General features: G+C 64.9%; 45 protein-coding genes, 1 tRNA gene and 2 rRNA genes (1 of these 48 running past the window's edge). 34 read left to right on the forward strand and 14 right to left on the reverse strand.

All coding sequences use genetic code 11. The annotated features are described in order from the left end of the window. The 3 genes from HNP47_RS00005 to HNP47_RS00015 form a co-directional block, all read left to right on the forward strand. A 23S ribosomal RNA gene (locus HNP47_RS00005) occupies positions 1-281 on the forward strand; the annotation flags it as partial. Positions 282-368: 87 nt separating this feature from the next. Further along, positions 369-483, forward strand: a 5S ribosomal RNA gene (rrf, locus tag HNP47_RS00010). A gap of 87 nt (positions 484-570) precedes the next feature. Further along, positions 571-647, forward strand: a tRNA-Met gene (locus HNP47_RS00015). A 71-nt stretch (positions 648-718) separates the two neighbouring features. Here the strand turns inward: HNP47_RS00015 and HNP47_RS16555 are convergent. Further along, complete coding sequence (locus tag HNP47_RS16555) at positions 719-1,096, reverse strand: recombinase family protein (RefSeq protein ID WP_409360137.1); 378 nt, start codon at positions 1,094-1,096, stop codon at positions 719-721. Positions 1,097-1,160: 64 nt separating this feature from the next. Then, positions 1,161-1,457 (reverse strand): recombinase family protein, encoded by a 297-nt coding sequence (locus HNP47_RS16560; protein ID WP_184277316.1) that lies wholly within the window; start codon positions 1,455-1,457, stop codon positions 1,161-1,163. Positions 1,458-1,653: 196 nt separating this feature from the next. On the opposite strand from HNP47_RS16560, the gene HNP47_RS00025 reads away from it, so the two are divergent. The 10 genes from HNP47_RS00025 to HNP47_RS00070 all read left to right on the forward strand — a co-directional run bounded on the left by HNP47_RS00025 (position 1,654) and on the right by HNP47_RS00070 (position 16,343). Beyond that, positions 1,654-1,977 (forward strand): hypothetical protein, encoded by a 324-nt coding sequence (locus HNP47_RS00025; protein WP_184277318.1) that lies wholly within the window; start codon positions 1,654-1,656, stop codon positions 1,975-1,977. After that, the gene (locus tag HNP47_RS00030; protein ID WP_184277320.1) at positions 1,974-2,624 is read left to right on the forward strand and encodes a hypothetical protein; all 651 of its coding nucleotides are present in this window, start codon (positions 1,974-1,976) and stop codon (positions 2,622-2,624) included. Before HNP47_RS00025 ends, HNP47_RS00030 begins: the two co-directional genes overlap by 4 nt. After that, a complete protein-coding gene (gene bcsA, locus HNP47_RS00035) occupies positions 2,621-4,654 on the forward strand; it encodes a UDP-forming cellulose synthase catalytic subunit (RefSeq protein WP_221414869.1) in 2,034 nt (677 codons plus the stop codon). Before HNP47_RS00030 ends, bcsA begins: the two co-directional genes overlap by 4 nt. Then, on the forward strand, positions 4,654-7,017 hold the full coding sequence (gene bcsB / locus HNP47_RS00040) for a cellulose biosynthesis cyclic di-GMP-binding regulatory protein BcsB (RefSeq protein ID WP_184277322.1): 2,364 nt from the start codon (positions 4,654-4,656) through the stop codon (positions 7,015-7,017). Before bcsA ends, bcsB begins: the two co-directional genes overlap by 1 nt. A 10-nt stretch (positions 7,018-7,027) precedes the next feature. Further along, complete coding sequence (locus tag HNP47_RS00045) at positions 7,028-10,189, forward strand: cellulose biosynthesis protein BcsC (RefSeq protein WP_184277324.1); 3,162 nt, start codon at positions 7,028-7,030, stop codon at positions 10,187-10,189. Then, entirely contained in the window at positions 10,186-10,590 is a 405-nt protein-coding gene (bcsD, locus tag HNP47_RS00050; RefSeq protein ID WP_184277326.1) for a cellulose biosynthesis protein BcsD, read from the forward strand. The genes HNP47_RS00045 and bcsD overlap by 4 nt, the downstream gene beginning before the upstream one ends. Further along, positions 10,574-11,572, forward strand: coding sequence for a glycosyl hydrolase family 8 (locus HNP47_RS00055; RefSeq protein ID WP_221414870.1), 999 nt, complete (start codon positions 10,574-10,576; stop codon positions 11,570-11,572). Before bcsD ends, HNP47_RS00055 begins: the two co-directional genes overlap by 17 nt. 145 nt (positions 11,573-11,717) lie before the next feature. Further along, complete coding sequence (locus tag HNP47_RS00060) at positions 11,718-11,906, forward strand: hypothetical protein (RefSeq protein ID WP_184277328.1); 189 nt, start codon at positions 11,718-11,720, stop codon at positions 11,904-11,906. Between the two features lie 790 nt (positions 11,907-12,696). Then, entirely contained in the window at positions 12,697-15,909 is a 3,213-nt protein-coding gene (locus HNP47_RS00065; protein ID WP_184277330.1) for an ATP-binding protein, read from the forward strand. A gap of 77 nt (positions 15,910-15,986) precedes the next feature. Next, positions 15,987-16,343 carry a response regulator gene (locus HNP47_RS00070; protein ID WP_184277332.1) on the forward strand — a complete coding sequence of 119 codons (357 nt, stop codon included), beginning with the start codon at positions 15,987-15,989 and terminating at the stop codon, positions 16,341-16,343. Between the two features lie 390 nt (positions 16,344-16,733). Here HNP47_RS00070 and HNP47_RS16475 read toward each other — a convergent pair whose 3' ends face one another. The 5 genes from HNP47_RS16475 to HNP47_RS00095 all read right to left on the reverse strand — a co-directional run bounded on the left by HNP47_RS16475 (position 16,734) and on the right by HNP47_RS00095 (position 22,533). After that, positions 16,734-17,306 (reverse strand): LuxR C-terminal-related transcriptional regulator, encoded by a 573-nt coding sequence (locus tag HNP47_RS16475; RefSeq protein ID WP_221414871.1) that lies wholly within the window; start codon positions 17,304-17,306, stop codon positions 16,734-16,736. Between the two features lie 273 nt (positions 17,307-17,579). Then, on the reverse strand, positions 17,580-18,455 hold the full coding sequence (locus HNP47_RS00080) for a hypothetical protein (protein WP_184277334.1): 876 nt from the start codon (positions 18,453-18,455) through the stop codon (positions 17,580-17,582). A gap of 61 nt (positions 18,456-18,516) precedes the next feature. After that, positions 18,517-21,009, reverse strand: coding sequence for a fimbria/pilus outer membrane usher protein (locus HNP47_RS00085; protein WP_184277342.1), 2,493 nt, complete (start codon positions 21,007-21,009; stop codon positions 18,517-18,519). Positions 21,010-21,114: 105 nt separating this feature from the next. After that, complete coding sequence (locus HNP47_RS00090) at positions 21,115-21,762, reverse strand: fimbria/pilus periplasmic chaperone (RefSeq protein WP_184277344.1); 648 nt, start codon at positions 21,760-21,762, stop codon at positions 21,115-21,117. A gap of 180 nt (positions 21,763-21,942) precedes the next feature. After that, positions 21,943-22,533, reverse strand: coding sequence for a hypothetical protein (locus HNP47_RS00095; protein WP_184277346.1), 591 nt, complete (start codon positions 22,531-22,533; stop codon positions 21,943-21,945). A gap of 389 nt (positions 22,534-22,922) precedes the next feature. Here HNP47_RS00095 and HNP47_RS00100 point away from each other — a divergent pair, with 389 nt between their 5' ends. The 17 genes from HNP47_RS00100 to HNP47_RS00180 all read left to right on the forward strand — a co-directional run bounded on the left by HNP47_RS00100 (position 22,923) and on the right by HNP47_RS00180 (position 43,574). Further along, a complete protein-coding gene (locus HNP47_RS00100; protein ID WP_184277348.1) occupies positions 22,923-23,579 on the forward strand; it encodes a response regulator transcription factor in 657 nt (218 codons plus the stop codon). A 154-nt stretch (positions 23,580-23,733) separates the two neighbouring features. Then, complete coding sequence (locus HNP47_RS00105) at positions 23,734-24,381, forward strand: RNA polymerase sigma factor (protein WP_260394555.1); 648 nt, start codon at positions 23,734-23,736, stop codon at positions 24,379-24,381. Further along, positions 24,378-25,322, forward strand: coding sequence for a FecR family protein (locus HNP47_RS00110; protein ID WP_184277350.1), 945 nt, complete (start codon positions 24,378-24,380; stop codon positions 25,320-25,322). Before HNP47_RS00105 ends, HNP47_RS00110 begins: the two co-directional genes overlap by 4 nt. Positions 25,323-25,467: 145 nt before the next feature. After that, positions 25,468-28,458 (forward strand): TonB-dependent receptor, encoded by a 2,991-nt coding sequence (locus tag HNP47_RS00115; protein WP_260394556.1) that lies wholly within the window; start codon positions 25,468-25,470, stop codon positions 28,456-28,458. A 78-nt stretch (positions 28,459-28,536) separates the two neighbouring features. Further along, a complete protein-coding gene (locus tag HNP47_RS00120) occupies positions 28,537-29,646 on the forward strand; it encodes a pectinesterase family protein (protein ID WP_184277354.1) in 1,110 nt (369 codons plus the stop codon). Between the two features lie 388 nt (positions 29,647-30,034). Further along, the gene (locus HNP47_RS00125; RefSeq protein ID WP_184277356.1) at positions 30,035-31,141 is read left to right on the forward strand and encodes a glycosyltransferase; all 1,107 of its coding nucleotides are present in this window, start codon (positions 30,035-30,037) and stop codon (positions 31,139-31,141) included. Beyond that, on the forward strand, positions 31,138-32,091 hold the full coding sequence (locus HNP47_RS00130) for a glycosyltransferase family 2 protein (protein ID WP_184277358.1): 954 nt from the start codon (positions 31,138-31,140) through the stop codon (positions 32,089-32,091). Before HNP47_RS00125 ends, HNP47_RS00130 begins: the two co-directional genes overlap by 4 nt. A 302-nt stretch (positions 32,092-32,393) precedes the next feature. Continuing rightward, positions 32,394-33,119 carry a glycosyltransferase gene (locus tag HNP47_RS00135; RefSeq protein ID WP_221414872.1) on the forward strand — a complete coding sequence of 242 codons (726 nt, stop codon included), beginning with the start codon at positions 32,394-32,396 and terminating at the stop codon, positions 33,117-33,119. Further along, positions 33,116-34,216 carry an acyl-CoA dehydrogenase family protein gene (locus tag HNP47_RS00140; protein WP_184277360.1) on the forward strand — a complete coding sequence of 367 codons (1,101 nt, stop codon included), beginning with the start codon at positions 33,116-33,118 and terminating at the stop codon, positions 34,214-34,216. The genes HNP47_RS00135 and HNP47_RS00140 overlap by 4 nt, the downstream gene beginning before the upstream one ends. Next, positions 34,210-34,917, forward strand: coding sequence for a PIG-L deacetylase family protein (locus HNP47_RS00145; RefSeq protein WP_184277362.1), 708 nt, complete (start codon positions 34,210-34,212; stop codon positions 34,915-34,917). The genes HNP47_RS00140 and HNP47_RS00145 overlap by 7 nt, the downstream gene beginning before the upstream one ends. Further along, a complete protein-coding gene (locus tag HNP47_RS00150) occupies positions 34,910-35,491 on the forward strand; it encodes a class I SAM-dependent methyltransferase (RefSeq protein WP_184277364.1) in 582 nt (193 codons plus the stop codon). Before HNP47_RS00145 ends, HNP47_RS00150 begins: the two co-directional genes overlap by 8 nt. Further along, complete coding sequence (locus HNP47_RS00155) at positions 35,488-36,342, forward strand: glycosyltransferase family 2 protein (RefSeq protein ID WP_184277365.1); 855 nt, start codon at positions 35,488-35,490, stop codon at positions 36,340-36,342. Before HNP47_RS00150 ends, HNP47_RS00155 begins: the two co-directional genes overlap by 4 nt. Before the next feature lie 202 nt (positions 36,343-36,544). Next, positions 36,545-37,852, forward strand: a complete 1,308-nt coding sequence (locus tag HNP47_RS00160) for a hypothetical protein (protein ID WP_184277368.1) — start codon at positions 36,545-36,547, stop codon at positions 37,850-37,852. Next, positions 37,782-39,734: a helicase-related protein gene (locus HNP47_RS00165; protein WP_184277370.1), complete on the forward strand. Its 1,953-nt coding sequence runs from the start codon at positions 37,782-37,784 to the stop codon at positions 39,732-39,734. The genes HNP47_RS00160 and HNP47_RS00165 overlap by 71 nt, the downstream gene beginning before the upstream one ends. 137 nt (positions 39,735-39,871) lie before the next feature. After that, positions 39,872-41,230 carry an alpha/beta hydrolase gene (locus HNP47_RS00170; RefSeq protein ID WP_184277372.1) on the forward strand — a complete coding sequence of 453 codons (1,359 nt, stop codon included), beginning with the start codon at positions 39,872-39,874 and terminating at the stop codon, positions 41,228-41,230. Then, the gene (locus tag HNP47_RS00175) at positions 41,227-42,771 is read left to right on the forward strand and encodes a GMC family oxidoreductase (protein ID WP_184277374.1); all 1,545 of its coding nucleotides are present in this window, start codon (positions 41,227-41,229) and stop codon (positions 42,769-42,771) included. Before HNP47_RS00170 ends, HNP47_RS00175 begins: the two co-directional genes overlap by 4 nt. Continuing rightward, entirely contained in the window at positions 42,771-43,574 is an 804-nt protein-coding gene (locus tag HNP47_RS00180; protein WP_184277376.1) for an SDR family NAD(P)-dependent oxidoreductase, read from the forward strand. Before HNP47_RS00175 ends, HNP47_RS00180 begins: the two co-directional genes overlap by 1 nt. A 57-nt stretch (positions 43,575-43,631) precedes the next feature. Here HNP47_RS00180 and HNP47_RS00185 read toward each other — a convergent pair whose 3' ends face one another. From HNP47_RS00185 to HNP47_RS00210, 6 genes are all read right to left on the reverse strand, one after another. Beyond that, positions 43,632-44,525, reverse strand: a complete 894-nt coding sequence (locus HNP47_RS00185; protein WP_091745758.1) for an SDR family oxidoreductase — start codon at positions 44,523-44,525, stop codon at positions 43,632-43,634. Next, the gene (locus HNP47_RS00190) at positions 44,518-46,365 is read right to left on the reverse strand and encodes a glycoside hydrolase family 15 protein (RefSeq protein ID WP_184277378.1); all 1,848 of its coding nucleotides are present in this window, start codon (positions 46,363-46,365) and stop codon (positions 44,518-44,520) included. Before HNP47_RS00190 ends, HNP47_RS00185 begins: the two co-directional genes overlap by 8 nt. After that, positions 46,362-47,351 (reverse strand): SDR family oxidoreductase, encoded by a 990-nt coding sequence (locus HNP47_RS00195; protein ID WP_184277380.1) that lies wholly within the window; start codon positions 47,349-47,351, stop codon positions 46,362-46,364. Before HNP47_RS00195 ends, HNP47_RS00190 begins: the two co-directional genes overlap by 4 nt. A gap of 202 nt (positions 47,352-47,553) precedes the next feature. Continuing rightward, complete coding sequence (locus HNP47_RS00200) at positions 47,554-50,049, reverse strand: TonB-dependent receptor domain-containing protein (protein WP_184277382.1); 2,496 nt, start codon at positions 50,047-50,049, stop codon at positions 47,554-47,556. Next, positions 50,015-50,971, reverse strand: coding sequence for a FecR domain-containing protein (locus tag HNP47_RS00205; protein WP_184277384.1), 957 nt, complete (start codon positions 50,969-50,971; stop codon positions 50,015-50,017). The genes HNP47_RS00200 and HNP47_RS00205 overlap by 35 nt, the downstream gene beginning before the upstream one ends. 109 nt (positions 50,972-51,080) lie before the next feature. Continuing rightward, complete coding sequence (locus tag HNP47_RS00210) at positions 51,081-51,608, reverse strand: RNA polymerase sigma factor (protein ID WP_260394557.1); 528 nt, start codon at positions 51,606-51,608, stop codon at positions 51,081-51,083. Positions 51,609-51,805: 197 nt separating this feature from the next. On the opposite strand from HNP47_RS00210, the gene HNP47_RS00215 reads away from it, so the two are divergent. Both HNP47_RS00215 and HNP47_RS00220 read left to right on the forward strand, forming a co-directional pair. Continuing rightward, complete coding sequence (locus HNP47_RS00215; RefSeq protein WP_184277388.1) at positions 51,806-52,771, forward strand: hypothetical protein; 966 nt, start codon at positions 51,806-51,808, stop codon at positions 52,769-52,771. Positions 52,772-52,774: 3 nt separating this feature from the next. After that, positions 52,775-53,926: a glycosyltransferase gene (locus HNP47_RS00220; RefSeq protein WP_184277390.1), complete on the forward strand. Its 1,152-nt coding sequence runs from the start codon at positions 52,775-52,777 to the stop codon at positions 53,924-53,926. Between the two features lie 15 nt (positions 53,927-53,941). Here HNP47_RS00220 and HNP47_RS00225 read toward each other — a convergent pair whose 3' ends face one another. Continuing rightward, positions 53,942-54,493 carry a bifunctional 2-polyprenyl-6-hydroxyphenol methylase/3-demethylubiquinol 3-O-methyltransferase UbiG gene (locus HNP47_RS00225; RefSeq protein WP_184277392.1) on the reverse strand — a complete coding sequence of 184 codons (552 nt, stop codon included), beginning with the start codon at positions 54,491-54,493 and terminating at the stop codon, positions 53,942-53,944. 162 nt (positions 54,494-54,655) lie between these two features. Here HNP47_RS00225 and HNP47_RS00230 point away from each other — a divergent pair, with 162 nt between their 5' ends. Together HNP47_RS00230 and HNP47_RS00235 are read left to right on the forward strand one after the other, a co-directional pair. Continuing rightward, complete coding sequence (locus HNP47_RS00230; RefSeq protein ID WP_184277394.1) at positions 54,656-56,689, forward strand: TonB-dependent receptor; 2,034 nt, start codon at positions 54,656-54,658, stop codon at positions 56,687-56,689. 163 nt (positions 56,690-56,852) lie between these two features. Further along, positions 56,853-57,671, forward strand: partial view of an LL-diaminopimelate aminotransferase gene (locus HNP47_RS00235; RefSeq protein WP_184277396.1) — the 5' portion only. The gene runs 390 nt beyond the window's last position; only the first 819 of its 1,209 coding nucleotides appear in the window; its start codon is at positions 56,853-56,855; the stop codon falls past the right edge of the window.

A 57,671-nucleotide genomic window follows, 5' to 3' on the forward strand; every position in this document is an offset into this window, starting at 1 on the left:
TGGTCCCTATCTGCCGTGGGTGTTCGAAGCTTGAGAGGATCTGTCCCTAGTACGAGAGGACCGGGATGGACATACCTCTGGTGTACCTGTCATGGTGCCAGCTGTGCAGCAGGGTAGCTAAGTATGGAATAGATAACCGCTGAAAGCATCTAAGCGGGAAACTAACCTCAAAACAAGGCTTCGCTGAGGATCGTGGAAGACTACCACGTTGATAGGCCAGGTGTGGAAGTGGGGCGACCCATGAAGCTTACTGGTACTAATAATCCGATCGGTTTGATCGTTTCTCAGCAAAACTCATTCGATGATTGCTCCTTGACCAGAGCAATCTCAGACAATGTCTTCTCATCATCCGCTGTCCCCCTGGTTGACCTGGTGGCTACGTCGGAGGTTCCCCACCCGATCCCATTCCGAACTCGGTCGTTAAGCCCTCCAGAGCCAATGGTACTTCGTCTCAAGGCGCGGGAGAGTAGGTCGCCGCCGGGTCTACCAGGCGGACAGCCGATGATGAACAAACACCGCAATCGCGGTCCTTCTCGAACCGTTCTTCCTTCACGATACTCTACCGTTTGCCGCGGGATGGAGCAGCCCGGTAGCTCGTCAGGCTCATAACCTGAAGGTCGTAGGTTCAAATCCTACTCCCGCACCCAGATCATCCTTACACCTTGTGAGGACCCCAGAAGCCCCGCCCGAAACGGCGGGGCTTTTTGATGTCTGGCCTTCACTCAGACCTAGCAACACGGCCAAGCTGCCATGCACCTGCAGGTAGAACTTGCCAAAGCCTTCCAGGGGATAGAAATCGACTGGGTCGATCAGCTTGCAGATCTCTGTGCGGAGACCTCTTCGCCGAGCGCCGCCCTGTGTTTGGAGGCTTGCGATAGCGACGGCGTTTCAGCAGGCGCACACCGATATAGAGCTCCTGACAGGGGATACCGTCGCCGGCGCGGCGATCGTAGATGGCGCACGGGGTGCAATCGCCACCGCGCGGACCTGGTTCGCCCTCAGCACTGAGCGCGTGGGCGATGGTGCGCGGGCTGTTGCCGTCGGCATAGTCGGCGAAGACCCCGACGAACGACCTCGGCCTCGTGCGGATGACCATGCTCCTCGGTGGCGTCGCGGTAGAGTCGGTAGCCGTAGCAGCGCCTCCACCCGAGCAGCCGACCTTAGCGCTGGCCACCAGGCCACGCCGCGCGCGACAGGCGGTCTAGGGCCTCGGTCATGACCACATCAAACCCGCCGCGCTTAGCCTTGCGGAAGAGACTTTGTACGCCGGGCCGGTTCGCTAGAGTGGCGCCGGAGATGCCGGGGTCGGTGAAGCCGGCCGCCTCGTTCCAGCCATTGACATGAATGAGCGTATTGCCGCGAACTGGTCCTGGGCCGAGCGCTGGCTCTGCAGGTCGGACGAGTACCGGGCGTGAAGGGCTACGCGTCCGCGCAAGCGTTGGGGCCAGCGGCTGCAAGATGACGAGCTTGCCTGCCGTGATGGAGGACGGCAGGGAAGTGCGGGCGTCGAACGATGGTTTCGCAGTGGCGGGCGGGTTGAGTTTGTGGCTTACGAGTGAAGCATCCAGGTTTGTCGGGTTAGGTGGGGCGCTTGTCTACAGCTTTGGGCTGCAAGTTAACGCTTTTTGGTAAGCTGTCTGCTATTGATTTCGAATGATAAAGGCCGCGCGCATTCAAGTGCGGGCTTGTTTCGGTCGCGGCCGAAAAACTTTGAGAGACTTGGTCGTGAGAATAGAAACAAAACGTCTGTTGGACAGGCTGGGTCAATCCGACTTCCAGTATCGCGAATATGAGAGTGCGGCATCGGCGGGTGCCGAGCGCTGGCCGTTGTTCGAACTGGTCTCGCGCCAACTGCGCGCCAGTCACGCCCATTCCGCTCCAGAGGCTTTGCCCGATGCGCAGGCAGTGAATGCGGTCGATAGTGGAAACTCGATCCAAGCCCTTGTCGTTCGGATCGCGACGGGACGCGATCGATGATCCGGGTCGCCATCACTTCTCTGCGCGGCGGCGCTGGCGTGACCGCGCTGGTTTCCGGCATGGCGCAGGCCGCCGCTGCCGAGGGATTGGACGTCACCTGCGTGGATGCGGATGACCAGGGTCTGCTGAAGCATCATCTTGGCCTAGCGTCCCTCTCGGACGACGGCGAGAACAGAAGCGCCAACGCACGCATCACACTGCGGACAGGGCAGGACTGGAACGTCGTGAACGGCGCCGACCTGGCTATTTTCGACCTACCGCGCGCTCGGCCCGATCTCCGTGACGACGTGATGGCAGACGCAGACGCCATCGTGCTGGTAGTGCCGGCGTCCGCGTCCGGTCTGGCGCTTGCGCCCAGCGTGAAAGCCTTCCTCTCGGCGGGTGAGAACCGTTTCCTGCTGATCAATTTCGCCGACAGTCGCGTGGCGTTGAAGACGGCCGCCGCAAGCTATCTGCAAGAGCAGTTCGGCGATCGGGTGATCGGCCAGGTTCGTCTGGACGAGGCGGTGGATGAGGCGCTCGCCGCTCTGGACACCCTGTCGTCGACCTCGCCCTATAGCGCCGCCTGGACCGACATTCGCGTCGCCTTCGTCAGCTTGCTCAACAAGATGAACAGCCTGCCCGTCGCTGCGGTGATGGCGAAGTGAGACGGTCCGTTTCCACACCGACGGCGGGCGACGGCCTGCGCTGGGCGGGACTGGCCCTGGCGACCTTGCTGGCCGCCGGTCTGGTCATCGCCGTGATCGTGACGCCGCTTGATCTGGGCGGGCAGTGGATTTTCGCCATCGGCATGATCGTGCCGATGGCTCTATTGCAGTTCCGCGTGGCGCGTCGCGCGACCGTGGTCATCTGCCTGATCTCGCTACTGGCCTCGACCCGCTACATCTGGTGGCGGGCGACCAATACGCTGACGTTCGATCACCTTTCGGAATACTTCCTGGGCGGCGGGCTGTTTCTGGCGGAGGTGTTCGCCTGGCTGATCCACGTCCTGGGCCTGCTGCAGATCCTTTGGCCGCTGCGACGCCCGCCGGTCGCTCTCACCGGCGCCGACGACGATCTGCCGACCGTTGACATCTACATTCCGACCTACAACGAAGATCTGGCCATCGTTCAGAGCACCGTGTTCGCGGCGATGGCGGTCGATTATCCGGCCGATAAGGTCAGGGTCTATATTCTGGATGACGGCGGACGGCCCGAGTTCAGGCGGTTCGCCAAATATGCGGGCTGTGGATACCTGACTCGACCCGACAACGCCCATGCCAAGGCCGGTAATCTGAATGCCGCCCTGCCGCGCACCCAAGGCGAACTGATCTGCATCTTCGACTGCGATCACGTCGCCACGCGCGCCTTCCTGCAGATGACGGTGGGCTGGTTCCAGCGGGATGCGGAGTTGGCCCTGCTGCAGACCCCGCACCATTTCTATTCTCGCGACCCGATCCAGCGCAACTTCACGATGCTGGGCGAACTGCCGGGCGAGGGCGAGCTCTTCTATGACGTGGTGCAGGACGGCAACGACTTCTGGAACGCCTCGTTCTTCTGTGGATCCTGCGCCATCATTCGTCGCTCTGCCCTGGCGGAGGTCGGCGGGTTCGCCGGCGAGACCGTCACCGAGGACGCCCATACGGCCCTGAAGCTTCAGCGGCTGGGCTGGCGGTCGGCCTATCTGAACATCAAGCTGTCGGCGGGTCTGGCGACCGAGAAGCTGGCTCTGCACATCGGTCAGCGCGCGCGCTGGGCGCGGGGCATGTCGCAGATGCTCAGGATCGACAATCCGTTGCTAGGCCCGGGCCTGACCCTGCCGCAGCGGCTCTGCTACCTGAACGCCATGCTGCACTTCCAGTTTCCGCTGCCGCGCATCGTCTTCCTGACGTCGCCGCTGGCGTTCCTGCTGGCGGGTCAGAGCGTAATCCATGCGGCGGCGCCGATGATCTTCGCCTATGCGGCGCCCCACCTGTTCGGCGCCATGATCGCCACGCACCGGGTGCAAGGCGGTAGTCGGCGGTTGTTCTGGAGCGACATCTACGAGTCCCTGCTGGCCTTCCATCTGCTTCGGCCGACCCTGGAAACGCTGGTCAATCCCAAACTGGGCAAGTTCAACGTGACGGCCAAGGGCGGCGTGATCGACAAGCCCTTCTTCGACTATGGGAGCGTCATGCCGCACATGGTGGTGGCGGCGTTGCTGGCCGCCGGTCTTTGCGCGGGCTTCGGTCGTCTGGTGCTCGGAACCGCCGATGTCTGGACGGTGGTGATGAACATGGCCTGGTCGGTGTTCAGCCTGTTGATCCTGATCTCGGCGATCATGATCGGCCGCGAGTCCCGCCAGTCCCGGCACAGCGTCCGCATCGAGGCCGCCCTGCCCGTCACTCTATTTTTCGACAATGGCGCGGTGATCGACGCCGTGACAGAAGACGCCTCCATCGGGGGGTTGGCGGTTCGGATTCCCAGCGACCTTGACCTGTCGAACCTGGCCGTGACCGAGGTCGAACTCCGCACGGGCGGGGAAAATTTGGTGCTGCCGGTGAAGGCGGCGGGGGCAGGGGCCGGCCTGCTGCGGGTGCGGTTCCTGGAGCTGTCGTTCGAACAACGTATGGGCCTCAGCGTCGCCGTCCTGGGGCGTTCCGACGCTTGGGAAACGGAAGATCTGAAGCTTGAAAATTCTATGGTGAAAGCCGCCTGATGACTGTCGGTCCCAAGTCAAATCTCCGCCGTCAGTCGGGCCTGGCGCGCGGCCTGAGCGTTTCCGGTCTGGCGCTGATGCTTGTCATCTCGCCGGTTGCTGGCGCGACGGCGCAAACCACCAGCGCCATTCGCGGCGTCGACGGCGGCGTCCAATCCGACGCCATCGGATCCACGCCCCAGGTCTCGGCCGAGGTGCAGGCGCGGATGAACACCGTGGCGACCGTGGATCGCCTAGGTCAGGGTCAGAGGCACGTTCGCGCCAGCCTGCGCGATCTGCAGGTCCGTCAGAGCGTGCGTCTGCGCGGCGTCGATGGCGAGGTCGGCATTCCGTTCGGCGGTCGCGCCGACGAAATCCTCAAGTCCGGCCGGCTGGTGCTCGATTTCGGCTATTCGCCAGCCATGCTGCCGGATCTCAGCAGCCTGACGGTGTTGATCAACGACGAGGTGGTGCGCAGCGTGCCCCTGCCCAAGGCGGGCGCGGACCGGACGCGGATCGAGGTGCCGATCGATCCATCCCTGATCGTGCCCGGCGACAACCGCCTCAACCTGCGCTTGATCGGCCACTACACCCGCGACTGCGAGGATCCGCTGCATTCGACCTTGTGGGCCAATGTCAGTAATGTCCGCTCGTATCTCGACTTAAACTTCCAGAAGGTCGGCGGCGCGCCGAACCTTCAGACCTATCCCGCGCCCTTCTATGACGCGCACGACATTGCACCGCTGAGGCTGCCGTTCGTGTTCGGCGGCGAGCCGTCGAATGGCGATCTGGAAGCGGCGGCGGCGATGGCCAGCGCCTTTGGCGCAATGGCCAGCTATCGCGGTTTCAGCTTCCCGGCCTCGGTCGGCAGCTTGCCGGATGGCGACTCTATCGCCTTCATGACGCCCGACCACATGCTGCCGGAACTGGCTCGGACCATCACCGGACCGTCGGCGGCGATCGTTCGCCATCCGCGCGATCCCTACAGCACGGTCCTGTTGATCATGGGCCGCGACGCGACAGAACTAAAGCAGGCCGCAGCGGGGCTGGCCTATGCCCAGGGCAGTCTGAACGGCGACTACGTCGACCTGTCGGGCGGCGCCGCTCCCGCCTATGGTCCGAATAGCGCGCCACGCTGGCTGACGATCGATCGTCCGGTCCGTCTCGGCGACCTGGCCGAGACCAAGAACCTGACGGGGATGGGGCTTCAGCCCGGCCGTCTGGCCGCGACCTTCCGCCTGGCCCCCGATCTATTCTTCTGGCCGGCCGAGGGCGCCAAGCTGAACGCCATCTATAACTATCCGCGCGGAGAGTGGATGGATCGCGAGCGGTCGCGGCTCGACGTGACGGTGAACGGCCAGTACGTCCGGTCGCTGCCGCTGCAGACGCGCGGGTTCGGGTTCTGGGGCAAGGAGCCGGGTGTGACCTCGCATCGCTCAACGGCGACGGCGACCCTTCCGGCCTATACCCTGTTTGGCAAGAACGAACTGGGCTTCACCTACGACCTGCAGGTCAGCGATCCCGGCGAATGCGTGGGGCAACTGCCCAAGAACGTCATGTCCTCCATCGATCCGGGCAGCACCCTGGACTTCAGCGGCGCTCACCACGCCACGCGTATGCCCAATCTTGCCCTGTTCACAGGCGGGGGCTTCCCATTTACGCGGACGCCTGACCTGGGCGAGACGGCGGTGCTGATGGGCGCCAATCCGTCGGCGGGCGAGATCGAGGCCTTCCTGAACCTGATGGGGCAGTTCGGGGATTCGACCGGCGCCGCCGCGACGCGCGTGGCCGTCATGCGGACCCTGCAACCCAGCCGGATGGCCGACAAAGACATCCTGGTGGTCGGAAGCGCCGATCTGGCGAGGAACGACCAGTTGTTCGAGGATGCGCCGGTGGGGTTCCGCAACGAACGCGTCGAGGTCGCGCGCTTGGCGCCGCTTGAGCGTTTCTTTGGTTGGTTCGCGCCTGAGCGTCGCGACAATCCCGAAGACATTGAAACGGCCGTCGGTCCCGCAAACGGCTTCGAGGGCCTGACCAGCTTCCCGTCGCCCTATTCGAAGGATCGCCATGTCGTGGCGGTTCTAAGCAGCCAGCCGGACGCCTTGCCGCAACTGACCAGTCTGCTGCCCACGGCCGATGCGAAGGCGCAGATCCGGGGTGATCTGGTCGTGCGCAGCGGCACGGAGTTCAAGGCCTATCAGGTGCGTTCGACGCACTGGCGCGGCGAACTTCCATGGTGGCTGGGCATCAGCTACTGGTTCGCGCAGCGGCCGTTCATGCTGGCGCTGGCGGCCATCCTGGCAGCAGTGCTGATCGGCTTCCCGCTTTATTATTCGCTCAAGGCACACGGTCGCAGACGACTGGCGGGCTCCGACCATGAATAGGCTGTGGCCCATGAAGTCTCTGTTGAAACTCTCGGTGGCGAGCGGCGTGGTCCTGCTGGCTCTGGTCGGGCCGATGAACGTCGCCTCCGCCCAAATCGGGTCGGGCGCGGTGGCGGACCTGGTTCGTCAGGGTGACTTCTGGCGTTCGCGCGGACGGGGCGACCTGGCGGCGCAGGCCTATAACCGGGCTTTGCAGCTCGACCCCGGCAATGCCGCCGCCCGACGCGGTCTGGCCGGTCCGGCCCAGGGCCCGGCGCCTGCGGCGCCCGCTCGTCCTGCGCCTTCGACGGGCGACAGTTCGACGACGCAGGCGGCTGCGCCGCGCCAGACCGCTCAACCTCGCGCCACGACCTCGGCGGCCGATCGCGCCGGGCGAATGCGGGTCGCCGGCTATGCGGCGCTGGATCGCGGCGAGCTGGCCAGCGCGGCGACGCAATTTCAGCAGGCGCTGGCCATCAACGGCCGCGACACGGACGCCCTGGGCGGTCTCGGGGTGACCCGGCTGCGTCAGGAGCGGTTCAGCGAGGCCCGCGATCTTCTTGAACGCGCGTCCCAGGGCGCCGGCGCATCGCGCTGGACAGAAGCCTTGGCGTCCGCACGCTTCTTCGCCTTGCTGGGCGAGGCTGAAACGGCAGGGCAGGCCAACGACAGCCGCCGGTCCGAGGCGTTGCTGAACCAACTGCTCGCCAGCGCCGCAACGCCGGAGCAGAAGTCGCTCGTCGCGGTGCAACTGGGCGATCTGTTGATGCTCCAGTCGCGATACGCCGAGGCCCGCGCCGCCTATGCGCAGGCGGAAGGGACGAGCGCCGACGCCGCCTACAAGATCGCCAATGCCGAAGCCGCGCAAGCGGCCGCCGACGGCAATCCCCAGCGCGCCGAAACCGCTTATCGCGAGGCGCTTGAGCGGGGCGGCGGCGGCGATCCTTGGCTGCGCTACGCCTTCGCCGGTTTCCTGCTGGAACAGGGACGCGCCAGCGACGGCGCCGCCATCATCCAGCCGTTGCAAACCTCTACATCCGCCGAAAGCCTGTATGCGGCGGCCCTCTACTACAATCAGGCCGAACGGCCGGCCGAAGCCCTGCGTCTGTTGCGCCGTGTGCCCGAGGCGGGCCGCACCGCCGAGATGCGGTCGCTGGAGGCGGAGGTCGGCCTGGTCGACGCCGAGAAACAGGCCCGCGCCCTGGCGGCATCGGGACGTGCAAACGAAGCGTTGGCCTTGCTGGACCGTCTGAACGTGCCCGGCGCGTCTGTCGGGCAGCAGATCCGTCTGGGCGGCGCCTATTATGCCTTGGGCTCCCACGACCGTGCGGCCTCGCTCGCGTCCGCCGCTGCAGCTCAGCCAGGCGGATCGGCGACCTCGGTCGAGCCGCTGGTTCGCTTGCTGGCGCAGACCGGACAGGACGAAACGGCGCTAGGCGTGATCCAGCGTGCGACGGGCGGTTCGACGACCTCAGCCGCTGCGCGTCGTCTCTATTCGATCCTCGCCGTCGCCAGCGCGGACCGTCTGCGCGAAGACGGCATGAGGGCGGAGGCGTTTGATGTGCTCCAGTCCGGCTGGAGCGTCGCACCCCAGGATCCGGCGATCCTGGTCTCGCTGGGCCGCCTCTATCAGGACGGCGACATGACCCAGGAAGCCGCCCAAGTCTTCGAACTGGCGCTTCAGCGCAAGCCCGGCGATCCCGACGCCCTGACCGGCCTGGCCGACACCGCGTCGGCTCAGGGCGATTTCGCCAAGGCGCGTCAGTCCTATCGCCTGCTGCTGCGTGACCGGCCGCAGGACGTCAACGCCTATCTGACGGGCGCGCGTGTCGAACAGGCTGCGGGCGACCGCCGTGCAGCGCGCAGGCTGCTGGAACAGGCCGATGCCTTGGGGCAACCGCGCGGACTGGCCGCCGGATCGGCCTTCACCGTCGCCAACCCCTTCCGAAACGCATCGCAGAACCGGACATCCGTGCCGATCAATCCGTTCGCGCCCGAGACCTTGCGCGGCGTCGGGCGCAGCAGCGACGGCGAGCCGGTCAGGACGCCCGTTCAGCAGGCCCTGGCCGAGCTGGAAAGCGACGACGCGCCGATGGTGGACGCTGCTGTCGAGGCGCGGGTCCGCTCGGGTGAAGACGGTCTCAGCCGCCTGAACGCCCTGACAACGACCATCAGCGCCTCGACGCCCGTGGGCCAGGGACGGATCGGTCTATCGGTCGCGCCCACGGTCATCGACGCCGGCGACCTGAACCGTTCCGCCAGCGCCCGTTTCGGCCGCAATGCGACGGCGGAAGCTCTGGCCATCGTGGCCCAGCAGCCGACGGTTCTGGCCACGCCCGACAGCCAATACGCCGCAGGCGTGGCCCTCTCGGCCTATTACGAAAGCCCGACGATCTCGGCCGACGTCGGCTCCACCCCGCTCGGGTTCGAGCGCAAGAACGTGCAGGCCGGCTTCACCTGGCGCCCGCGTCTGGGCGCGCATGGCGCCCTGAAGGTCTTTGCCGAACGTCGCCCCGTCACCGACAGCGTCCTGTCCTACGCCGGGGCCGTCGATCCGGTTTCAGGGCAAAGCTGGGGTTCGGTGATGAAGACCGGCGGCGGCATCGGCGCCAGCTGGGAGCAGGGGGGGACAGGCCTGTTCGGCGATGTCGCCTACCGCGCCTATGCCGGTCAGGGCGTAAGCGACAACAAGGCGTTGGAGCTGAACATCGGCGCCTATCGTCGCCTGTACGGCAGCGATGCTATGAACGTCACAGCCGGGATTTCGCTGAACTATCAGGCGTTCGACCGCAACCTTTCTTACTTCACATTCGGCCACGGCGGTTATTTCAGCCCGCAGAGCTTCGTCAGCACGGCCTTCCCGATTGATGTGCGCTGGAAGCGTGGCGACTGGAGCATCAACGCCCAGTTCTCGCCGGGCTACCAGACCTATCAGCAGGATGCAGTCGCGCTCTATCCCGAAGATCCGACTGCCCAGGGGCAACTGACGGCGCTGAAACTGCTGAACAACGACGTCCGCGCCCAGTATGACAGCGAAAGCCGCAGCGGCTTCGCCTTCTCAGGCGGGGTCGAGGGCTGGCGCCAGATGGGCGCCACCGCCATCGGTCTGGACGCACGCATGAACACCTTCGGCAACTACGACGAATACCGTATGAACCTGAGGCTGAAGCAGGCCTTCGGAGCCGGTCAGTGATCCCAGCGGGCGTCGAGTCTCTGCTGGCGATGGCGATGTTGTCCGAGCTGCGCGACCAGCTCGGCGCGAGGTCGGACGAATTCCTCGTCACGGTCGGAGAGAAGATCGGCGATGTCTGCATCATGTCGGCGCAAGGCGACACCGGCCATCTGATGCGCTGGATGAACGGCATCTGGGCGGAGTTGGGCATGGGGTCCGTGACGCTGACCACCGGCGCGCGACGGCTTGAGATTACGCATCGCCTGCCTCAATTACCGCCCGAAAATATGCTCTGGAGCGACGCCCTGCCGTTCATTGTAGAGGGCGTTTACCGCAGTTGGTTCCACCGGATGGACTCGCGCGGGGTTCTGGGACGGGGCTCAAGGTCGAAAGGCGAGCTGAAGTTTGTCTATTCAGATTGATCGGCGAACCCTACTCGCCGTAGCAGGCCTAACGGCGTTCGCGCCCACTGCCTGCGCCAAGGACCTGAAGGGTTCCGAGTGGCGGTCCTACAAGCAGCGGTTCGTCTCGCCTGACGGACGCGTGATCGACACTGGCAACGGTGGCGTCAGCCATTCGGAGGGCCAGGGGTTCGGCATGATCCTGGCCTTCGCAGCCGAGGATCGGGCGACGTTCGCCTCAATGTGGTCGTGGACGAAGACGCATCTGTCCCGGACCGATACGGGCCTGTTGGCCTGGCGTTTCGATCCGTCCCAGAGCGATCCGGTCAAGGATCCCAACAACGCCACCGACGGCGACCTTCTGATCGCCTGGGCCCTGCTGCGGGCGGCGGGGGCATGGAACATGCCGGAATACGCCCAGGAGTCGCAAAGTTTGCGCGCGGCGATTTTGCGTGAAGCCTGCACCAGCCATGCCGGTCGGCGTGTCCTGTTGCCGGGACGGTTGGGGTTCCTGGCGGACAACGTCGCAATCTTAAATCCGTCCTATTATGTTTGGCCGGCCCTGGATGCCTTCGCCCGGCTGGAGCCATTGTGGAATGATGTCATCAGCGATGGCGCGGACCTGATCGGCGTAGCCGCCTTTGGAACTTGGGGTCTTCCCACCGACTGGATACAGCTCGACGCCGCAGGTTTGGTGCAGCCGGCCGCAGGACGCCCGGCGCGGTTCGGCTTCGATGCCGTGCGCGTACCACTCTATCTGCAATTGTCGGGTCGCACCGCGGAGTTGGGGCGTTTCAGCAGATACTGGCGCGAGACCGAAAAGGCCGGCGGCTGGCCCGCCTGGATCGACGTGACTAGCGGCGCCGTAGCGCCCTATGCCGCCTCCGACGGCGTCAAGGCGATCGCCTTCTCCACCCTGGATCGCAACCCGTCGACGCCGCAGTCGACCGAAGACTACTATTCCGAGACCCTAAGGCTTCTCACAAATCTGCCTTTGAATTAGAGGCGAGCTGATTGCCAAGGTCGCGGGATGGCGTCATCCAGGCCGATCTCAAGCAACGGTCACTCGTCGGGCTGCTCTGGAACTCAGCGCATAGGCGGCGGTAGGACGGGAGGCCCGTCTAAACTGCATCAGCCCGAGGATCATTATGCCTCAGGTAGCACGCGACGAACTGGGCCGTGCGCGTGGCGAGCGCTTCCGCCGGATAATCGACGCCTCTGCAGCAGGTCGTGCGGGCACGCCCGATCAGGTCGGCGGGGTCGGCACCTTGCTGATGGCACCGGACGGCGGCGTCACGGCGGCTTGGTGGTATGGCGAGCTTGTGTCTGCCACCTGAAATGAAAATCAGAATGCAGACCCTCATAGGGCCCGCAGCGTGGCGAAAGTGACTCGACGACGCCGATCAGAAAGTCTGGAACTCGGCGATCCACTAACGTCTGCTGATGGCGCATAGCGGATTTTCAACTGACGTCTCGACTGCACCTCGGCTAAGCACTGGATATGACAACGGGTGTGAGGTGCGACACGGTGCGGGCTCCCGCACCCACAACATTAAAAAGCCCCACCGCACAGAGCCGAGGGGTTTTCTGCTGTTTGGCTAACAGGCGCTGAGTAACACGCCCGAGCCGCCGTGGACTTGAAGTTCGATCTCGCCCAGGCTTGGCGCATGCTTTGGACGGCGTCGGCCATGGCCTGCGCGTGGGCAGCTTGGCGGGATGCCGGCTAGGAGACGGACTTCCACAGTCTTGGCGGCGATCAGTTTGATGCAGGTTTCGCGCTCACAGGCGGTGCAGCAGGTGCACTTTAGGCCTTCAGGGTTGTCTTCAGCGGTTATGAAACTCGCCGTCGCCCGCCCTCTCTGCCTGTGGCGGCCAGCAAGACCGTGATGCAGCGGCCAGCCGAATGGGCGAAGTCAGGATCCGATCTTCACCCGGCAAAACCACGCAGTCTCTCTCGTTTCTCACGGCCAAATGACCCAACTCGGTCGGCGACGCGGAGGTCAGAAGCTAGAGAAACCGTCAAGTCCAGCGGTCTCTCGCGTTTTATCCCTACTGAGCATCTTATGAATGCAATAAGCTTTTGGACGTTATCTCGGGCGCACCACTCTGCACGGCGCGCTGACCTCTATGCCTTTATCTGCAACGACTCCGATCTCACCGAGCCTGCTGGCGCGCCGGCTACTTCAATGGCTGGGGCTGGCGATCCTGGCATTCGCTCTTGCCTACGCGGCCGTTCTCTGGACGCGCGCGACAGGGCGGGCGGCGGCGGTCTGGCCGCTCAATGCGGTATTTCTCATCATCGGCCTGCGCGGCAGGGCGGGGGGCTGGCTGGCGGTCCTGTCGGCCATGCTCGTCGGCAACGGCATCGCCAATCTGGCAAACGGAGATAGCTTGCCGCTCGCCCTCGGGATGGCGGGCGACAATCTGATCGAGACAGTGATCGTCGCAGCTGTGATCGCCGGCGGTCGTCCGAATCAAAGTGCTCACTTTCTACCGGTCGGACGGCTTATCGGAGCAGCGATTGTCGGCAGTGCGGCGTCGGCCATTATCGCCTTTGGTCTGCTGACACTGGGCGAAGGCGCCCAACTCGCACTGTTGGACATGGCGATCTGGTTCGCGGCGGACGCCCTGGGCCTGGTGCTGTTCGCGCCGCTGGCCTGGGCGCTGACACGCCGAATGTCGCCAGTCCGCTTTCGGAACGCATTGAGCCAGGCGTCTGCGCCGTTGATCATCTTGGTCGTCGTGACGACGGCCGTCTTCTGGCAGTCTGAGTTTCCTCTATTATTCCTCGTCGCGCCGGCGGCCGTCTACCTCGCGGCGCGCAGCGGGCCGCTCGGTGTTGGTTTCGGCGGTTTGGCGGTGACGGTTCTGGCCATGGGGTTCAGCCTGTCTGATCACGGGCCTACCAGCCTGATCGACGCCGATACGCCTGTCCGGCTCTTGGTCATGCAGGGCTTCCTGGCCGTGACTGTTCTGACCAGCATGATTGTCGCCGCCTCGACGGCGCGTCAGCAGCACCTGATTGCAAGGTTGCGAGCACAGCAAGCGCGTCTGAAACGTCGGGACGAACAGGCTAGAGTGCGCGAGCAGCAGAATCTGATGGCTGAAAGCATGAGCCGGGTCGGCCACTGGTCCATCGACGTTGCCAGTGGATCTCTCTTCTGGTCACCGGAAGTCTACCGTATCCACGGTCTCGACCCGGAGGTGCACCGGCCCCGCCTAGAAGAGGCGATCAACTATTACGCCCCAGAAGACCGCGCTCGTGTGAGTGAGGCCGTGGAGTTCGCCATGGCGGTCAACCAGCCATGGCAGTTCGATGCTGACCTCATCACGGCGAGCGGTGGCCGGGTCCGCGTGAGGGCCGCCGGTGAGTGCCAACTGAACAGCGACGGCGAAGTGAAGACGATCTTTGGGGTTTTCAAGGATATCACCGAGGATGACGCCCTTCTTCGGCAGGTTCAGGAGCAGAAAGCTCTATACAAACTACTGGCGGACAATTCTTCTGACGTCATTGCTCGATACAAGGCCGATGGTGTGTTCGAGTATCTTTCCCCTGCTGTGGGGTCGCTGCTCGGTTACAGCCCCGCCGAGCTTGTGGGGCGGCGCACTTTCGAAATCATCGACCCTAGCCAGCACGCGCACGTTGAGAACGCCTTCCGCAAAGGTCTCATCGAAGGTGGTTCCTTCACCGTCAGCTATCAGGCCCGCCGCAAGGACGGGACGACCTTGTGGCTCGAGGCAAGGCCGACCCCGGCTTTCGATACGGATGGCAACGTCACAGGCTTCGTCGACACGGTCAGGGACGTCACCGAACGACGCGAACGTGAGATTGAGTTGGCTGAAGCACGTCATTCGGCGGAAACGGCGGCACGCACGAAGGCGGACTTCCTTTCCAACATGAGCCACGAAATCCGTACGCCGCTCAACGCCATTCTGGGGTTCACCGACCTTCTCGCAGAGACGGTGACAACCGAAGAGGAACGTCGTTACGCCGATCGCATCACGAGCGCCGGAAAATCCCTGCTGCATGTCGTGAATGACATCCTGGATTTCTCAAAGATCGAGGCCGGACGGATGACGATCGAGAACCGGCCGTACAGTCCATCGGATGTCGCGGCTGAGGTGATTGACCTGATTCCCGCCGCCTATCCTTCGTGTTCAGTCGATTTGACGCTCAATGTCGACCGCGTCGTGGCCTCGCACTATTTCGGCGACGAAGTCCGGTTCAAGCAGATATTGCTGAATGTAATCGGAAACGCCGTCAAGTTCACCCGCAAGGGGCTTGTCCGGGTCGATGTCACTGCATCGAACAAGACATTATGCGTCAAGGTGGAGGACACCGGCCCAGGGATCCCAACGGATCGTCTCGATGCCCTGTTCGAGGGCTTCTCGCAAGCCGACGAGTCGATTTCGCGCAACTTCGGCGGATCTGGGCTCGGCTTGTCTATCAGCCGTTCTCTGGCCAGGCTAATGGGCGGGGACCTCATCCTCAACAGCACGCTAGGTCATGGCACGACGGTGACCTTGGTTCTGCCAGCGCGCAAGGCGTCGCGGGCCGAGCACGTTTCAACGTCGACGGTTAGCCAGAACAGACCCAACGGGCTCGTCGTCATGGTGGTCGACGACGTGGAGGCGAACCGCGAGCTGCTCCAGCTTCAGCTTGGCCGAGTTGGTCATGACGTTCGTCTGTTTGAATCCGGGCAGGCGGCTCTGGATGCCCTAGCGCTTGATGGCGAGGCGTTCGACATCATCCTCATGGACGTGCAGATGCCTCGCATGGATGGGTTGGAAGCCACGCGGAGGATCCGCCGGATGGACGGCTCTGCTGCAAGCGTGCCGGTGGTGGCGCTGACGGCTAACGTTCTGCCCGAGCAGATCGCCGCCTGCCGCGAAGCAGGGATGGACGACCACATCGGCAAGCCTGTGAACATAGATGCGCTTGTTGCGCTGCTTGCCAAGCTGTCACCCGCCAAGACGACCGCCGCTGACGATGCCGATAGCGACAACGCCATGACGGCCCTGAAGCGGCGCTATGTCGACCATCTGGCTTCGGTGCCGGATCAGCTTCGCGCCCTTCTCGACCGGTCGCCGGCGATGGATGCCTATGCCGGGCTTGCAGCGCAGGCGCATTCGATCGCCGGGACCTCCGGCAGCTTCGGGCTAGACGATGTGTCGACAGCGGCTTTCGACCTGGAGGCCCTGGCGTTGAAAGCGACGGCCGGGGAGGAAGTTGATGCGTATGCATTGACCTGCGCCGTCGAACGGTTGTCGGCGGCCATGACCGACGCACATGGCCCGCAGCCTGAGGGCGAGGCTCAACTGGCGATCTTGACGGATTGACCGCTGATATGAGATTTCAGCCGCTGGAAAGGATCATAGCCGATCGGCCAAATGAAGACCGATCAAGGATGAATGCGATGAAACAATGCATCGTGGTCGAAGACGATCCTTTTTGGGCAGGTGAAATTCGCCGTATGCTTGAGGGCGAAGCCATAGAAGTGCTCTGCGCATCGACAGGCTTGCAAGCTTTGGAGCTTGCAGCGGCTCACCCAGCCGCGGCCATCATTCTCGACATAATTCTGCCTGACATCGACGGGCTGAAAGTGCTTGAACAGTTACAGCCGCGCGCCTGTCCAGTTCTTGCAATCACCAGTGGCGGCCGGATGGGCCCGGATTTCTATCTCCGACTTGCCAGTCAGTTTGGCGCACGGAGCGGGCTGGCGAAACCTTTCACCGATCAGCAGTTGCTGAAAAGCTGGCGATCCATCCACTGAGACAGTAACAGGTGAACACGCGCTTTCACACGCCGTAGTGTCGCAACGTCGCTCGCCGTCTTGCTGAAGACAATACGGGATCGAGTTAAGAAGTTAAACTTGGGGTGTTGAGCCGCCATCGTCTTGATTGGTGCGGGCCTAGTTCAAAACCTGATCCATCTGGCTCAGTGGCCTTGGCCGCCGCGGCCCTGACCGAGACGTCCTCGACCGCGGCGACCAATGTTCTGTGCGTAGATATGCCGAAGGCTCGCCCACGATCGCGCGGCTGGCTTGCGCCAGAAACGGACCTTAACTGTGGCTTCGGCGCCAAACATCAGCAGCCGAATCTCGAGTCAGGTCGGCCGAAAGACGGCCAATGCCGCCCTGGCCGTCGGCCCCTGTAGGTTAGCATCAGTTCGTTAGCTGAAAGCTTAGTCTAAGGGCGCCGGTGATGCCTTTGACGCCCATGCGCATGCAGATGGCGCGCAGGTGGGCGCGGACGGTGTGGATCGACATATCCATCTTTCGCCCGATGTCCTTTGGGGCTTCGCCTTGGGTGAGATGGGAAAGGACCAGGAGTTCGGCCCGGGTCAGACCGAAGATGGCGCGCAGCGGCTCCATAACCTCCACGCCCATGCAGTGGGCGGGGCGCGCCGTGGCGAAGATGCGGTCGATCGCATCGGGCGCCGTCGCCAGATCCAGCAGGCACCAGGCGTCATCGCCTGAGCGAAACAGAAGGCGGCCGTGGGATTGGCGTCCTTGCAGCAGACGGTTGGCCAAGGCGTCGAAGTCGCCACGATTGCGATGGGAGGGGCAGATAAAGGCCCCGCCAGCGCCCAGTACACCCGCTGCAATCATGGCTCTGGCCTTGGCGTTGGCGTGGATCACGCAGCCCTGAGTATCCAGAACGAACCGGGCGATGATGTCATGTTCGAACCAGGCGGTGCAGTCCGCGCGGGGCAGGGGTGTCGGACTTCCACACACTCCTGATGGCGTCCCGCGCCGCGTCAGTCGTGCCTCGAAAATTGTTGCCGCAGGAAAGCTGTCTGGTCGCGACGACGTCGCCGTCTCGTGATGATACATTGCGCCACCCAGTTGTCGGAGGTCGTCCAGGTCCGCACGGGGCTGTCCACCTCAAGCTTCGGATCTGCGTGCGCCGGTTCTCCCGATATTCGGCGCATCGCATTAACGTTTTAGCAATATGAAGCTGCAGCGGTAATCGCCGCTATGGGCTAACCCTGATGGGGTATGCCGCCGTCAGCGGGGGGATATGTCGATCGCGAGCACATCCTGATAGCGACCGGCCATCTGATCCTTGATCTTGCCCAAGGTGAACAGCATCGGCAGCGATATGCCGGCGAGGGTGCGGGGCGGATCGACCTCCTTGGTCCACGGGGCCTGTAGATCGACCAGCGTTCCGTCCAGCTCGACCGCGTAGGCGACGCTGGACGCGGTTTCCACATCACCTTGTCGTCTCATAGTTCCGCCATGCTCTGACTTGATCGCGATGACCGACGGCGCATTGGCGCGGACCTGCACGAAGATGCGCCGCATCAGCCCTGTAGAGGCGTCACCGAAATCGACTACCTCCACACTGGAGCCCGAACCAAAGGCGCCGGCGGCTCCGGCCAGATTCAGTTGTGCTCGGGGCGTGGAGACTAACTGCATACGGATCGGGATTGGGGCAAGCAAAGCCGTTCCAGCGGCGTCCTTGACCAGCAGCTTCAGATCGGTGGCATAGGTTCCGGCGTCGGGCACGGCGTCCACGACGATCGCGGCGTCCAGCTGCGCCTGGCCTGTCGCCTTGCCTGCGAGAGTGTAGCGGAAGACCCCAGGCTCGACGTCAGATGTCTGAAGCCCCGACGCCTCTCGCGGACGGAACTGCACCCCCACGCCCCCAAGGGCCAGCCGGGAAACAATCGCCCCGCCGTCGTCAACGACGGACAGCCGCAGCTCGCAGGCCTCGTCTGCCTGGTTCTTCAGGCCCAGATCGATGGCGCCGCTCGACGGTCCCGCAGCGAAGGGATTGTAGTTGATGACGACAGTGTTGGGGCTCTGGGTCAGGGCAAGGTCGCAGGCTCTCGCCTTGGAGGCGGTCACGGCCAGGATAGCCGCCAGGACCAGCGAGACCATGACGGTCAGCGTTTCAGACCAGGTTGGAACCCGGATCTTTCGGTCGCCTTGCGCCTTGCGCCTACGGCGACGGCGGAGACGTGCGGATTTCGCCGACATCGACTGTTCCTTCCACTTTCTCGGGAATGACGAATTCTCCCACCACTGCGCCCTGGATCACCAGGCGATAGCGACCCGGAGCCAGGCCATCGGCGACGAAGCGCCCGGAGCGGTTGGTGAAGAAGGGTTTGCCCTCGGCATCGGCCGGCGCGCCTGCCGCCTGAATGACGCCGCCGGCCAGAGCGACCGGCCCATTGGCGGACATCAGCACGCCTCGCGCGGTGCGTGACGCATCGCTACCCACCACGAAGCGGTAACCGTTGCCGTAGCCGGGGAAGATGTTGATGACGCCGCTGCCCAGGTCATAGCCCTGCGGCAGCGGATCGGCCTCGATCTCGTAGCGATTGACGCCATAGCCGCGATCCAGCCCGACCAGAGCTGGGCCCAGCCATCCGCTGTGCGCAACCGTATAGCCGCTGGAGTCCGTCAGCTTGATGCGCGAACGGGACAGGGTAGGGTGGGGCGTTGCGATGACGAAGCCCTCGCGCGCGGAACGTCCGACGCCAAAGGCGCCGCCGGCGTAACCGATCATCGTCGACATTCGCCACAATGACTCCTGGCGCGTGACCCCACCGGGTTCGGACGAAACCAGCCGGTTCGATACGAGTTCGGCGTCGAACCGATTATTGATGTAGCGCAGGTCCGCCGTGATCGCTTGGTTGGTCCGATCTTGCGACAGCCGAAGGTCGCCGCTCAAGTCGTTAAGGCGGCCCGAAGATGCGCGTGACACCCCAACCTCACGCAGGTCGTTGTCGCTGTCGTAGCGCGCGGTGGTGCTCCAGCGCCCGCCGAAGCGTGACGTGAGCGTCAGTCCGAAGCGGTCCTCGTCGCGGCCATCTTCGGTGGACCCGCGCTGCCAGGCCAGATTGACCGCGAAACGACGGAACGTGCGGCCCAGGCCCAAGCTGAAATCGGTGCGATCTTTTTGTTCGCGACGTTTTACGAAGGCGACGCCGCCGCTGATCGAATAATCACGAAAACGCACCAGCAGCCGCGCGGCGGCGCGCCATTTCTCGTTGTTGAACGCGGACGGATCGAAGGCGCTCTGAAAATAGCGGCTGGTCGCCTGGGCCGAGGCTACAAGGCGCGCATCAACGGTCTTGCCCAAAGTCCTTTCGAGGAGATAGTCGACAGAGGCGACGTAGCCGTTTTTTCCGGTGTCGCCGTTGTGGCTGGCGGCGCTGCTCAGCTGGATCAGACCCAGTTTGGAACCCCATGTCGCTATCGCCCCGGCTTGCCCTTTTCGGTCGGCGATCTGAGCGTTGACGCCGACGGTCAGAACATCGGACAGCCCTTTGCGAACAAAGCCGCTCGCGGCCAACGTCGAGCCGTACTGGAGATCTCCGCCTTCTTCCAGCAGTCCAGCCGACACCCCAAAATCCAACACGCCGCGATCCAACAGCCCGGCGCCGCCGAACAGGTCGAACACAGCGATCTCGCGCCGACCGCTGTCGTCTTCGACGAGCAGGCGAACCGTGTTGGCGCCTTGCGCGAAGGGAAAGTCGCCAATGGAATAGGGGCCGGCGTCCAGGCGAATCCGTTCCGTCACCACGCCGTTGACCTCGACGACGACCAAGGCCGGGCGGTCCAGGATAAACTGGCGGCGCCCTGCGGGACGCACGTTCTGGAAGGGTCGAATGGTTGAATACGCGCGTGCGGCCGATAGCCCCAAAAACCTCTGCGAGCCCTGAAAACTGTCGATGGGGGGCGCGAACTCGCCGGCGGTCAGACGTACAGCGGATTTGAAGATGTCCTTGGTCAGACGGATTTCGCGGCGCTGCCAGCGGCCTTGCCTGTTATTCCCGTCGTAATCGACGCCGGTTGTCAGCGTGACGCCGTCAAACCCGCCGAAGTTGGCGAAAAAGTCGACGCCGCCCTGTAGCGGCGAGAAACGAGTGTCGGTGTGGGAGTAGAGTTGGGCCAAGGTGATATTCGCGCCGGCCGAAAAGTCCGCCGGTTGATCGAAGGCGGCAGGGTCGATCACCGGGGTCTGGGAGAAGCCGACATCGCGCCGTGCTCGGCTTTCCGGCGTGGATGTCGCCACGAAGGTCAGAGACAGGGGATCGAAGGTTAGGGAGAAGGTGTCGGTGACAAGGTCCGCCATATTGACCTTGGTCTGTGTCGCGATGCGGCCTGACAGGGTGGTGGAGAGTTCGGACCCGATCTGAGGCTTCAACAGGTCCAGCAGGGCTGTCGCATCCACCAATCCCTGGCCCTGGGCGTCGACCGAGCCGCTGATGTCGCCAAGATATTTGCCGTCGAGCGTTAGCGGCCCCTGGATCGGCGTGAAAACCGAGGACGGCCTGACCGAAGCAGACTGGTCCTGAATGGGCGGCGAAGCTTCGGTGACTGGGCCTTCGCTTTCGTCTCGATCGATGGCTACGACGGCGGAGTAGTCCGGCGGGGCCGTGCGCATGACCTCATCGGTCAGCACGACGGGAGCGGCATGCGCCACGGTAGCCAATCCGCCCCCCATGCAGGCGACGGCCCCGATGCGGCGAAAAGCGGTTCGCGCGCCGGACCGCCCGCGCTTGAGGGACCTGCGGGCCACCGCCGGCCCTCACAGCAGCACGATGGAAGCGGTGAGGTCGCCGGATGCCGATGCGGCGAGGGCCGCCGGTATCTTCACCTGCCGCGTGGCGCCGCCGGCGATCACGCTGACCTGTCCGACATCCACTTCGGCGGCCGGTATCTCATGCGACTGTCCGTCCGCCGTCTTCAGGATGATCCTGGACTCACGGATATAGGCGAAGCCGGTCCCTGAGTTGTGGGCGGTCAGGATGACGTCGCCGTTCGGCTGGCGCGACACCGCGGTAACCTGCACTTCGGCACGCGCCCTGGGCGGGGCCACGAACACGTAGGTGTTGATGGTGAAGGCGACCTGTATGTCAGCGCCGACGCCGCCGTCGCTGGGCGTTGTCTGCATGTTGATCGGCAACTGGGCCGCGCGGACCAGATACATACGGCCCTCTTCGGTAGCGTCGCCCGTGTAGCGGACCTGGATCACCTGCTCGCGATTGGCCGGGATGACGGACTGGACAGGAAACACCGTGATGTCTTTGTCGTCTTCGACCAAAGACCGGGCGCCGTCAGCACCGACCTGCATGCGATAGGTCTCGATTTCGACCGTCGCCGGTGTGGCGCTGTCGTTCCTGACGGTCATCCGATAGCTGGCCCCATTGCCGGACGGCGTGATCTTCGAGATCATGGGCGACACGTCCATGGCCTTGGCCGGTGCTGTCGCGCCTGCCATCAGGACTGTCGTTAAAGCCGTTGCGGCCGCCAGTGTCGCGAATACACGACGTGTCATTGTTGCCCCCGTTGTGTTGTCAGACTTCTCACGAAGAAGCAGGGGCCGTCCGAGGGCGGCCCCTGCATTTCGCGACGATCAAGCGGGATCGAGCGAGAAGGTGAAGGTTTCCGTATAGGTTCCAGCCGGGGCCGAGGCGGCGCCGGGACCCGAGGGGGAGGCCGCGCAACCCGAAGAGCCGGGGTTGCTCGGATCGCCCTGCGTTCCGCCCACACCGCTGCCGCCGGGGACGTTGTAGCAGAGGTTCAGGAACAGATCGCCGAAGACGCCGTCAGCCAATTTCTGGCTGTAGCCGCCAGAGTTGGTGACCTGGGCAGCTTCGCCGGGATAGGTGTCGTTGGCCGCAAAGCCCAGGCTGGGGATTTCCGGCACGGACAGATCCCAATCGTAGTTGATCAGCTTGCCTGCCGCCGACTTGAAGTCGCCGTTGGCGGCGCTTGATGTCAATTTGGCGCCGCTGGCGGCGTTGCACGACATCCGCAATGTGGTGACCTTCTGACGTACGCCGTTGGCGACCGCGACGTTTCCGCCCGCAACATTGGCCAAGCCGATGCCGCAGAAGTTGGTCACGGTGGTCGAGACGGTCACATTGGTCTGTGCGCTCGACACAGCCGGCATCGCCAGCAAGGCCGCGGCGGCAGTCGCCGCCGCAATAATATAGGTCCGCATAATATCCTCCAGCTTTTCAATATTTTCCCGCCCAATAAGACTGGGAGGGCGCCACAATGTCGTGGCGTCGTCATCTATTCACCGCTGGAGGCGGCGTCGCATCGTCAAAGACACTATCGATGATTGCTTAGTTGATGCGCGCATCAATATTGGTAGTGCGAGGACACACCTTGAAGCTGCGCCAGCGTGTTGGTGTGAACGTTCGACGCAACTCGGCGAGCGGCATTGGGCCGGATCGGCTTGGACGGCCGTCAATCACCAAACTCGGGTATGTCAATTGGCCCGGTCTATGGATAGGACGGTGTGGTGAACTGCGCTTGAGAACGCTCGACGCTTGAAATGGCTGTTCACGTGTCGAGCATCGAGGCCCAGCCACGAGGGAGGGTTCGATGATTGTAGGCGTGACGGGATTTCTCGCTGTTGGAAGTGAGATCGGCGACTGCGATCCAAGACAGGCGCACCTGAACTTCGATCTTGACGCCGAGCGCATACCGCCTTGGTCTCGCGCCATCGCGGCCTGGGTCAACATCGACCCCCGCGCCAGGATGTTGCTGTCACGATCGGGACGCATCGGCTGGGCGAACGAAGCCGCCTACCGCATGTTGAACGACGCCGGCGTTTTCCGGCTCATTGGCGACCATCTTGTCTCAGACAGTACTCAGACGGCTGCAGCGCTGGCGCGCCTTCTGAGAGACGCTGTGCCCGGGCAAGCGATTTATGCGGTCACATCGACGGATGCCGACCGACAATGGCTTTTGCGCTGCCAACAGCTGATCGCGGGCGATGACGACAGCATAGGGTTTGCCGCACACCGAATGGCGGACCGTGTTTCGTACGAAGCAATGCTCCAAATTCACCATTTGACACCCTGCGAAAAACACATCGTGACGATGATGTTGGCGGGGATGGAGACAGGACGTATTGCTCAAAAGCAGGACATCTCCATCGAGACACTGCGCACTCACATCAAGCATGCCTATCGCAAGTTGGCGGTCAGCAGTCGTGGCGAACTGTTCGCCAAGGCCGTGGACTTCGCGGGTCTCTAGGGCTGAAAGCAGTCTTTCCGGCGCGCGATCTGGGCGGTCAAGGTTTCGGACTTCGGCCACGACATGGTCGCCAAACCCTTCCATCAGCCGCTGAGCGTAGTGCTTATGACGAAAGCGTTGCCGGCTGCAGCATCCGTACGCCTTATACCTCGCCTTGTCGCTGCGTGTTTCAAGCACCAATTTTGACGGAAACGGCCTCGCGACGCATCGTCCCCTGGAGGGGAAATCGGTGATTCACGGCGGCGGAAAATCGGAGCACGCAAGAGTTCGCTGGTTGGGGCAGGAAATACTGCCCCACGAGCAGGATGTTCGTGCTTGGCTTCGGCGATCGCTTGTGACCTCCAACGATGTCGATGATGTCATTCAGGAATCGTATTGCCGATTGGCCAACCTGAAGGCGGTGGAGCAGATCGAAAGTCCTCGCGCCTATTTCTTCCAGACCGCGCGGTCTGTCGTGCTTGAGCAGATGCGCCGTGCCAGGATTGTCCGGATCGACGCTGTGACGGAAATCGACGCCCTGCGCATCGAGTGGGACGAACCGTCACCCGAGCGTATCGCCGGGGGGCGCAAGGAACTCGAACGCGTAATGAAGATCGTCGCCACATTGCCCGAACGCAGCCGACGCATCTTTGAGATGCGCCGCGTAATGGGGTTGTCGCAAAAGGAAATCGCGCGCCAGTTGGGCGTGTCGGAGAACGTGGTCGAGAATGAAGCCGCACGCGGGTTGAAAGCCGTTCTGGCAGGCTTGGCCCAGGCTGACGCCAATGTCGCCCCATCATCGACCGGGGAGCGGCGCGCATGAGCCGTGAAGCCTCCACAGAGATCGACGCGGCAGCAGCCAACTGGGCCGCTCGACTGGACGCAAATGCGATGAGCGCGTCCGACCAAGCCGCTTTGGACGACTGGCTGGCTGGCGACAGCCGTCGTGAGGGCGCCTTGTGGCGGGCGCGAGCGGTCATCGGTTTGATGGTCAATCCCGCGCCTGAGGCTGAGGTGTACCGTGCGCCAGCCAAGCCTGATCGACGCATACTGCTTGGGGGAATGGGCTTGGCGGCGGCAGTTGCGGCCGGGCTCGTCCTGACGCCGGTCTTGTCGCGCCAACGTTACCGCACCCTGGTGGGTGAAATCCGCCGTGTGCCGCTCGTCGATGGGTCGATGGCGGCGATAAACACCGACACGACTTTGGACATCCGCTTTCAGAAGGCCGAACGCGCCGTGACCCTCGATCAGGGAGAGGCTTGGTTTCAGGTCGCAAAAGATCGAGCGCGGCCTTTCGTTGTGGCGGCGGGCGATGTCCGCGTCCAAGCGGTCGGCACGGCCTTCTCCGTTCGCCGCAAGTCCAGCGGGGCCGAAGTTCGCGTGACGGAAGGCGTTGTGGAGGTCTGGAGCGACAAGGGCGCTGGAAAAGTGCGTCGGCGCGTCTCGGCGGGTGAACAGGTGTTCGTCAGCGACCAGGCCGGTGCGTCCAGCCCGGTGAAGCGTCCGCTGGAAATGGACCGGGCTCTGTCTTGGCGCGAGGGCCAGATTGTCTTGGACGGTGACACGATCGGTGCGGCGGCGGCTGAGTTCAACCGATACAACAACCGCAAGATCGTGATCGTCGATCCTGATCTGGAAGGCCGCACCGTGGTTGGATGGTTCCGCACCAACGAACCGGAAAGCTTCGCCCAGGCGGTGGGCGTCGCCCATGACGCAAGCGTGAAGGTTGGGGAGCAGGTCATCATGCTGGGTGGAGCTGGATAATTCTTTTTGGTCCGGCGACGGAAAGTCGGTCGCCGGACATCGAGACTCTCGGAACCCTCGAAGAAGGGTCCGGGAACCAGGAAACAGAAAAAGGGAGGGCCGACGCATGGCCATGTCGCGAAACCAAGGCGCGAAGGCGTCGCTGATGATCGCCGTCAGCACGATGGCGCTGGCCGGAGCCGGCGCCGTTCAGGCGCAGGCTCGACAGTTCAATGTCCCTGCGCAGCCTGCCTCGACCGGCGTACCCGCCTTCGCACGCCAAGCGGATCTTCAAATCCTGGCGTCGACCGACGCGGTCGCAGGACAACGGACCGCCGCTGTGCAGGGCGTCTATTCGGTTGATCAGGGCCTGGGCCGGCTCCTGCAGGGCAGCAACCTGGTGGTGGCGTCCAACAACGGCCGCACGGCAGTGCTCGCCAGCGCGAGCGTCGCGCCCCAGACCGTCGCCCAGGGGAGCGAGGTCGAAGACCAGGCGGACGAAGTTGAAACTATCGTGGTAACCGGTTTCCGTGCGTCACTGGGCAGCGCGCTGACGGCCAAGCGACGAGCCAATGGCGTCGTCGACGTGATCAAGGCCGAGGATATGGCCGATTTTCCCGACGCCAACCTTGCAGAGTCCATTCAGCGGGTGCCTGGCGTGTCGATCGCGCGCGACGCTGGCGAAGGCCGCCAGATCACGGTGCGGGGCTTGGGTCCACAGTTCACGCGCGTCCGCATCAACGGCGTTGAGGGCCAGAGCACCGCGTCGGGTACGGACAGCTCGGGCGGCGCCAACCGCAATCGAGCCTTCGACTTCAACGTCTTCGCGTCCGAGCTTTTCAACAGCATCACGGTCCGCAAGACCGCCTCGGCCGAAACGGAAGAGGGATCGTTGGGCGCAACGGTCGATCTGCAGACGGGGCGACCGTTCGATTACGCCGGGGCGAACCTCGTTGTGTCGGGCCAATACGGCTACAATGATCTGTCCCAGAAATGGGACCCGCGGTTCGCGGCCCTCGCCAGCAATACCTGGATGGATGGGCGCCTCGGAGCCCTCGTCTCGGTGGCCTACACCAAGCGCCAGCTCCTGGAGGAAGGACATGGTTCCGGCGGCTGGCTCAACGGGACCGAGGCCGGCGGCTATAACCCTGCATCACCCTTTGCCAATGCGAGGCGGGCGGATGTCTATACGCCGCGCTTTCCGCGCTACGGACGGCTGACGCACGATCAGGAGCGGCTGGGTCTGACGGGATCGGTGCAGTTCCGGCCGCAGGAACAGACGTTGATCAATCTTGATCTGCTCTATTCCGACTTCAAGGCCACGCGTCAGGAGAACTGGCTGGAAGCCCTGTCCTTCGCTCGCAACGCGTCGCAGGGCGGCCGACCAGAGATCATCGTGCGCGACGGTGTCATCGATGCCAACGGCGACATGGTCTACGGCTTGTTCGATGACGTCGATGTGGAGACGGAAACCCGCTACGACGAACTCGACACCAAATACACGCAAGGGACGCTGAGCCTGGAGCACGCGTTCAGCGACCGGTTCAGGATCAAGGGCCTGGTGGGCTATTCCAAGTCTGATTTCGACAATCCGATCCAGACGACGGTCATTCTGAACCGCGAAAATTCGGACAACTATTCATACGACTATCGCGAAAACCGAAACGCGCCACTGATCCGGTTCGGCTATGACGTGACCGACCCGCTGGCCTACAACTTCGGGGCGGCGCGCTCCGAAATCCGCCTGCGCCCGCAGGGCGTCACCAACACGATCAAGACTGCGCAACTTGACGGCGGCTACGATCTGACGCCGTCGCTGACGCTGAAGGCCGGGGTGAACTACAAGGAATATGAGTTCGACTCCTGGGCGCTGGCGCGGGTCAACGAGGGCGTGGTGCCGCAATTGCCTGCTGGCGTGACCCTAGCCAGCCTGACCGAGTTGGTCAGCGGGTTTGGTCGCAATCTTGGCGCACCGAACGGCACCGTCACAAACTGGATCGCACCGAACCTCAACGCCTTTGCCGACCTGTTCAACATCTACAGCGGCACGGGACTGTTCGAACTCAGCGGCGCCTCCAACGCCAATGCGCGCGGCAACATCCGCAATGTGACCGAGAAGGACTCCGCCGCCTATATGCAGCTCGACTTCGACACCGAGCTCGGCGGCGTGCCGGTACGCGGCGATATCGGTGTGCGCTACGTCAAGACGAAGCAGAGCTCGACCGGCTATCAACTGGTTGCCGGCGCCGCGCAGCAGACGACCGTTGATCGCGACTATGACGACGTTTTGCCGGCACTGAATCTGACGGCCGAAGTGACGCCCGACTTCCTGGTGCGGTTCGGCGCCGCCAAGGTCATGACCCGTCCAAACCTGGGCAGTGTGACGCCGGGCGGCAGCCTCAGCACGGTTGGCGTGTTCAGCGTCAGCTCGGGCAATCCGTACTTGGATCCCATCCGCGCCACGACCTACGACTTGTCGGCGGAATGGTATTTCGCGCCTGACGCCCTGCTATCTGTCGGCCTGTTCTACAAGGACATCGAAAGCTACATTCAAACCTCTCGAACCTCCCAGCCTTTCAATCAATCCGGCTTGCCGCTGGAGTTGCTGAACGGCCTGGGTGTTTCGCCCAGCGACGTCTTCCTGTTCAGCCAGCCGGTGAACACCGAGGGCGGTCCGCTGAAGGGGATCGAGGTCAGCTATCAGCAGCCCTTCACCTTCCTGCCCGGACCGTTCGACAATCTCGGCGCCATCTTCAACGTCACGCTGGTGGATTCGAAGATCAGCTATATTTCCTCGCGATCGCCGACGGGCTTCGTCGAAAATGATCTGCTCGGCCTTTCGAAGACCGCCTACAACGCCACCCTCTATTACGAAGACGATCGGTTCAGCGCCCGCGTCTCGGCCGCCTATCGCGATCGCTATCTGACCGCGGTCCCCAGCGGCACCAGCACCAATGACATCGATGGCGTGCGTGACATCGTGACGGTGGACGCCTCGGCCTCCTATGCTTTGACGGACCGCATCAAGGTGACGTTCGAAGGCTTGAACCTGACCGACGCTTTCAATGAGCAATACACGGACAGCCGTCGCGACAGCATCTACGTCTATTCGCACACCGGAAGGCAGTACAACTTCGGCGTCCGCTACACCTTCTAAGACACTCCCACCTCCCCCGGGAGACTGGGCGCTGAACGGTTCGCCGGTCAGCGCCCTCTTTTTCCATTCGGAGCCAGCATGCTTTCGTCCCTTTCGCGCCGCCAGACGTTCGCGGCCGCCGTCGCTCTACCGATCATGGCGTCCGGCCGATCCTGGGCTGCTGCGGCTGGATACGACGCTGTAGTCGGGAGCGACGACGCCGGCCGTCGCTTTGGTGCGCCAGTCTATCCGGCGCTGTCCGCCGCCATCGCCGCTGCACCGGCGGACGGACGAAGGCCGTTCCGCATTCTGATCACGCGCGGAATCTGGACCGAGCAGGTTGTGGTCGACAAGCCTTTCATTCACCTGATCGGCGAGGATCGCTCAGGCTCGGTGATCAATCATTTGGCGGCGTCGGGACTGGCGGCGCCGGATGGTCGGATGTGGGGCACATTCCGTACTCCAACCTTGTTCGTGCGTGCGCCCGATTTCCACGCCGAGAACCTGACGATCAACAACGCCTTCGACGGTCTGGCGGAAATGACCAAGCCGAACGGCCTGCATTCGCACAATGGCGCAGGGCCCCAGGCCGTGGCTCTGATGATGGACAAGGGGTCGGATCGCGCGGTCGTGCGCAACTGCGATATTCTCAGCTATCAGGACACGCTGTTCCCCGACGCGGGCGCGACGCTGTTCGAAAACTGCCTGATCACTGGCAGCTATGACTTCATCTTCGGCGGCGGGCGTGCCTGGTTCGAACGTTGCGAAATCCGATCGCGCCTGCGTCCCGCAGACCCGGTCGAAGGCTATATCGTTGCCCCAAGCACGCCGATCGAGCAGGACTACGGCTTTGTCTTCCGCGATTGCCGTCTTACCAGAGACGCCGGTGTTCCGCGGCACTCCGTGTTCTTGGGCCGCCCCTGGCGGCCCTCAAGCACCTTCCCTGATGGTCGGTACGGCGATCCGAAGTTTGTCGGCGCAGCAACCTTCCTCGACTGCTGGATGGACGACCATATCGCGCCGGCGGGCTGGACCGAGATGTGGTACACCGGCCGCGACGGTAATCCCCGCACCATGCTGCAGCCCGAGGATGCCCGCTTCGCCACTTTCGGATCGCGCGGTCCTGGCCTGGCAGACTTCTCGCGCGGCAAGCGCCTCACGATCGGCCAGTCGCGGCAGATCAAAAGATCCGCCGTCCTGGGCGCGTGAACTTCAGATCACCAGCCGGTCTCCTTACGCCGAGAGGCGTGAAAACTGTCAGATTGGTCGCCAGTCTCGATAGAGACGTAGGTCTCCACGCCATCGGTCTTGCCAGTTAGACCTGGCACTTCATCGAGCTGGCGAAGGCTGGTGAACCGACCGCATTCCTCGCGATATCGTAAGATCTCAAAACCGTGGCCTTTCAACGCCTCGATCTTATCGAAGTCGTCGGCGGTGGCGAACGGCCCTCATCGGGTCTGGGAGATAAACGCATCCCATGAGGACTTGAGACCGCTATCGCACATAGGAACCAATAACCGCGGCGTAGCTTTGCTCTTCAGGCTTTACGCCATGGACCGATCCGAGGGGGATCGGGTTGTCGATCACGGCGGTACGGATGCGCATCGGCGTCATCGCTCATCTCAAATATCCGATCGCAGAACCCTTCGCCGGCGGGCTGGAGATGCATACCCATCTCCTCTGTCGCCAACTGCGGCTCAACGGTCATGACGTCACTCTGTTTGCAGCGACCCTGTCCGACCCGGAATTAGGGCTGGAGGCGATCTGCGACCAGACGGAAATCGCCAAGGTCGGGACTGCGGAGGCAGGCGACATCGCCTTCTTCCGAGATCATCACGCCTATCTGTCGTTGATGAGCCGGCTTCGACGCAGTTCGTTCGACGTGATCCACAACAACAGTCTGCACTATCTGCCGGTCTCGATGGCGGAGACCTTGCCCATGCCGATGGTCACCACCCTCCACACGCCGCCGTTTTGCTGGCTGGAGAGCGGTATCCGCGAAGCGAGCGCGCCGTTCGCGCGGTTCGTCGGCGTGTCGGAGGCGATGCGCGAACAATGGAGCCCGGTGCGGCCGATCGATCAGGTCATTCTGAACGGGATCGATCTGGACCGCTTTCCATGGCAGGCACGTCACGACGAACCTGGGCATTTGATCTGGTATGGGCGGATTGTGCCCGAGAAGGGTCTGCATCTGGCGCTGGACGCGGCGGCATTGGCGGGTATTCCGCTGCGTTTCGCGGGCCCGATCCTAGATCAAGCCTATTTGGATGCCGAGATCGCTCCGAGGTTGACGCATAAGACCACCTATCTCGGTCACCTCGATCACGAAGCGCTGTCGAAGGAGATCGGGCAGGCGGCCGCCTTCGTCTGCACGCCGCGCTGGGACGAACCCTATGGACTGGTGGTGGCCGAAGCGCTGGCGTGCGGGACGCCCGTCGCCGCTTTCGCGCGTGGCGCTATTCCCGAGATTCTGACCCCCGACTGCGGCGCCCTGGCGCGTCCGGACGATGTGCAGGACCTGGCGTGCGCAATCGCCCGTGCGGTCGGCCTGTCTCGGTCGGCCTGCCGCGCGCGCGCCGAGGCGGCCTGCGATGTGCGCCGGATGATCGCCGCCTATGAACGGCTCTATGGCGAGATGATCCAGGCAGCTGCGGCGGGCCAGATGCAGGCCAATGACGCGCTGGAAGATCGGCTGATCGCATGAGGGGCGAACCTGCCTTCTGCGTTTGTGTGCCCGCGCGGAATGAGGAACGGCGTCTTCCCGTGCTGCTGGCCGCCCTGGCCGCGCAGGATCTTCCGGGCAGGATTTCGGTCGCGCTCTGCATCAATAACTCGACAGACGGTTCGCTTCCTCAAGCGCAGGCAGCGGCCGATCGGTGGAAGGATCGACTGGACATCGTCGTTAATTTGCAGACCTTCCCAGAGCATCGCGCCCATGCCGGCGCGGCGCGGCGCGCCGCCATGTCCGTCGGTCTCGAGCAACTCGGAGATCGATCGAATGGCGTTCTGATCTCGACGGATGCCGACACGCGACCGCCGCCGAACTGGCTGTCCGCCAATCTTGCAGCCATCGCAGCAGGAGCCGATCTGGTGGGCGGACGGCTGGTGCTGGATGAGGCGGAAGCGATCTCCACGGATGTCGCGGCTCTGCGCCAGATGTGGGACGCCTACTGGCGCGAAGTTCGAGCGATCGAGGACGAGATCGACCCGTCGCCGCATGATCCGGCGCCCCGCCATGGCGATCACACCGGAGCCAGCCTCGCCATCACGGCGGCGGCTTATGTTTCAGCCGGCGGCGTGCCGGAACTGCCGACGGGCGAGGATCGGGCGCTTGTGATCGCCGCTCAAGCGCAGGGGGGCAGGCTTGTGCATCCCTTGGCGGTGTGGACGCGAGTGTCGGCACGCACCACGGGCCGCGCCGCCGGGGGGATGGCGGAGGACATGACCCGTCTGTTCCATCAGGCGCGGAACGGCGGTCCGATCATGGCTCCGGACTTTTCGCATTGGCGGCAGCGGGCGATGTGGCGAAAGGGGCAGCGTCAAGACGCGGCGAGCGCCAAGCGGCTGTCGGCTTTGGAAGCCCAGCTGCCCGCCATGCCGCTCGATATGGATTTACGACGTTGGGCCGACGGCGTTGCGAGAGCCGCAGCGTGATTGCTCCGATCGGATACTATGTCCATCACCAGGGCGACGGCCACCGCCAGCGCGCACTGGAAATCGCCGCTGCTGCGCCCCAGCGATTTGTTTTGCTCGGGACGGGACTGAAGGGTCGAACCGGAGACATCGCCTGCGTGGATCTGGAGGATGACAGGCCCCACGGGGGAGACCGCTTTTCCGGCTGTGACGAGGCGCCTGTCCGGCCTGAGGCGCTGCATTACGCCCCCTATCAACATGCGGGCGTCCGGGCGCGGACCGCCCGGTTCGCCAGATGGATCAGCGACGCCAAGCCGGCGCTGATGGTGATCGATGTGTCGGTCGAGATGGCGATGCTGGCCCGGCTGTGTGCGACGCCTGTGGTCTATGTTCGTCTCGCGGGGGATCGATCGGACCCGGCGCATCTGGACGCCTTCCGCGGCGCAGAAGCCTTGCTTGCGCCCTTTCATGAGCGACTTGATGGAATGGGGGCCAGAGAGGTGCGCGACAAGACGCGTTACTTCGCCCCCCGGCGGCAGACAGGATCGAAGCGAGGCTCCGGCGTCCTGGTCGTTAATGGGCGGGGGGGCGATCCGTTGGACGGCGCCAAGCTGGCGGCGGCTGCAGAGACAACGCCCGATCGATTGTGGACCGGCGTCGGGCCTATTGATCCGCCGCCGATCGTGCCTCCGAACCTGAAGCTGGCAGGCTGGATCGACGCTATCAGCGACGAGATCGGAAAGGCGGAGATCATCGTCGGAGGCGCGGGAGACGGCCTGCTGAACGCGGTGATTTCGGCCGACAAGCCCTTTGTCTGTCTTCCCGAGCCTCGCGCGTACAACGAGCAGATCGCGAAGGCCGAGCGGTTGGCGGATTTGGGCGCCGCCATCGTCCTTGCGCAGTGGCCACAGGCGCAGCAGTGGCCGAGCATCCTTCGGTCGGCACTCTCATTGTCGCCCGCTGATCGGCAGCAGATCAGCGGACAGGGGCTCGGCGCCGCTGGACCCTGGCTTGTCGACCTCGCATCCGAGCTTGAGGCACGCCGATGACAGCCCTGGAAACAACGCCGACCGCGTCATCGCCTCTCGAACTTGAGGTCAGATTGGCGGCGCTGGGTGCGCGCTACGACGCCACGCCGCGATATCCCGCCAATAGTCTGAAGCTGCTCGCCTCGGAGGGTTGGGGTCAACGGTTCGCTCCGGTCCAGAGCGGCGGAACGGCCTATGACGATCCAATCCACAAAGCCTTGGCCTTGATGGACGCTCTACGCAGCGTTGGACGGTCGGATCTCAGCGTCGGCCGACTGTTCGAAGGGCACGTCAACGCCCTGGCGGTGTTCGACTGGTACGCGGACCCGGCCCAGAAGGCTTGGCTCGGCAAGGTCCTTGAGCAGGGCGGCTGGTTCGGCGTCTGGGCGACGGAACCGCCGCCCGGCGTTCGTCTGGTCGGCGATCGGCTGCAGGGCGCCAAGATGTTCGCAACGGGCGCGGGCGGACTGGAATATGCAATCATCACTGCTCAGCCGGAACAGGGCGAACGCCAGTTGATCGTCGTGCCGGCGAACGAAGCCGAGAGGGCCGATCTGAGCGGTTGGCGGGTTCGCGGCATGCGCGCGACGACCAGCGGACGCTATGAGGTGACCGGGTTGACGGTCGATGCCGATCAGCGGCTCGGACGTCCCGGAGACTATGACCGCGAACCGCGTTTCACGGCGGGGGCCTGGCGGTTCACGGCGGTGCAGTTGGGTGGCGTCGAGGGCCTGGTCATGGCAATGCGTGACGCGCTGTCCGACGCCGCCCGCGCAGATCCCATCCAGCGCGCGCGCTTCGCCGATGCGGTCGTTGCGGCGCGAACGGCCTGGCTTTGGGTCCGCGAAGCTGCGATCCGCGCGGCGTCCGAAGCGCCGGACGCCGGGGATTTCGCCCGCGCCACGCGCGGTGTCGTCGAACGCAGCGCCCTTGATGTCATGGAGTTGGCGGCGCGGTCGGTCGGGACCCGCAGCGCCTTCGATGGCGAGCGCATCGACAAGATTACGCGCGATCTCAGCCTCTATCTTCGACAGGCCGGACCCGACTATGCGAAGGATCAGGCGGCCAAGACCTGGCTGGATCGCGATCTCTGGGGCGAGGGCGACGCCCTATGGTGAGCGAGAAAACCGGCCGGCTAGCGACCCTGGCGCTGGAGCGTTCGCCCTGGCGATCCGCGCGGTGGCTGGTCATCGCCCCGCATGCCGACGACGAGACGCTGGGCGCCGGAGCCTTGATCCATCAGGCGGCGACGACCGAACGTCTGGCAGGCGTCGTGATCCTCACCGACGGCGCGGGTTCGCACGACCATCCGGACGCGGCCTCCCGTGCGAGGCTTATCCGGACCCGACGCCTGGAGGCGGGACGCGCCGTTCGACGGTTGGCGGGAGCCGCAGCGGCGCCGCCCGTGTTTCTGGATTGGCCCGACGCCCAGCCCGCTTCTGCCGGCAGCATGGTGTTCGAAGCGACCGCGCGTCGTCTCGCGGCTTTGTGCCGGGAGCGGCGCGTCGATGCGATCGCCGTCACAGGTCCGGACGATCTCCATTGCGATCATCAGGCGGCGGCCCATTTGGCGCGCCGCGCAGCCGGTATGGCCCGCCGGCCGGTGGCCGTGTTCGATTATGTCGTGTGGGGGGCGCCTCCGTCCGGGTCGAAGCTGCGGATCGCGACGCGACCTCTGAAGGCCGGCCTGAGGGCCTATGCCCTGTCGAGCCATCAAAGTCAGTTGACGCCGATGTTCGGCCAAGGCTTCCGGCTCGAGAAGGCGAGGGGGCTGCGGGCCGCCTCGGACACCCTGTATCGGCGCGACGCCTATGACTGAACGCTCGCTTCCCGCCGCCTATTTCGAAGGCATCTTCGCCGGGGACACCGATCCGTGGGATTTGGCTTCCAGCCCCTATGAGGCGGCCAAGTTCGATCGCACGATCGCCGCTCTGTCGGCGCGGCGAGCGGCTTTTGCGCTCGAGGTCGGCTGTGCGGGCGGCGTCCTGACCGAGCGGCTGAGCGCGGTATGTGATCATCTGTTGGCGATCGACGTCAGCCCGACCGCTCTGGAGCGGGCGCGTCAGCGTCTGTCGGGGCGGCGGAATGTCCGGTTCGAGGCCGGGGCCTTCCCTTGGGACTGTCCGGTTCTGGACGGACTGGATCTCGTCGTCCTGTCCGAAGTCGCCTACTACTGGAGCGACGCCGATCTGGACCTGGCGGCGCAACGCATCGCTGATGGCTTGGTCGAGGGCGGACGCGTTCTTCTGGTGCACTGGACCGGCGAGACCGACTATCCCCAGACCGCCGACGACGCCGTCGAGCGCCTCTGGCTCGGATTATCGGACCTCATGCAAGTGGATCTCGCCGAGCGGCATCCAAACTATCGGCTGGATTTGTGGAGCCGCCGATGACCACGCTGTCTGCGCTCACGCTGGTTCGCAACCGGCAGGCGCATCTGGACCGATTGGTCGAAGGATTGACCCTCAGCGCCTCGCCGCCCGACGAACTGATCGTCATCGACATGAGCGATGCGCCCGTGCCGCTGCCGCCCGTGGGCTTTCCCGTTCGGATCGAACGTCTGGCGGGCGACGCCCTGCCTCTGGCCGCTGCCCGAAATCTGGCGGCCGCCTTGGCGTCAGGCGATCTCCTGCTGTTTCTCGATGTGGATTGCATCGTGTCGTCGTCAGTTTGCGGCCGTATGCAGGACTTGCTCGCCGAGCATGACGCCGTCGTCTGTCCGGAGGTGCTTTATCTTCCCGCCGGAGCCGTCCAGCCGGGCCCTCTGTCGGAGACCGATCTAAAGGCGGCCGGGCGGCCCCATCCCGTGCGCCCCTTTCCGCAGGAAGGCGAAAGCCTGGAGCGCAATGCCGGGCTGTTCTGGTCTCTGGCTTTCGCGCTCCGCCGCTCGACCTTCGATCGGATCGGCGGGTTCGACGAGACTTACGTCGGCTACGGCGCCGAAGATACGGACCTAGGTTTTCGCATCGCGCGAGAGGGCCTGCCGCTCCTCTTCGCCGGCGGCGCGCCGGTCTTCCACCAGCACCATGAGGGCTATGATCCGCCCCTGCAGCATTTTCGCGCCCTGATCGCCAACGCCAAACGCTTCCACGCCGCCTGGTCGATCTGGCCGATGGACGGCTGGCTGCAGGCGATGGCGGATCTCGGACTGGTCGACTGGTCGTCGGGCGGATTGACCATTCGGCGCGAACCCACGTCGACCGAAATCGCTGCCGCACGAAAAGATCCTGCAAGTCCCTTCTAGGGCGGTTCCTTCGCGCTGGCGGCTGAAAAGACCGGTCGGGGGTACGAAAGCGGGCGCAACCCCCGGCCGGCCTTGGGGTTGAGCCAAGATGAAATCGTCACCTGCCGACACAGATCTTTCCGCCACGGGCCAACAGGTCCTCGTTGGAGGTCCAGCCCCTCAAGCGGATGACGGCAAACGTTGGAAAATGCCGGCGGCGGCCGTGGCGGCCGGACTTGCTGAGCTGACGACCAAGCGCCCGCAGACTGTGGTGTTCATCGCAACCAGCGAACGTCGCGCTGATGAGATTGCGACGGCCCTATCGCCGATGGTGACGGACGCCGAGGTGCTGGTCTTGCCGCCTTGGGACTGCCTTCCTTACGACCGCGCTGCGCCTTCGCGAGAAAGCATGGGGCGGCGGATGGCCGTCTTGGCCGTCCTGAACGAAGCCGGCACAAGGCCCGTGTTCCTGGTCGCCTCGCCCGATGCGATCGTACAGCGGACGCCGTCGCGCGAACGGATCAAGGCCCGCTTCTCCGTCGCGGCGGGCGAGGCGCTGGATCGCGAAGCCCTGGAGTCGTTTCTGACGGATACGGGCTATGCGGCGGATGAGAGGGTCGACGAACCGGGCGAGTACGCTCTGCTTGGCGCGGTGGTCGACGTCTCCCCGCCCGCGTCTGCCACGCCTTATCGCATCGCTCTGGATGAGGCGGACCGGATCATCGAGATCCACGCCTTTGATCCCGTGTCGCAGCGCCGGGGCGCCGAGATTGAGACGATCTGTTTGACCCCGGCGGCTGAGTGGAGCGATCGGTCGCCCGAGGATGATGACGCCGATGATCAGGGCACGGGGCCGTCGATCGATGCTGAGACCTCCACGACCCTGTTTGATTTCCTCGTTAAGCCAATGATCCTGACCGACGTGGGCGTGGAGGATCGGTTCGAACGCATTCGCGCGCATGTGGCCGAAGCCTATGACACCCGCCTGCGGTTCAGCGAGGGCGCGCGTCCTCCGAAACCCGACAGCCTCTATTTGACGGAGAAGGACGTTGGTCAGGCGTTAAAAGGGGCCAAACCCCTGAGCGTCGAGGGTTGGGCGGCGACGCCGGCCTTCGCATTGGAGAAGTCGCCGGGGCGGGCCCTGAAACAGTTCATCGCTGAGCGGCGCGAGGCGGGCGATCGCATCGTTCTGACAGGATTGCCTCATGAGCACAGGATCATTCTGCGCCTGTTGCGCCGACACGGTATCGATGCGCCCGTGGTGCTGGAGAGCTGGAGGGCGATCGGGACTCTGCAGCACGGGCAGATCGCCCTCGTGACCGCCGATCTGGACACAGGCTTCCGGCAGTCGGCGGCCGGTCTAGTCGTCCTGACGCCTTCGGACATATTCGGCGGCCGGATCGCGCGAGGATCCGGCGACACGATCGATGCGTTCGGGGAGACCGAGCTGCGGCTGGACGATGGTCATCCACGAAGACCACGGTATGGGCGTCCTGAAGGCGTTGGAGCGGGTCGAAGCCGATGGTGTTGAGCGCGACGTTCTGCGCATAGAGTATCATGGCGGTGGGACCATTCTCGCGCCGATCGAGGAGTTCGGCAAAATCTGGCGTTATGGTTCAGAGCCGGACGCGGTGTCGCTGGATCGGCTGAATACCCAGGGATGGCTGAAGCGTCGCGCGAAGGTCAGCGCGCAGATCGACGGGGCGGCAGCGGCCCTGTCTGCCCGCGCCGAAGCGCGTGCAGCCCTGAGGACCGAGCCGATCACCGCACCGCGTCAGCCGCTGGCCCGGTTCGCCGCCGGGTTCGCCTTCCCCGAAACGGCCGATCAGGCGCGCGCCATCGAGGCGGTCCTGTCGGACCTGGGATCCGGAAAGCCCATGAACCGGCTTGTTTGCGGCGATGTCGGTTTCGGAAAGACCGAGGTCGCCCTGCGCGCCGCGGCGGCCGTAGCTCTTGCCGGCAAACAGGTCATCGTAGTCGCCCCGACCACCGTCCTGGCGCGTCAGCATTTCGAGGTGTTCAAGAAACGGTTCAAGGACACGGACATTCAGGTCGGCCACTTGTCGCGCGCCGCAGACAGCGCGGAGGCGCGGGGGGTCAAGGCAGGGCTGGCGGACGGCTCCATGCGCGTCGTGGTGGGTACGCAGGCCCTGGCGTCGGAAGGGTTGGCGTTTTCCGACCTCGGGCTTGTCATCATCGATGAGGAACACCGCTTCGGCGCGCAGATGAAATCTGCCTTGGCAGAGAAGGCGCCGCATCTGTTGTCGATGTCGGCCACCCCGATCCCGAGGACTCTTCAAAGCGCCATGGTCGGCATTCAGGACGTCAGCCTGATCGCCAGTCCGCCTGCGCGACGTCGCCCCATCCGAACCTTCATGACCCCGTTCGACGCCGGGGCCGTTCGCCTGTCGCTGATGCGCGAGAAGGCGCGGGGAGGGCAGAGTTTCGTGGTCGTGCCGCGGATCGAGGATATGGAACTCTTGGCGAAACGCTTGAAGACCCTAACGCCAGAGTTGTCGGTGGTCTCGGCGCACGGCGACATGTCCCCGTCGGCGATCGACGACGTCATGAGCCGCTTCTCCGACGGCGAGGGCGACGTGCTTCTGGCCACGAACATCATCGAGACCGGCCTGGACGTGCCGCGCGCCAATACGATGTTGATCTGGCGGCCGGACCGGTTCGGCTTAGCGCAACTGCATCAGCTGCGCGGCCGTGTCGGCCGGGGGCGCCGCCAGGGCTTCACCTATCTGCTTTCCGATCCCGAAACGCCGATGGCGGCGGCGACGGAGGCCCGCCTTCACACGTTGGAAGCTCTGGACCGACTGGGGGCGGGCTTCGCGATCAGCGGGCGCGATCTGGACCTGCGCGGCGGCGGCGATCTGGTGGGCGAGGAACAGGCCGGACATGTCAGGCTGATCGGCTCGGCCCTTTACCAGGCCGTCCTGGCTCGGGCGCTTGCGGCTGCAAAAGGCGATCCCGATCCTGACCAAGCCTCTCCCAGTCTGAACGTCGGCGCGACTGGGCATCTGCCAGCGGACTACATCCCAGACGAAACCGTGCGCATCAATCTGTACGCCCGGTTGGCGCGCGCCACGACGGCGGAAAATGTCGACGCCCTGCGAGACGAGGCCGAAGATCGGTTCGGTCCTTTACCCGACCCGGCAGAGGATCTGTTCACCGGCCGTCGCCTGGCGGCGCTCGCCCGTGATGCCGGCGTCACGGAAATCGTGTCGGGACCGAAGGCGACGGCGTTGCGGATCGCAGCGGCGCGTCGGCCCGGCATGGAAGCGTCGTTCCCGTTGAGCGAAGATCGACGCTGGTCCGAGGATCGCATGATCGTCGACGCCGCCAACGATCAACCGCACGACACGGCCTTCATCGAGAAGCTTCTGACCGAATTGGCGGCGGCCTGAGGGCAGGGCGGGTTTGAACGGGTTTCAACGTCCGGGGTCTGTTTTGTTGGGAGCAATTCCGCCGCTGGCGCGCTGATCGACGACCGCCGACCGGTCACGGCGGAGCCTCGCGTCTTCGCTTTCTAAAAAGCCCCTGCATGCCCACAGACACCCGCCCTACTGTCGTCTTCCTTCATTCCTTGGGCTCGAGCCGCCGCGATTGGGACGCGGTGATCGACCGGCTTGCCGATGAGGTGGTGACCGTGGCGATCGATCTTCCAGGGTTCGGGGACAGGGCGGGGGAAGGCTATGGCGATGTCCAAGTCGTGCTTGAGGACCTAAGCCGTCGCCTGACCGATCTCGACCTTGCGCGCTGGATCCTTGTCGGCCACAGCATGGGCGGCAAGTTTGCGACCTTGATCGCAGCGCGGGCGCGTGACGGGGCGGCGGGTCTGAGCGGGTTTCTGGGCGTGGTGCTGGTCGCCGGATCGCCGCCCTCGCCGGAGCCGATGGACGAGAACAGGCGCGCGGATATGCTGACCTGGTTCGACGATCCGACCAGGATCGAGGATCGGGGACGTCAGTTCATCGACGCCAATACCGCCGCCGGTCTGCCGCAAGCCGCCTTCGATCAGGCGCTGGCTGACTTCACCCGATCCAGCCCCGAGGCCTGGCGGGGATGGTTGGCCGAAGGATCGCGCGAGGACTGGTCCGATCAGGCCGGCGTGCTGCCTTTCCCTGCCCTGATCATCGCCGGCGCGGAGGATGGCGATCTGGGCGAGGCGGCGCAGCGGCGTTTCAACGCCCCCCACTACCGCGCGTCTGACGTGGTGGTCGTGCCGGATGCGGCGCACCTGATCCCCCAGGAACAGCCGGAGCGTCTCGCGGGCCTGGTTCTGGAATTCGTCGAGAAGGTCGGTTCATCCGCGCTGCCTCCAGCCTTCGTGGGTCTGATGGCGTCCGATCGCGTGTCGGATCGCACACGACGCGCAATGCTGGATCGTCATTTCGGTCCGGCGCCAGCTGACGGCGGCGTCTTGACCCCGACTCAACGCGCCGTGCTGTCGGCGATGATCGCGCGCATTCTGCCCGATGGAGGCGATCCGGATGATCTGACGCGGCGTCTGGATGTGGGGCTCGCCAGCGGACAGGGCGACGGGTGGCGGTTCGCCGATCTTCCCTCGGACGCCGAGGCCTGGCGACGCGGACTGGATGAGATCGCCGCCATGGCGCCGGAGTTCGCAACCCTGGCCCCCGATCGCCAAGACGACATTCTGCGCACCATTTCACACGGCGAGTGGCCCAAGCCTGGCCGGCTTTCGGCGGACGCCATGAGGCTGTGGTTCCAGGACGTCGTCTCCGAGGCCGCGCGCCTATGGATGTCGCTGCCGTCGACTTGGGCTCAGATCGGCTACGACGGCTTCGCTACGGGTGGCGAAGGGCGGTTCCAAGGCTACGACCAGACGGCGGCGGATCGTACAGAACCCTGGCGTTTGCCGCTGGAGGGCTTGGGTTGAGCGCGTCTGCAAAGACGGCCGGCGAAACCGATGTCGTCATCATCGGCAGCGGGGCCGGCGGTGCTCCGATCGCGGCCAAGCTGGCGAAGGCCGGGCTGTCGGTCACGGTGTTGGAGGCCGGGCGGGCTTTCGATCCGGCGGAGCATACGCCCGACGAAACGACGGCAGACCTTTATTGGATGGAGGAGCGCCTCAGCGGAGGGCGCGACCCGACCGCCTTTGGGGCCAACAATTCCGGCCAGGGCGTCGGCGGCTCGCTGCTGCATTGGGGCGCCTTCTGCCCACGACCCGATCCCCGTGATCTGACGCTGGCCTCGGAGACGGGACGCGGGCGCGACTGGCCGTTCGGCTGGGACGAACTGAAACCCTATGTCGAGAGCGTGGAGGCCGTGATCGGGGTCTCAGGCCCGGCCGACTATCCGTGGGGCGGGCGACAGTTCACCTATCCGTCTGTCGCGCGCAACGCCCCGGCGGATGCGATGGCCCGTGGCGCAAGGGCGGTCGGGCTCAAGGTTACGGATGCGCCGGCGGCCGTGCTGTCCCGCGATCGCGAGGCGGGCACGACGCCCCACCGTATGGCCTGCGTCAACTGCGGCGCCTGCCACCAAGGATGCCGAACCGGCGCCAAGGGCGGGGCGGACAACAGCTTTCTGCCGATGGCCGCAGCCGATGGCGCCACGATCGTCGCCAACGCGCGGGCGATAGGCGTGGAGCGTGACGCAGGCGGGCGGATCAAGTCCGTGATCTATCGTCGCGACGGGGAGGATCATCGGCTGAACTGTCGAGCGCTGTTCCTCTGCGCGGGCGGTGTCGAGACGCCGCGCCTGCTGCTGAACTGGGGATTGGGTAACGCTGGCGGTGAGGTCGGCCGCAACTTCATGACCCATGTGGCGACTCAGGTTTGGGGGAGGTTCGACGCCGACATGTCGATGAACCGCGGCTATCCTTCTTCCCTGATCAGCGAAGAAATGGTGCGTCCGTCGGACGCGAACTTCGCCGGCGGTTATCTGATCCAAAGCCTTGGCGTCATGCCGGTCACCCTGGCGGGTGGGTTCGCGCGCGGCGCGGGCCTGTGGGGCGCGCCGCTGGTTGATACCCTACGCAACTATCGCCGGCTCGCCGGGATCGGCATCAATGGAGAGTGTCTGCCGAACGACGACAACCGCCTGACCCTGTCCGATGAGGTCGACGCCGTCGGGCTGCGCAAGGCGCGGATCGACTTCAGCTATGGCGAAAACGAGCGGCGTCTGGATGCCCATGCCCGGCGCGTCATGACGGAGCTTTGGACGGCAGCGGGCGCCGAGGACATCTTCGCGGTGGCCCGGTCGGCGCACACCATCGGCGGCTGCCGGATGGGAGACAAGGCGGACGGGGCGGTCGTCGATGGCGACGGGTGCAGCGTCGAGATCGACAATCTGTACGTCTGCGACAACTCCGTCTTCCCCAGCGCGCTTTCGGCCAACCCGGCCTTGACCCTCATGGCCGTCGCCCTGCGCACGGCCGATCGCTTCCTCGAACGTCAACGAACAGGAGATTTGTGATGGACCTCGGGATCAAGGGGCGGATCGCCCTCATTTCCGGCGCCGATTCCGGCATGGGCAAGGAGACGGCGCGGCTGCTGCTGGAAGCCGGCGCACGGGTCGCCCTGACCGATAAACCGGACGGCACGCTGGATGAGGCCGTCCAGGAGCTTTCCGCCTTGGGCGAATGCATCGGTGTGACCGGCGACGTGACCAAGGCCGACGATGTCGAACGCCTGTGGGCGGAGGTTCGAGACCGCCTGGGCGATCCAGACATCTATGTGAACGCAGCGGGCGTGACGGGCGCGACCGGCGATTTCCTGGATGTCGATGACGCCGGTTGGCTGGAGACGCTCGACATCAATCTGATGGGCGCGGTGCGGATGTGCCGCCAGGCCATTCCTGCCATGCGGCGATCGGGGTGGGGCCGTATCGTCCTGTTCGCGTCGGAGGATGCGGTCCAGCCCTATATCGATGAACTGGCCTATTGCGCCTCAAAGGCTGGCATCCTCAGCCTGGCGAAGGGTTTATCCAAGGCCTACGGCTGCGACAATGTGCTGGTAAACACGGTCTCGCCCGCCTTCATCGCAACCCCGATGACCGACGCCATGATGAAGAAGCGGGCCAAGGAACGCGGCGAAACCTTCGAGGAGGCGATCAAGAGCTTCCTGAAGGAAGAACGCCCCGGCATGACGCTGGATCGTAGGGGCAAGCCAGAGGAGGTGGCGGCAGCCGTCGCCTTCCTGTGTTCTGAACGCGCCAGCTTCATCAACGGCGCAGGTATTCGAGTGGATTCCGGCTCCGTCGCCACCATCGCCGGCTAGTCGCGCGGCCGAAAGAGAGACCGGCGGCGGGACGATCCCGCCGCCGGTTTCGTCTTGTCAGGCGACGCCCATGCCGCCGGTGACGCCGAAGACTTCGCCTGTAATGTAGCTGCCTTCCTGCGAGGCTAGCAGAACATAGACCGGGGCGATCTCGACAGGCTGGCCCGGACGACCCAGCGGGACCTGTTCGCCGAACTTCATCACGGCTTCCTGCGGCTGTCCGCCGGACGACTGCAGGGGAGTCCAGAAGGGGCCGGGCGCCACGACATTGGCGCGTATGCCCTTTTCGATCAACTGCTTGGACAGGGCCTTCGTATAGGCGACGATCCCGGCCTTGGTGGTGGCGTAATCCAGCAGGATGGCCGACGGCTCATAGGCCTGGATCGAGGCGGTGGTGATGACTGAGGCGCCCGCCGGGAGATGCGGGACGGCCGCCTGGGCGATCCAGTGCATGGCGTAGAGGTTGGTCTTCAAGGTCTTGTCGAAGTCTTCCGACGTCACCTGCGAGATGTCCTCGCGATACTGTTGGCGGCCAGCGTTGATGACCAGGATGTCCAGTCCGCCCAGTTCCGACACGGCTTGCTCGACCATCTGTCGGCACCAGTTTTCATCGGTGATGTCGCCGGGAAGGTCGATGGCTTTGCGGCCTTCGGCCTCAATCAGGGCGATGACTTCGGCGGCGTCCTTGCGCTCGGACGGCAGATAGGAGAGGGCCACATCGGCGCCTTCCCGAGCATAGGCGATGGCGGCCGCCCGGCCGATGCCGCTGTCCGCGCCCGTGATCAGGGCCTTGCGTCCTTTCAGCTTGCCGGAACCCTGATAGCTGTCCTCGCCATGATCGGGCTTGGGGTCCATCTCGCGCGCTTCGCCGGGCACGGGCTGGGGTTGGCGCGGGAAGGGCGGCTTTGGATATTGCTCGCGCGGATCCTGAAGGGTCAGTCGATCAGTCATGGAACGTCTCCGTTTCGGGCTGGGGGGAAGTGGTCTGCGCCTTGCCGACGGCGGTCAGGGCGGTCAGATGCGCGAGGTGGCTGAGCCCCTGCGGCATGTTGCCGAGGTAGGCGCCGGTGTCCGGGTCGATCATTTCGGTCAGCATGCCCCAGCGGCCGCTGAGGGCTTCGCGCAGGCCGTCGATGCGGGCGCGCGCCTTGTCGGGTTCGCCTAGCGTCGCCCAGGCTTCGGCGATCCAGAAGGAACAGGCGATGAAACAGCCTTCCTCGGCCTGCATGCCGGTATAGCGATAGTGGAAGACGCCGGCGCCGAGGTGGCGGTCGAGCGCCTCAAGGGTCGCGCGCAGACGCTTTTCGCCGTCGAACCGGAACCGCACCGCCAGGGCCAGGGCGGCGTCCAGCTTGTCGCTGCCCGGATACATGACGAAGGCCTGGAGGCTCTCGGACCAGCAATGCGTCTCGACCCAGTCGAAAATCCGGTCGCGCTCTCGCTGCCAGCGATCCCGGCATGTCGTCGGCAGTTGCCCGGCGTCGGCCAGCTCAACCGCACGGGCCAGGGCCTGCCAGCAGCTGATCTTGGACATGGTGTAGTGCTGCTCGTCCTCCAGCTCCCACATGCCCGCGTCCGGCTGTCGCCAGGCGTCGGCGCACTGATCCGCCAGTTCGGACAACTGCTGGGCGCTGGCGCTGTCGAGGATGTTGCCGCAGCCGACGAAGCGCGAGGCGGTCTCGAAGATGTCGCCGAACACGCCGTGCTGGGCCTGGTCGGCGGCCCGGTTGCCCGTGACAACCGGACGAGAGCCTTGGTAGCCCGGCATGTGCCAGTGCGTTTCCGGCGGCACGATTGCGCCGTCCAGGCTGTAGCAGACCTTGGCGCCATGGCGCTTAAGTTGCATCAGCAACCAGCTGAAAGCGGCCTTGGCCTCTGCCTGGGCGCCGGCCGCCAGGAAGGCCTCGATCGTATAGCCGGCGTCGCGAAGCCAGGCGTAGCGATAATCCCAGTTCTTATCGCCGCCCAGATGCTCGGGCAGGGATGTCGTGGCCGCCGCGGCGATGGCGCCCGACGGGGAGTACAGCAGCAACTTCAACGCCAATGCGCTGCGGATGAAGTCGTCGCGATACAGGCCGGGACAGTTCAAGCGCGCCGCCCAGTCCCGCCATTCCTGATCCGACAGGTCGATGCGGGCGTCGATCTCTTCGATGGACGGCACGACCAGCGGCTCGTCGCGTCCGGCGACGATGGCCACCGTGCGCCGCTCGCCGGCGCCGACAACGATGGTTCCGACAATGCCCTCGTCGGACCATTCGCATGAGATGCGCGGATCGTGGACGAACAGGCCGAGCACCCGCTCGACATGGAAGACCGTGTGTTCGCCGATCTTCGAATGATACGGATTGGCCGTATCGCCCCGACGTCCCAAACGCATGTCCAGGTCAAAGGTCACCTCGCCCTCTAGGCCATCAATACGGCGGGCCAGTTCGCACCAGGGCAAACGACCGGCCGTCCCGCTATTCAGGCTCTCGGTCAGGCGCGCGCGCCCGGTGGCGGTGGTGAACTCCGTCTCCAACACATTGCTGTCGGCACGATAGCGGCGGGTCGCCGTAAAGGCCTCGGTCGGCGTGATCGAAAACCGGCCGCCCTCGGGATCCAGCAGGCGGTCGAAAAGGGGCGGCGCGTCGATAGCGGGCACGCACCACCAGTCAATGCCGCCATCCAGCGCCGACAGAGCGACCGTCCGGCCCTCGCCCAGAACGCCATAGTCTTCGAGGGCGACATATCCGTCGGGACGGAGCGCTTGAGAGGCTCGCGCAGGATCGGGCGTAAAGGCCGTCTCGTTCATCGTTTGGACGACCCAATCGCAAAGCCAGCCGTTACGGCAAGGCCCGCAAGGACGCCGACCGCTGCGACCTTGAGCGCCGCGATCTGGCCGCTGGACACGAGACCGATCAACGGTCTGATCACCCGTTCGGTGTCCGGGCCGTCGATCGCCGCCGGGCCTTCCTCCGGGTGGTCGAGATTGCCGAGGCGAGGAAGTTGGGGTTCGCCCTGCTGCGCTGTGATCATCTTGGCGGCCTGGCGATCCGCCAGCGCGGGCGCGAACTGTTGCCCCAGCGCCATCAGCCATGTCGTGCGACCCACGAAGACCTTGCGGCTGGGCTGCTGCACGGCCGACCAGACGGCGTCTGCACACAGGCGAGGATCGAACAGTGGATCTGGAATGACCTGCGCCCGGTCGGTCCGGTTGCGTGACCACAAAGGCTGGGGCGTGTTGACGGCCGGCAGATAGACAGTGGTCAGGGTGACGTTGGAGGATGAGGCGATCAGTTCGGCCCGAATGGCCTCGGTAAACCCGTCGACGGCCGCCTTGGCGGCGCAGTAAGCGGCCTGTAGCGGGGCAGGGCGCAGAGCCAATCCCGAGGAAATCTGGATCACAGCCCCTTTGTCCGCCGGTCGCATGGCCCGAAGCGCCGCGCGTGTTCCGTAGACCTGAGACAGATAGGTCGTCTCGACAACACGGCGATAATCGGCGTCGGTCAGATCCTCATCGCGCCCGATGACTGTGGACATGGCGTTGTTGACCCAGACATCGATGCCGCCGAAAGCGTCCACGACATCGCGGCCCGCCTGCTCGACGAACTCCGGATCGGACACATCGCCCGCCATGCCGATCACGCGATCGCCCGACCGCTTCAGCTGTTCGACGGCGTTGGAAAGACGTTCAGCCTGTCTGGCGATCACCACGACCTGCCATTCGGCTCGGGCGAACTTGTCGGCGATCGCGAGACCGATGCCGGCGCTGGCGCCTGTGACGACGATGACCGGCATGGCGATCCTTCTGATTTCGATTGCGGAGTGACGATCGCGGTTGCGGCCGAAGGGGGGAGGCTCTGACAACGACAGGTCCGGAGGAAGGTTGCCGCCTTCGAGACGATCGCCCTTGTGGCGCGTGCTTGAACTCAATGTTACCGGCGCCGCTTCCGGAGCGCCCTTTCTGGTAGACACGCACAAGGCGTAGGCGTGCGTGTTGCTACTGCGCCGCCCACCTTATCGTCAGGCCGATCGTGCGCGGACGCAAAGGCGTGATGGCCTGGGCGTCGGGGAGGCGGAAAGGGTCGCTGTAGGCGAAGGTGTTGGCTTCGGTGTCGAACAGATTGTCTACGAAGAGCGTTGCCGTCCAAGCCGGAGCCTCGACGGCAAAGGCCAGTCTTCCTGTGGCGTAATCGCCCATTCGGTATTGCTGACGTCCGTCGAACGTCAGGCGCGACGCGCCGACGTAGGACAGGCCGCCGTCGACAAATGACTCCAAATGCTCGCCCAGCGGACGTCGCCAGCTGAAGCCGACATTCGCAGAAGCCCGAGGCACCCCGGGTAAACTCGCGTCGCGACGGGAATCAAACCGCGCGTTGGGCAAAGTGATGCGCGGGTCAGCGACGAGCCCGTTGGCGAAGAGCTCAAGCGTCTCGGTCGGGCGCCAGTTGGCCTCGACCTCGAAGCCCTTGTCCGCGCCGTCGCCGACGTTGACGACATAGGCCAGGCCGCTGGGCAAGAACTGGTCGCTCTGCACATTGCGCCAGCGCGCGGCGTAGACAGCGGCGCGAAGACGCGCGCGGCCATCCGCTGATCGGTATTTGGCGCCGAGTTCGGCATTCCACAGGCTATCCGGCTGGTATTGGCGCGCCGGTGAATCGGACAGGCCGCTGAAGTCCTGACCGATGACGCCGGCGGTGTTGAAGCCGCCGGCTCGGTGGCCACGACTGACGAGGGCGGACAGGTTCAGACGATCGCTGGGCCGCCAGGCGAGGGCGATCTTGGGCGTGAAGCCGGCGGATTCACCGCGCCCGTCGAAGGATCGCGATCGGGTGAACTGTCGAACCAAGGAGGTGGTGTCATACTCCAAGGCGTAATAGCGGGCCCCGGCGGTCAAGGTCAGGTCGTGTGGCAGGTCCAGCGACGCTTCGCCGTAAACGGCGGCCTCGTTCAGCCGGTCGCGTCGCGCCTCAGAATAGATGGTGCGAGGCTCGGGCGTCAGGGCGGACAGGACGGGATTGGTGCGTGTGGTGTTAGACGACACTAGACCGCCGGCCAGCCAGCGCCAGCGACCGATATCGGGCGAGGCGAAGTTGGCCTCGCCGACGACCAGATGGATATCCTTGCCTTCGTCCAGCGCGCCGATGCGCCAGCCCGATCCGAAGCGGCGAAGGGCGCTGGAGGCGTCGTAGCGGCTCTTGAAGCCGTGCTCGACGACTGAGACCGAGGCGTTCAGCCGGCCCCAGGCGCCACGTCCCTCGATCGAGGTCGAGCCTTGGTCGAAGCGGTTCTGATGCGGTTCGCGCACCAGGTTCGCGCGTCGCAAGGGACCCAGTCCTCGATAGACATAGTGGGTGTCTTCGGTGACGATGGATTGGTGGACGACGCCGGCACGCGCCGTCCAGCCGGGCGCAATCTCCAGCGCCGCGGACAGCCGGCCGCCCCGCCGCGTGCCGTCATTGACCCGCCTCAGGTTCAGTTCGACGTCGTTGATATAGCCGCTGTACGTCTCGCCATAGAGAGCCGCGCGGATCGCGGCGCGGTCGCCGGCGATCGGCAGGTTGGCGACCAGGCCATAGTCGGAGTTCCAGCCGCCGCCGTCGGTGCGCGACCGGGTTGCGGAGAGCGACAGGGATTCTTCGCCCATCGCCGGACCGCTCGTGACGATGCGCACGACGCCGCCGATCGGGCCGGTGCCGTACAGCGTGCCTTGCGGGCCGCGCAGCACCTCGACACGGTCGATGTCGATCAACTTCAGATCCGGATCCGGGGCGGCGTAGGTCACCGGCGTCAGGTCGAGATACAGGCCGACGGTCGATTGGGTCAGGCCGGTGAAGACGCCGTCCGATATGCCGCGCAGCAGGACCTTGTTCCGGCCGGGGCCGAGGTTGGTCACCGTCATGCCAGAGACGAGGCTGTCCAAGCCCTGCATGCCCGTGACCCCCGCCCGGGTGATGCGTTCGGCGCCGACCGCCGTCATTGCCGATGACGACGACTGGATCAGTTCGGGTCGGCGCGGGGCGGTCACGACGACTTCGCTGACCTGCGCCACGTCTTGCGTCGGCGCCACAAGAGTGGCCGGGCGTGGGGCGACCGGGCGAGAGGAAGCGGGCGCTGCGCTCGATTGCCTGCTGATGATCACAGCGCCGTCCTGGCGAATGGCATGGCGACATCCGCTGCCCGCCAGCAGTCGTGTAAGGGCCGCGTCCAGCGACATCCGGCCGCTGACCGCAGGGCTGACGCCGGCGCACGACGTCAAACTGCCGCCCAGCGAAACGCGGGCCTGAAGCGCCAGGTCCAGCAGGGCGTCGTCCACGGATTGGCGCGGGATATAGATCTCGAGCAGGCGCGAATCGGCCTGCGCCGGCGTGCTCAGGGCCGTCGTGGCGAACAGAAAGAGACTGGGAAGAAGGGCGGCGGCGTGTGGCTTGGACAGGGCGAGGCGTTGGGGCCGCCCGCCCTTAACCGGCCTCACGGGCGTTGATGCGGATTTCACGCATCGAGGCGTCCACGCGGACGGGGGCGAAATCCTGCAACTGCTTCAACATCACGGCCTCGTCGCCAATGCGAAGGGCGCCGGTGAACCGCAGCGCCCGAGTCGATTTCGATAGCATGACCGGCTTGCCGAGATAACGTGAAAGATCGTCCGCGACATCGGTGATCGGGCGGTTGCGATAGACGAGAACGCCTTGGCGCCATGGCGAAGTCTGGTAGGGCGAAATCTGAGACAGGGCCGGGGTCTGCTCGCCGCGCTGCGCCAGCGCCTGACCGGCGACCAGTCTGACCTCCGGTGCGTTGACGGGGCTTACGGAGACGACGCCCCGTTCGACGGCGACGGCGAAGCGGTCGCCATGGTTCAGGACGTTGAAGGCGGTGCCCAGCACCTCGATCTGATGATCGCCGGCGGCGACGACGAACGGATGGGCCGGGTCGTGAGCGATGTCGAAGGCGGCTTCGCCCTCGGTCAGCGACACCGAGCGTTTGTCGCCGTCGAACCGGACGTCCAACGTGGAATGGCGGTTCAGATAGACGTGCGATCCATCTTCTAGCGCGACCGTCAGGGGCGCGTCAGTGGTGGCGTACACCTGCGAGCCCGGCGTCAGCCACAGAAACAGGCCGACAGCCAGCGTCACACTGGCGGCGATGCCGATCGCCGCACCTAGCCAGGGCGAACGCGTCTTGGCGCGACGTGCACGCGCGGCGGCGAGGTTGATGACCGGGGTTTCTGTTGCTGCGGATGCGGCATGGTCGTCCAGGTCGACCCACAGACGCTCGATGGCGTCATAGGCGGCGGCGTGGGCCGGCGACGCCTCTAACCAGTCCTGGAAATCAAGCCAGGCGGATTCAGGCGCATCGTCGTCACGCAGGACGACGAACCAGTGCAGCGCCTTTTCCTCAATGTCGGTTCGTGCGGTCATCCGATCCCAGCCTGAAGGAACGCTGTGCAACGCGCCTCCTGATAGCAAGACGGCGCCGCCGAGCTTTTACCTTCAGAGATATTCCCCTGGGGCGCGAAAAGCATAGGCGTCACGGTTGAACCTTGCGGGAGAGAACGCGCAGCGCGTCCATCATGTGCTTCTCGACGGAACTGCGCGAAATGCCCAAACGGACGGCGACATCGGCATAGCTGACCCCATCGAACTTGTGCAGGCGAAAGACTCTCTGCGTCTTGGGCGGCAGGGTCTCGAGAGCGGCGAGAAGGCGCGCCAGTTTCTCGCGCCCGGCCACGACCGCTTCTGCCGAAGGGGCCGCGTCCAGGTCTTCGACGGTGCCCGTCTCGTGGTTCAGTTGGCGCCATTGGGCGTCGCGGTTCGCCGATCGTTGCCCGGACCTCCAGCGGTCCATCAGCAGGTTTGAGGTCAGGCGAAATAGAAAGGCGCGTGGATTGTCCGGCGGCGGGTCGGGGGCGAGCGTCGAGACCTTCAGATAGATGTCCTGCAGCACATCATCGACATCGCCAGACGCGCCGCCCAGCCGCGCGCGGCAGAACCGGGCCAGATCCTCGCGCTGCTCAAGATAGGCGGCGATCAGGGGATGCGCGGAAGGCGCGGTCAAACGGGCGAAGTCCTCTCGTGCGGCCGTGCAGGCCAAGACCTTCAATGCCGTGACGATTTTTATGAGGCAAGGGTCGGTCGGCGGCGTCCTTGTCATGAAGACGCCGTGTTGCGGCGACGAGCAGGACCCAGATGCGCGCGTTTGCAGGACATGACGGCACGACGGCCCCGGTTCTTTCGGTCGGCTAAGGCGTCGCCGTGTTCGATCTCTGGCGCTCGGGCTTCATCCGCCGTCCCTTAAGCAGCTTCATTGACCATGAGCCGCGCGCGGACGAGATCGTCTGGCTGCCTGACTGCGGCCCTCATGCCTATGTCGCGGACCCGTTCGGGATCACGCGCGATGGGGTGCTGACCGTTTTCGTCGAGGCGTTCGACTATCATGTTCGCCGCGGCGAGATCCACTATCGCCAGTATGACGCCGACGACCGGCTGGTGGGGCAGGGCGTGGCACTGTCCGAGCCCTGGCACCTGTCCTATCCGACGCTCATCGAGGACGGCGGCGAACTCTACATGCTGCCGGAAGGCTACAAGAGCGGCGGGCTGATCCTCTATCGTTGCGTGCGTTTCCCGGATCAGTGGGAGGCGGTGGCCCGTATCGGCGAGGCGGCTGCGATCGACGCGACGGTGGTGAAGCACGACGGTCGGTGGTGGATGTTCCACGCCCTGCCGGGGCCGGACGACCGGGCGATGCGCGAACTGCACATCGCCTGGGCCGACAGCCTGACGGGGCCTTGGACGCCGCATCCGGCCAGTCCGGTCATGAGCGGTTTTCAGAACTCGCGGCCGGGCGGCTCGGCGTTCGTCCATGACGGCGCGCTTCATCTGCCGGTGCAGGACTGCGCCGTGACCTATGGCGCGGCCATCAATCTGCTGCGGATCGATGTGTTGTCGCCGGACGCGTTTTCGGCGGTGGTCATGAAACGGTTCGAGCCGGGCCATCTGCTGGACGGGTACGGCGACGGCTTACACACCCTGTCGGGTCACGGCGACGTCACCTTCATCGACGTGAAGGGCATCCGCCAATCGTCGGCGGAGCCTTGGCTGAAGGCCGGGTTCAAGGCGCGTCGGCTGCTGGGCCTGAACGGGCCGCGCGGTAGTCGCGCCACCGGCGCCGCCGTTCATCCCAAGATATTCGACACCGCTTCCGTTCGGAAGGAAGGCTAGACCATGCGTATCGCTGTCGTTCTGCCGCGAGGCTGCACCTTCTGTCCGGACAAGACCAATTCGATGGAAACGGTGGTGCGCACCCTGTCCGCGCACAGCCGGTTGAACCGGCTGGTGACGCTGATCGCCGACGCCGGCGGGCCGACGCCGGCGGGCGTGCAGATGGTGACGGTGCCGGCCGGACTGGGCCGCAAGGCGCGAAACGCGGCGGTGATGGACGTTCTGAAGAAGCTGTCGCCGGACATTGTGGAATACCATCAGCAGCTGAAGGCGGCGTCGGAGTTGGCGCGGCAGTTGCCGGACGCGATCCACGTTCTTTATCGCCACACGCGGATCAAGCCGTCGCGCAACCTGATCGAACGTCTGCGATATGGTCGACGCCTCGCGCGGTTCGACCGTCTGGTGTTCGTCAGCCGTGCGGCGGGTGAAGAGTTCGCGATGGACTATCCTCGGCTGGCCGGGCGCGTCTCATCGGTTTGCAATCCAATCGAAAGCGACGCGTGGTGCGCGTCGCCCGAACAGCGCGAGAACCTGATCCTGTTTTCGGGACGGGCGATGAAGGACAAGGGGCTGGACCTGTTCTGCGCAGCCCTGACCGAGACGTTGGATCGTCATCCCGACTGGCGCGGCGCACTGATGCTGGGCGACTGGGAAAAGCATCAGGATTGGGCCGCGCCGCAGGTGCAGATGCTTGAGCGGTTCGGCGACCGAGTCGAAATTCACAAGTCGGCGTCGCTGGACGCGGTGCGAGCGATGACGCAGCGCGCCGCCATCGCGGTCACGCCGTCGCGCGTGCGCGAGGCCCTGGGACTGGCCGCGCTGGAGGCCCATGCGGCGGGCGCGGCGCTGATCTCGTCGGGACGCGGCGGCTTGCGTGAAGCCAGCGGCGAATATGCGCTGTATGTCGACGTCGAGGAGGCCGGCTCTTTGACCAGCGCCATGATGCGTCTGGTCGAAAAACCCGATGAACGTCTGGCCCTGGCGCGCGGCGGGCAGGCCTATGTCGAGCGGGTGCATTCGCCGGCCGCGCGCGCAGCCGAGTTGGACGCCTTGCGCGAGGCCTTGGTCGACAAGGCGTTCGTGACGCCGAAGCCGACGCTGCGGAGGCGTCCTCTGTTCGGGCCGGCGGCGTCGCTGACCCGGCTTCAGGGCTAGGTTCAGGGCTAGGCTTCAGCCCCTTCGGATGAGGCTGTCGTAAACGTGAGTGACCGCGTCGAACTGCACGCGGCTTGGCTGGTCGCCCAAGAGCGCGGCCTGGAAGTCGGCTTCGGTCAGGCCAGCGGCGACGGGATCGGCGATCTTGTCGGTGTTCCAGCCCAGCAGCAGGCGGCCGCCCGGGCGTACGATGGCCGCCAGAGCCTTAAAGGCCCGCCGCTGCTGGTCGGGACTGTCGACGCCATAACCCAGCACGCCGTTGCAGACGATGGCGTCGAAGCTCAGGTCCGAGAACAGCCGATCCGCCTCGCAAACGTCGCCTGTGCGGTGGCGACCTTCGCGGCCCCAGCGTGCAGCCGCTGGATCGATGTCTGTGGTCCAGACCTCGCCACCCTGCGCCTCCAGCAAGGCGTAGTCGTCCAGCGTATATTCGCGGCATCCGACCCAAAGAATCCGCCCACCCTCGACCGCCAACGCCGGGACATAGCTGTCGGCCATCACCCGTCGGTCGGGCAGGGTGCGGATTCGCGCCGCCTTGGCGGACCGTCGCCTGCGGTCGGCGTCCATGCCGTAGATGAAACTCCTGACGAGCGTTCCCAGACCCACGTGCTTCCCCTCGGACCGTTCGATACAGTTGTTATCGAGGGGGCGGCGATCTGTCTCGCGCTTTTCCGGGCGTTTCCTGTCGCCGGGCTTTGATGTGGCGGAACGACCGCCTACTAACGGCGCATGATCCAGGACGTTCCTCCCCCCTTCACGCCCACCGCCTTGCCCGAGATCGTCGTCACCGCCGCGCGTCTACCGCCGGCGGCGGCCGATGCTGCGTTTTCGGTGGTGCGTATCGATCAGGCGGTGCTGTCGCGGTCGTCGCGTCTGGACGAGGCGTTGCGGTCCGTGCCGGCGGTGTCGCTGTTTCGACGCACCAGCAGCGCGGCGGCCAATCCGACCACGCAGGGGATTTCGCTGAGGGCCATTGCGCCGTCCGGGGCGGGACGGACGCTGGTGCTGCTGGACGGCGTGCCGCTGAACGATCCGTTCGGGGGCTGGGTCATCTGGTCCCAGGCGACACCGGAATCGCTGGAGAGCCTGGATGTGATTCGCGGGGCGGGCTCGGGCCCCTATGGCGCGGGCGCGCTGACGGGCACGATCACCCTGCGTGAACGCGCGAAAGGCGGAGCGCTGGATGTGTCCGCGTCCGAGCGCGGCGGACTGCGGGCGGCAGGGTCGGCGTCCACGCGCGTGGGGGCGGTGGCGGTGACGTTGAGCGGGTTGCGTGAAGTCAGCGACGGCTATGTGCCGGTGCGCGGGCCGGCGGCCGGGGCGGCGGATACGCCGCTGGATCTCGACAGCCGAAGTGCAGCGCTGCGGGTCGATACGGCCTTGGGACAGGCGAACTTATCAGTTAGGGCGGCGACCTGGGAAGAGGATCGTGGATCGGGTCTGGCCGGAACGCGCGCCAACGCCAGCGGGCACAGCCTGAGCGCCACGGCGGCGCAGGCGCCGACGGCCGACGGCTATGGCTGGCGGCTGCAGGCATGGCGTATCGACAGCAATCTGGCCAACAGTTCGGCCTCGGTGTCGGCCGACCGCTCGACGACGACGCCGGCCAACGACCAGTTCAAGACGCCCGCGACGGGATGGGGACTGAACGCGGCGCTGCGCCGTCGCATGGCGGAGTTCGCGGGCGGACGGCTGGAGTGGGAGCTGGGCGCCGATGCGCGCTTCAACGACGGCGAAACCAATGAACTGTTCAGCAATCCGACAGGGGCCGGCTTTACCCGTATTCGGCGTGCGGGCGGGGAGACGGCGGTTGCTGGCGCCTATGTCGATGCGTCCTGGAGCGCGGCCGACTGGCTGGTGGCTGGCGGACTGCGGGTGGATCGGTGGGAGAATACGGGCGGATTCCGTCAGGAGAACACCCTGGCGACCGGCGCCGTCCTGTTGAACGAAAGCGACCCGGATCGGTCGGGCGAGGTGGTCAGTGCGCGTTTGGCGGTGCGGCGTGATCTGGGCGGCGGCTATGCGGCGCGGGCGGCGGCCTATTCCGGGTTTAGGCCCGCCACGTTGAACGAACTGCATCGGCCATTCCGCGTCGGCAACGACATCACCGAGGCCAACGCCGCCCTGACGCCGGAGACGCTGAAGGGCGTGGAAACAGGCGTGGCCTTCGACCGCGAGGGCGTGCGTTGGGGCGCGTCGGTGTTTTGGAATCAGATCGAGGACGCTATCGTCAATGTGACGCTCGGGTCCGGGCCGGCGACCTTCCCGCGCGCCGGGTTCGTGCCGGCGGGCGGGGTGCTGCGCCAGCGCCAGAACGCGGGCATTATCGACGCCTGGGGCGTGGAAGTTGCTGGGACGCTGGACCTGTCGTCAGCCGTGTCGCTGAACGCCGCTGCGTCTTGGACCGACGCCGAGATCGACGGCGGATCGTCCGCCGCGCAGCTGACCGGCTTGCGTCCCGCACAGGCGCCGGAATGGAGCGCGACGGCTGGGCTGGATTGGCGCGCGACCGATCGGCTGACTCTGGCCCTGGCGGCACGTTATGAATCGAGCCGGTTCGACGACGACCTGAACAGCCGGGTGCTGGACGCCGCCGTGACGCTGGATGCGCGAGGGGAGTGGGCCTTCACGCCGAACGCGACCCTCTGGATGGCGGCGGATAATCTGTTCGACGAGGATGTCGAGGTGTCGGAAACGGGCACGGGCGTCGCCGGATACGGCCCGCCGCGAACGCTCAGCATCGGTTTGCGGTTGAGCTATTGAGGGCGCTGACCGGCAGACTTTTCGACCAGGTTTTTGCGCGACGCACAGATTTCGTCCGCCTGACGGGTGAAATTGACCTTCAATGCTGTTGCGCGAGGGCGCTGGCGCGCTAAGCGCTAAAGGTGGTCGATCCACGGCCGCAGATCCCAACGACGAGCCTGTCATGCCCGAAGAATTCTACCGCATGAAGCGGTTGCCGCCCTATGTCATCGCCGAGACCAATGCGATGCGCGCGGCGGCCCGTGCGGCAGGCGAGGACGTGATTGACCTGGGGATGGGCAACCCCGACCTGCCGCCGCCGCAGCATGTGATCGACAAGCTGATCGAGGTGGCCAGGAAACCCGACGCCCACGGCTATTCGGCGTCACGCGGCATCCCCGGCCTGCGCCGCGCCCAGGCCAACTATTACGGTCGCCGCTTCGGCGTCGATGTGGATCCCGAAACCGAGGTGATCGTCACCATGGGCTCCAAGGAGGGGCTGGCCAGCCTGGCTACCGCCATCACCGAGCCGGGCGACGTGATCCTGGCGCCCAATCCGTCCTATCCGATCCATACGTTCGGCTTCATCATCGCCGGCGCAGCAATCCGCAGCGTGCCGACCACGCCGGACGAGAAATATTTCGAGGCGCTGGAGCGGGCCATGGCCTTCACCGTGCCCCGGCCCAAGATCCTCGTGATGAACTATCCGTCGAACCCGACGGCGGAGACGGTCGATCTGGCCTTCTATGAACGCGTCGTGGACTTCGCCAAGGCGAACGATCTGTGGATCATCAGCGATCTGGCCTATTCGGAGCTCTATTACGACGGCAAGCCGACGGTCTCCATCTTGCAGGTTCCGGGCGCTAAGGACGTGGCGATCGAGTTCACCTCCCTGTCCAAGACCTACAGCATGGCGGGCTGGCGCATGGGGTTTGCGGTCGGCAACAAGACCCTGATCGCGGCGATGACGCGGGTGAAATCCTACCTCGACTACGGCGCCTTC

It is taken from the genome of Brevundimonas vesicularis (genome assembly GCF_014204545.1).
GTDB classification, from domain to species: domain Bacteria; phylum Pseudomonadota; class Alphaproteobacteria; order Caulobacterales; family Caulobacteraceae; genus Brevundimonas; species Brevundimonas vesicularis_B.

Excerpts from the sequence above, each read along its gene's own strand:
- bcsB (WP_184277322.1), top strand. The coding sequence starts at position 4,654 with ATGACTGTCGGTCCCAAGTCAAATCTCCGCCGTCAGTCGGGCCTGGCG.
- HNP47_RS00180 (WP_184277376.1), top strand. The coding sequence starts at position 42,771 with ATGGACCTCGGGATCAAGGGGCGGATCGCCCTCATTTCCGGCGCCGAT.
- HNP47_RS00045 (WP_184277324.1), top strand. The coding sequence starts at position 7,028 with ATGAAGTCTCTGTTGAAACTCTCGGTGGCGAGCGGCGTGGTCCTGCTG.
- HNP47_RS00135 (WP_221414872.1), top strand. The coding sequence starts at position 32,394 with ATGGTGATCGATGTGTCGGTCGAGATGGCGATGCTGGCCCGGCTGTGT.
- HNP47_RS00225 (WP_184277392.1), bottom strand. The coding sequence starts at position 54,493 with ATGGACGCCGACCGCAGGCGACGGTCCGCCAAGGCGGCGCGAATCCGC.
- HNP47_RS00125 (WP_184277356.1), top strand. The coding sequence starts at position 30,035 with ATGCGCATCGGCGTCATCGCTCATCTCAAATATCCGATCGCAGAACCC.
- HNP47_RS00130 (WP_184277358.1), top strand. The coding sequence starts at position 31,138 with ATGAGGGGCGAACCTGCCTTCTGCGTTTGTGTGCCCGCGCGGAATGAG.
- HNP47_RS00145 (WP_184277362.1), top strand. The coding sequence starts at position 34,210 with ATGGTGAGCGAGAAAACCGGCCGGCTAGCGACCCTGGCGCTGGAGCGT.
- HNP47_RS00095 (WP_184277346.1), bottom strand. The coding sequence starts at position 22,533 with ATGCGGACCTATATTATTGCGGCGGCGACTGCCGCCGCGGCCTTGCTG.
- HNP47_RS00150 (WP_184277364.1), top strand. The coding sequence starts at position 34,910 with ATGACTGAACGCTCGCTTCCCGCCGCCTATTTCGAAGGCATCTTCGCC.
- HNP47_RS00165 (WP_184277370.1), top strand. The coding sequence starts at position 37,782 with ATGGTCATCCACGAAGACCACGGTATGGGCGTCCTGAAGGCGTTGGAG.
- HNP47_RS00205 (WP_184277384.1), bottom strand. The coding sequence starts at position 50,971 with ATGACCGCACGAACCGACATTGAGGAAAAGGCGCTGCACTGGTTCGTC.
- HNP47_RS00220 (WP_184277390.1), top strand. The coding sequence starts at position 52,775 with ATGCGTATCGCTGTCGTTCTGCCGCGAGGCTGCACCTTCTGTCCGGAC.
- HNP47_RS00070 (WP_184277332.1), top strand. The coding sequence starts at position 15,987 with ATGAAACAATGCATCGTGGTCGAAGACGATCCTTTTTGGGCAGGTGAA.
- HNP47_RS00190 (WP_184277378.1), bottom strand. The coding sequence starts at position 46,365 with ATGAACGAGACGGCCTTTACGCCCGATCCTGCGCGAGCCTCTCAAGCG.
- HNP47_RS00155 (WP_184277365.1), top strand. The coding sequence starts at position 35,488 with ATGACCACGCTGTCTGCGCTCACGCTGGTTCGCAACCGGCAGGCGCAT.
- HNP47_RS00090 (WP_184277344.1), bottom strand. The coding sequence starts at position 21,762 with ATGATCTCGAAGATCACGCCGTCCGGCAATGGGGCCAGCTATCGGATG.
- HNP47_RS16555 (WP_409360137.1), bottom strand. The coding sequence starts at position 1,096 with ATGGTCATCCGCACGAGGCCGAGGTCGTTCGTCGGGGTCTTCGCCGAC.
- HNP47_RS00065 (WP_184277330.1), top strand. The coding sequence starts at position 12,697 with ATGCCTTTATCTGCAACGACTCCGATCTCACCGAGCCTGCTGGCGCGC.
- HNP47_RS00100 (WP_184277348.1), top strand. The coding sequence starts at position 22,923 with ATGATTGTAGGCGTGACGGGATTTCTCGCTGTTGGAAGTGAGATCGGC.
- HNP47_RS00185 (WP_091745758.1), bottom strand. The coding sequence starts at position 44,525 with ATGACTGATCGACTGACCCTTCAGGATCCGCGCGAGCAATATCCAAAG.
- HNP47_RS00195 (WP_184277380.1), bottom strand. The coding sequence starts at position 47,351 with ATGCCGGTCATCGTCGTCACAGGCGCCAGCGCCGGCATCGGTCTCGCG.
- HNP47_RS00170 (WP_184277372.1), top strand. The coding sequence starts at position 39,872 with ATGCCCACAGACACCCGCCCTACTGTCGTCTTCCTTCATTCCTTGGGC.
- HNP47_RS00110 (WP_184277350.1), top strand. The coding sequence starts at position 24,378 with ATGAGCCGTGAAGCCTCCACAGAGATCGACGCGGCAGCAGCCAACTGG.
- HNP47_RS00060 (WP_184277328.1), top strand. The coding sequence starts at position 11,718 with ATGCCTCAGGTAGCACGCGACGAACTGGGCCGTGCGCGTGGCGAGCGC.
- HNP47_RS00140 (WP_184277360.1), top strand. The coding sequence starts at position 33,116 with ATGACAGCCCTGGAAACAACGCCGACCGCGTCATCGCCTCTCGAACTT.
- HNP47_RS00120 (WP_184277354.1), top strand. The coding sequence starts at position 28,537 with ATGCTTTCGTCCCTTTCGCGCCGCCAGACGTTCGCGGCCGCCGTCGCT.
- HNP47_RS00230 (WP_184277394.1), top strand. The coding sequence starts at position 54,656 with ATGATCCAGGACGTTCCTCCCCCCTTCACGCCCACCGCCTTGCCCGAG.
- HNP47_RS00025 (WP_184277318.1), top strand. The coding sequence starts at position 1,654 with ATGATAAAGGCCGCGCGCATTCAAGTGCGGGCTTGTTTCGGTCGCGGC.
- HNP47_RS00080 (WP_184277334.1), bottom strand. The coding sequence starts at position 18,455 with ATGGTCTCGCTGGTCCTGGCGGCTATCCTGGCCGTGACCGCCTCCAAG.
- HNP47_RS00030 (WP_184277320.1), top strand. The coding sequence starts at position 1,974 with ATGATCCGGGTCGCCATCACTTCTCTGCGCGGCGGCGCTGGCGTGACC.
- HNP47_RS00115 (WP_260394556.1), top strand. The coding sequence starts at position 25,468 with ATGATCGCCGTCAGCACGATGGCGCTGGCCGGAGCCGGCGCCGTTCAG.